The 50,070-nt window shown below is 61.8% G+C and carries 47 protein-coding genes and 5 tRNA genes; 13 read left to right on the top strand and 39 right to left on the bottom strand.

The features are described 5' to 3' along the window. Positions 1–314: 314 nt before the first annotated feature. The 4 genes from murA to JQ46_RS05370 all read right to left on the bottom strand — a co-directional run bounded on the left by murA (position 315) and on the right by JQ46_RS05370 (position 4,053). Positions 315–1,571: a UDP-N-acetylglucosamine 1-carboxyvinyltransferase gene (murA, locus tag JQ46_RS05385; RefSeq protein ID WP_034986174.1), complete on the bottom strand. Its 1,257-nt coding sequence runs from the start codon at positions 1,569–1,571 to the stop codon at positions 315–317. Positions 1,572–1,641: 70 nt separating this feature from the next. Further along, on the bottom strand, positions 1,642–2,499 hold the full coding sequence (gene ramA, locus JQ46_RS05380) for an acetate metabolism transcriptional regulator RamA (protein WP_034986192.1): 858 nt from the start codon (positions 2,497–2,499) through the stop codon (positions 1,642–1,644). Positions 2,500–2,680: 181 nt separating this feature from the next. After that, positions 2,681–3,217, bottom strand: coding sequence for a DUF2505 family protein (locus JQ46_RS05375; RefSeq protein WP_034986188.1), 537 nt, complete (start codon positions 3,215–3,217; stop codon positions 2,681–2,683). Between the two features lie 38 nt (positions 3,218–3,255). After that, positions 3,256–4,053 (bottom strand): enoyl-CoA hydratase-related protein, encoded by a 798-nt coding sequence (locus JQ46_RS05370; protein WP_034986172.1) that lies wholly within the window; start codon positions 4,051–4,053, stop codon positions 3,256–3,258. Between the two features lie 194 nt (positions 4,054–4,247). Between JQ46_RS05370 and cysK the strand changes: the two genes are divergently transcribed. Next, positions 4,248–5,183 carry a cysteine synthase A gene (gene cysK / locus JQ46_RS05365; protein ID WP_034986171.1) on the top strand — a complete coding sequence of 312 codons (936 nt, stop codon included), beginning with the start codon at positions 4,248–4,250 and terminating at the stop codon, positions 5,181–5,183. A gap of 185 nt (positions 5,184–5,368) precedes the next feature. After that, positions 5,369–5,953 carry a serine O-acetyltransferase EpsC gene (gene epsC / locus JQ46_RS05360; RefSeq protein ID WP_034986168.1) on the top strand — a complete coding sequence of 195 codons (585 nt, stop codon included), beginning with the start codon at positions 5,369–5,371 and terminating at the stop codon, positions 5,951–5,953. Positions 5,954–6,003: 50 nt separating this feature from the next. Here epsC and JQ46_RS05355 read toward each other — a convergent pair whose 3' ends face one another. From JQ46_RS05355 to JQ46_RS05325, 7 genes are all read right to left on the bottom strand, one after another. Continuing rightward, entirely contained in the window at positions 6,004–6,288 is a 285-nt protein-coding gene (locus JQ46_RS05355) for a GNAT family N-acetyltransferase (protein WP_034986165.1), read from the bottom strand. Positions 6,289–6,406: 118 nt separating this feature from the next. After that, positions 6,407–6,479 (bottom strand) — tRNA-Phe (locus JQ46_RS05350). Between the two features lie 36 nt (positions 6,480–6,515). After that, positions 6,516–6,589 (bottom strand) — tRNA-Asp (locus JQ46_RS05345). Positions 6,590–6,838: 249 nt separating this feature from the next. Further along, positions 6,839–6,915 (bottom strand) — tRNA-Asp (locus JQ46_RS05340). A gap of 1 nt (position 6,916) precedes the next feature. Then, positions 6,917–6,989: transfer RNA gene (locus JQ46_RS05335), tRNA-Glu, on the bottom strand. 185 nt (positions 6,990–7,174) lie between these two features. Beyond that, positions 7,175–7,247: transfer RNA gene (locus JQ46_RS05330), tRNA-Lys, on the bottom strand. A 71-nt stretch (positions 7,248–7,318) separates the two neighbouring features. Next, positions 7,319–8,824, bottom strand: coding sequence for an acetyl-CoA hydrolase/transferase family protein (locus JQ46_RS05325; protein ID WP_034986185.1), 1,506 nt, complete (start codon positions 8,822–8,824; stop codon positions 7,319–7,321). A 296-nt stretch (positions 8,825–9,120) separates the two neighbouring features. On the opposite strand from JQ46_RS05325, the gene dusB reads away from it, so the two are divergent. Together dusB and phoU are read left to right on the top strand one after the other, a co-directional pair. Next, positions 9,121–10,245 carry a tRNA dihydrouridine synthase DusB gene (gene dusB / locus JQ46_RS05320; protein ID WP_034986183.1) on the top strand — a complete coding sequence of 375 codons (1,125 nt, stop codon included), beginning with the start codon at positions 9,121–9,123 and terminating at the stop codon, positions 10,243–10,245. A gap of 87 nt (positions 10,246–10,332) precedes the next feature. Then, positions 10,333–11,073, top strand: coding sequence for a phosphate signaling complex protein PhoU (phoU, locus tag JQ46_RS05315; RefSeq protein ID WP_034986163.1), 741 nt, complete (start codon positions 10,333–10,335; stop codon positions 11,071–11,073). Positions 11,074–11,106: 33 nt separating this feature from the next. Here phoU and JQ46_RS05310 read toward each other — a convergent pair whose 3' ends face one another. The 6 genes from JQ46_RS05310 to mshD all read right to left on the bottom strand — a co-directional run bounded on the left by JQ46_RS05310 (position 11,107) and on the right by mshD (position 17,361). Further along, on the bottom strand, positions 11,107–11,658 hold the full coding sequence (locus tag JQ46_RS05310; protein WP_034986161.1) for a gluconokinase: 552 nt from the start codon (positions 11,656–11,658) through the stop codon (positions 11,107–11,109). Positions 11,659–11,856: 198 nt separating this feature from the next. Further along, positions 11,857–12,633, bottom strand: coding sequence for a phosphate ABC transporter ATP-binding protein PstB (gene pstB / locus JQ46_RS05305; protein WP_034986159.1), 777 nt, complete (start codon positions 12,631–12,633; stop codon positions 11,857–11,859). Between the two features lie 73 nt (positions 12,634–12,706). Further along, positions 12,707–13,627 carry a phosphate ABC transporter permease PstA gene (pstA, locus tag JQ46_RS05300; RefSeq protein ID WP_034986157.1) on the bottom strand — a complete coding sequence of 307 codons (921 nt, stop codon included), beginning with the start codon at positions 13,625–13,627 and terminating at the stop codon, positions 12,707–12,709. 12 nt (positions 13,628–13,639) lie between these two features. Next, positions 13,640–14,701 carry a phosphate ABC transporter permease subunit PstC gene (gene pstC, locus JQ46_RS05295; RefSeq protein ID WP_034986155.1) on the bottom strand — a complete coding sequence of 354 codons (1,062 nt, stop codon included), beginning with the start codon at positions 14,699–14,701 and terminating at the stop codon, positions 13,640–13,642. Positions 14,702–14,842: 141 nt separating this feature from the next. After that, positions 14,843–15,928: a phosphate ABC transporter substrate-binding protein PstS gene (pstS, locus tag JQ46_RS05290; protein WP_034986180.1), complete on the bottom strand. Its 1,086-nt coding sequence runs from the start codon at positions 15,926–15,928 to the stop codon at positions 14,843–14,845. Positions 15,929–16,323: 395 nt separating this feature from the next. Beyond that, positions 16,324–17,361 (bottom strand): mycothiol synthase, encoded by a 1,038-nt coding sequence (gene mshD / locus JQ46_RS05285; RefSeq protein WP_034986154.1) that lies wholly within the window; start codon positions 17,359–17,361, stop codon positions 16,324–16,326. 165 nt (positions 17,362–17,526) lie between these two features. Between mshD and JQ46_RS05280 the strand changes: the two genes are divergently transcribed. Together JQ46_RS05280 and JQ46_RS05275 are read left to right on the top strand one after the other, a co-directional pair. Beyond that, the gene (locus JQ46_RS05280) at positions 17,527–18,345 is read left to right on the top strand and encodes a DUF2993 domain-containing protein (protein ID WP_034986152.1); all 819 of its coding nucleotides are present in this window, start codon (positions 17,527–17,529) and stop codon (positions 18,343–18,345) included. A gap of 10 nt (positions 18,346–18,355) precedes the next feature. Beyond that, a complete protein-coding gene (locus JQ46_RS05275; protein ID WP_034986150.1) occupies positions 18,356–18,997 on the top strand; it encodes an FABP family protein in 642 nt (213 codons plus the stop codon). A gap of 27 nt (positions 18,998–19,024) precedes the next feature. On the opposite strand, the gene JQ46_RS05270 is transcribed toward JQ46_RS05275, so the two are convergent. After that, a complete protein-coding gene (locus tag JQ46_RS05270; RefSeq protein ID WP_034986147.1) occupies positions 19,025–19,975 on the bottom strand; it encodes an aminodeoxychorismate lyase in 951 nt (316 codons plus the stop codon). An 89-nt stretch (positions 19,976–20,064) separates the two neighbouring features. Between JQ46_RS05270 and JQ46_RS05265 the strand changes: the two genes are divergently transcribed. Beyond that, a complete protein-coding gene (locus JQ46_RS05265) occupies positions 20,065–21,288 on the top strand; it encodes a YgfZ/GcvT domain-containing protein (protein WP_051876260.1) in 1,224 nt (407 codons plus the stop codon). 223 nt (positions 21,289–21,511) lie between these two features. Next, entirely contained in the window at positions 21,512–21,766 is a 255-nt protein-coding gene (locus JQ46_RS05260) for a DUF3073 domain-containing protein (protein WP_034986144.1), read from the top strand. A 110-nt stretch (positions 21,767–21,876) separates the two neighbouring features. On the opposite strand, the gene purM is transcribed toward JQ46_RS05260, so the two are convergent. The 3 genes from purM to JQ46_RS05245 all read right to left on the bottom strand — a co-directional run bounded on the left by purM (position 21,877) and on the right by JQ46_RS05245 (position 24,949). Continuing rightward, positions 21,877–22,968, bottom strand: coding sequence for a phosphoribosylformylglycinamidine cyclo-ligase (gene purM, locus JQ46_RS05255; RefSeq protein WP_034986142.1), 1,092 nt, complete (start codon positions 22,966–22,968; stop codon positions 21,877–21,879). Positions 22,969–22,985: 17 nt separating this feature from the next. Next, positions 22,986–24,458 (bottom strand): amidophosphoribosyltransferase, encoded by a 1,473-nt coding sequence (gene purF / locus JQ46_RS05250; protein WP_155271103.1) that lies wholly within the window; start codon positions 24,456–24,458, stop codon positions 22,986–22,988. 110 nt (positions 24,459–24,568) lie between these two features. Then, positions 24,569–24,949, bottom strand: a complete 381-nt coding sequence (locus JQ46_RS05245) for a sterol carrier family protein (protein WP_034986138.1) — start codon at positions 24,947–24,949, stop codon at positions 24,569–24,571. A 132-nt stretch (positions 24,950–25,081) separates the two neighbouring features. Here JQ46_RS05245 and JQ46_RS05240 point away from each other — a divergent pair, with 132 nt between their 5' ends. Beyond that, positions 25,082–26,137 carry a hotdog domain-containing protein gene (locus tag JQ46_RS05240; RefSeq protein ID WP_034986136.1) on the top strand — a complete coding sequence of 352 codons (1,056 nt, stop codon included), beginning with the start codon at positions 25,082–25,084 and terminating at the stop codon, positions 26,135–26,137. Between the two features lie 103 nt (positions 26,138–26,240). Here the strand turns inward: JQ46_RS05240 and purL are convergent, their stop codons facing one another. The 14 genes from purL to purD all read right to left on the bottom strand — a co-directional run bounded on the left by purL (position 26,241) and on the right by purD (position 42,383). Then, positions 26,241–28,670, bottom strand: coding sequence for a phosphoribosylformylglycinamidine synthase subunit PurL (purL, locus tag JQ46_RS05235; RefSeq protein WP_034986134.1), 2,430 nt, complete (start codon positions 28,668–28,670; stop codon positions 26,241–26,243). Between the two features lie 31 nt (positions 28,671–28,701). Then, complete coding sequence (gene purQ / locus JQ46_RS05230) at positions 28,702–29,373, bottom strand: phosphoribosylformylglycinamidine synthase subunit PurQ (protein ID WP_011273065.1); 672 nt, start codon at positions 29,371–29,373, stop codon at positions 28,702–28,704. Then, positions 29,374–29,628: a phosphoribosylformylglycinamidine synthase subunit PurS gene (gene purS / locus JQ46_RS05225; protein ID WP_034986132.1), complete on the bottom strand. Its 255-nt coding sequence runs from the start codon at positions 29,626–29,628 to the stop codon at positions 29,374–29,376. Between the two features lie 80 nt (positions 29,629–29,708). Further along, positions 29,709–30,443 carry a DUF2334 domain-containing protein gene (locus JQ46_RS05220; RefSeq protein WP_034986131.1) on the bottom strand — a complete coding sequence of 245 codons (735 nt, stop codon included), beginning with the start codon at positions 30,441–30,443 and terminating at the stop codon, positions 29,709–29,711. A gap of 68 nt (positions 30,444–30,511) precedes the next feature. Continuing rightward, positions 30,512–32,749 (bottom strand): S9 family peptidase, encoded by a 2,238-nt coding sequence (locus JQ46_RS05215; RefSeq protein WP_034986127.1) that lies wholly within the window; start codon positions 32,747–32,749, stop codon positions 30,512–30,514. A 1-nt stretch (position 32,750) separates the two neighbouring features. Further along, positions 32,751–33,728 carry a glycine betaine ABC transporter substrate-binding protein gene (locus JQ46_RS05210; RefSeq protein ID WP_034986113.1) on the bottom strand — a complete coding sequence of 326 codons (978 nt, stop codon included), beginning with the start codon at positions 33,726–33,728 and terminating at the stop codon, positions 32,751–32,753. Between the two features lie 2 nt (positions 33,729–33,730). Further along, a complete protein-coding gene (locus JQ46_RS05205) occupies positions 33,731–34,498 on the bottom strand; it encodes an ABC transporter permease (RefSeq protein WP_034986110.1) in 768 nt (255 codons plus the stop codon). Continuing rightward, positions 34,495–35,688: an ABC transporter ATP-binding protein gene (locus JQ46_RS05200; protein ID WP_034986108.1), complete on the bottom strand. Its 1,194-nt coding sequence runs from the start codon at positions 35,686–35,688 to the stop codon at positions 34,495–34,497. The genes JQ46_RS05205 and JQ46_RS05200 overlap by 4 nt, the downstream gene beginning before the upstream one ends. Beyond that, positions 35,688–36,326: an ABC transporter permease gene (locus tag JQ46_RS05195; RefSeq protein ID WP_034986106.1), complete on the bottom strand. Its 639-nt coding sequence runs from the start codon at positions 36,324–36,326 to the stop codon at positions 35,688–35,690. The genes JQ46_RS05200 and JQ46_RS05195 overlap by 1 nt, the downstream gene beginning before the upstream one ends. 266 nt (positions 36,327–36,592) lie before the next feature. Beyond that, positions 36,593–37,486 (bottom strand): phosphoribosylaminoimidazolesuccinocarboxamide synthase, encoded by an 894-nt coding sequence (locus JQ46_RS05190; RefSeq protein WP_034986103.1) that lies wholly within the window; start codon positions 37,484–37,486, stop codon positions 36,593–36,595. Positions 37,487–37,563: 77 nt separating this feature from the next. Then, complete coding sequence (purB, locus tag JQ46_RS05185; RefSeq protein WP_034986101.1) at positions 37,564–38,994, bottom strand: adenylosuccinate lyase; 1,431 nt, start codon at positions 38,992–38,994, stop codon at positions 37,564–37,566. A gap of 29 nt (positions 38,995–39,023) precedes the next feature. Continuing rightward, positions 39,024–39,683: a potassium channel family protein gene (locus JQ46_RS05180; RefSeq protein ID WP_011273059.1), complete on the bottom strand. Its 660-nt coding sequence runs from the start codon at positions 39,681–39,683 to the stop codon at positions 39,024–39,026. After that, positions 39,676–41,040 (bottom strand): TrkH family potassium uptake protein, encoded by a 1,365-nt coding sequence (locus JQ46_RS05175; protein WP_011273058.1) that lies wholly within the window; start codon positions 41,038–41,040, stop codon positions 39,676–39,678. The genes JQ46_RS05180 and JQ46_RS05175 overlap by 8 nt, the downstream gene beginning before the upstream one ends. An 86-nt stretch (positions 41,041–41,126) precedes the next feature. Beyond that, on the bottom strand, positions 41,127–42,383 hold the full coding sequence (purD, locus tag JQ46_RS05170) for a phosphoribosylamine--glycine ligase (RefSeq protein WP_034986096.1): 1,257 nt from the start codon (positions 42,381–42,383) through the stop codon (positions 41,127–41,129). A 65-nt stretch (positions 42,384–42,448) separates the two neighbouring features. Between purD and JQ46_RS05165 the strand changes: the two genes are divergently transcribed. After that, positions 42,449–42,886 carry an HIT family protein gene (locus tag JQ46_RS05165; protein WP_034986095.1) on the top strand — a complete coding sequence of 146 codons (438 nt, stop codon included), beginning with the start codon at positions 42,449–42,451 and terminating at the stop codon, positions 42,884–42,886. A 66-nt stretch (positions 42,887–42,952) separates the two neighbouring features. Beyond that, positions 42,953–44,158 (top strand): esterase/lipase family protein, encoded by a 1,206-nt coding sequence (locus tag JQ46_RS05160; RefSeq protein WP_034986094.1) that lies wholly within the window; start codon positions 42,953–42,955, stop codon positions 44,156–44,158. Between the two features lie 24 nt (positions 44,159–44,182). On the opposite strand, the gene JQ46_RS05155 is transcribed toward JQ46_RS05160, so the two are convergent. Further along, entirely contained in the window at positions 44,183–45,793 is a 1,611-nt protein-coding gene (locus tag JQ46_RS05155; protein WP_034986092.1) for a sensor histidine kinase, read from the bottom strand. Between the two features lie 12 nt (positions 45,794–45,805). Continuing rightward, entirely contained in the window at positions 45,806–46,513 is a 708-nt protein-coding gene (locus JQ46_RS05150; RefSeq protein ID WP_034986091.1) for a response regulator transcription factor, read from the bottom strand. Between the two features lie 239 nt (positions 46,514–46,752). Between JQ46_RS05150 and JQ46_RS05145 the strand changes: the two genes are divergently transcribed. Both JQ46_RS05145 and JQ46_RS05140 read left to right on the top strand, forming a co-directional pair. Continuing rightward, positions 46,753–47,430, top strand: coding sequence for a L,D-transpeptidase (locus JQ46_RS05145; protein WP_011273051.1), 678 nt, complete (start codon positions 46,753–46,755; stop codon positions 47,428–47,430). 103 nt (positions 47,431–47,533) lie between these two features. Beyond that, positions 47,534–48,043, top strand: a complete 510-nt coding sequence (locus JQ46_RS05140) for a GNAT family N-acetyltransferase (RefSeq protein ID WP_034986089.1) — start codon at positions 47,534–47,536, stop codon at positions 48,041–48,043. A 48-nt stretch (positions 48,044–48,091) separates the two neighbouring features. On the opposite strand, the gene JQ46_RS05135 is transcribed toward JQ46_RS05140, so the two are convergent. Continuing rightward, complete coding sequence (locus tag JQ46_RS05135; RefSeq protein ID WP_034966414.1) at positions 48,092–48,535, bottom strand: hypothetical protein; 444 nt, start codon at positions 48,533–48,535, stop codon at positions 48,092–48,094. A 177-nt stretch (positions 48,536–48,712) separates the two neighbouring features. Beyond that, positions 48,713–49,951, bottom strand: coding sequence for an IS256-like element IS3506 family transposase (locus JQ46_RS05130; RefSeq protein WP_192817224.1), 1,239 nt, complete (start codon positions 49,949–49,951; stop codon positions 48,713–48,715). Between the last annotated feature and the right edge of the window lie 119 nt (positions 49,952–50,070).

Genomic DNA, 50,070 nt, shown 5'->3' with positions numbered 1-50,070 from the left:
GAGTGTAAAGCAACCGTGAAAATAAAGCAAATTCCCGGTAAACAACCCGCTGCACTCGCACACACACGAACTGTTTTTACAGCTTTAAAATGATTAGCCAGACGCTTATGACTTCCAGCGTTCCGAGAGTCTGTAACTCGCTGTGCTGTGTCGCGCTGACTTGGATTAATGTACACACACCCCACAACAAACACAAACCCGCAGGCCACAGGCTATTTCTACAGGGCGCGGAATTACGCTAAAGGACACATGCACCCGCATACAGCTTTCAACGCTGCACGGACTGAGCCTTAAGTGCTGAATCGGCTCAGCCTTTAGCGCTTCACACGCTCCACTTCTGCACCCAGTGAGCACAGCTGTTCCGGGAACTCCGGGTAGCCACGGTCGATGTGGTAGACGTCGTGCACTTCGGTCTTCCCATCTGCCACCAATCCGGCCAGCACCAGGCCTGCGCCCGCACGAATATCGGAGCTCCACACCGGCGCAGAGGAAAGCTGTTCCCTACCCCGGATAACTACGTGATGGCCGTCGATGCTGGCGTCCGCACCCAGGCGCATCATCTCATCGACAAACCGGAAGCGGGACTCAAAGATGTTTTCCGTGATCACGCTCATCCCCTCGCTCACCGTGCACAGCGCAATCGCCATGGGTTGCAGGTCAGTTGGGAATCCGGGGAAAGGAAGCGTCTGGTAGTCCACCGTCTTAGGGCGCTCGTGCTGCACCACCCTAAAGCCGGTCGGGTACGTCTCCACCTGAGCTCCTGCGAGCTTTAGCTTCTCCAGAACCAGGTGCAGGTGCTGCGGATCGATACCGCCAACCGTGATGTCTCCCCTGGTCATTGCTGCGGCATACGCCCAGGTGCCAGCGACGATGCGGTCACCGACAACCTCGTGGTCCACCGGGTTCAACCGCTCCACGCCCTCGACAGTGATGGTGTTGGAACCAGCGCCGCTGATCTTCGCGCCCATCTCCACCAGCATGTCGCACAGATCCACGATCTCCGGTTCGCGTGCTGCATTGTCCAGCGTGGTTGTACCTTCAGCCAACACCGCGGCGGTCAGAATGTTCTCTGTCGCGCCTACCGAGGGGAAGTCCAGCTTGATCTGCGCACCATGGAGCTCTTCGGCCTCGGCGACTAGGCAACCATGTTCAATCTTGGTGGTTGCACCCAGCAGCTCTAGGCCGGATTGGTGCATGTCGAGCGGGCGGGAGCCGATGGCGTCACCACCAGGAAGGGCGACCCGAGCCTTGAAGCACCGAGAGGTCAGCGGCCCCAGCACCGCGACGGAAGCACGGAACTGGCGCACGGCCTCAAAGTCCGCGTTGTACTCGATGTGCTCGGGAGTCGTAATGCGCACAACGTCGCCATCGAGCTCTACTTCACAGCCCAGGCCTCGCAGAACCTCGGCCATGTAGGGCACGTCGGCGATTTCGGGGCAATTGGTCAACGTGGTGGTTCCAGGTGCCAAAAGCGCTGCCGACATGAGCTTAAGCACGCTGTTCTTGGCGCCGGACACCTTGATGGCGCCCTGCAGTCTGGTTCCACCTGTCACTACGAAGCTGTCTTTCACGCCACCCAGCCTATAAAAAAATCGCCCCGCGCAAAGCGGAGCGATCGTTCGAAGCAATATCAGGGCAGGATCAGGGCAGCGCGCCGATGCGTCGGGCTGCGTTGACCGCCTCGTAGCGGGTGTGCGCACCGAGCTTGCGCATCACGGAACGCAGGTAGCTCTTCACAGTCTCCGCGCCAATGCCCATCTCGGCCGCGGCCTCCACGTTCGTGTGTCCCAGAGCCACGCAGGCCAGCACGTCGAGCTCACGAGCCGAGAGCTTGGTGGTCTGCTTGACGCGCACCGGGGAAACCATCTGGTCGCACAGTACTTCTAGGTCGCGGCGCAGATCCTCGTCCTCCACGCGGTTGGCGAGCATGCGCAGCTTGCTGTGCGTAGCGCGCACCTGCTCCCATTCCGCACCGGACATCGATCGAACCTGCTTGTTCGCAGCCGCCCCCGTCGTGGCACCGCGCCCGGCGTCATTTGCGCGCAGCGCTTCGTTGACAGCGATCTCCTGCTCCAGGCAGCGGGCAGTCATGGTGACCTCTTCGAGCACCTTGTCGCCCATCCGGGCACGCGAGTGGACGCCCGCGTAGAGCACTCCCCTGACTTCCCGCTTCACAATCACAGGCACGGCAACGACGGAGTGCAACCCTTCGTCACGGATGTGCCGATCGAAGTCGTGGCTGATGGCCTTTGCCCGGGTGTAATCGGAAACACCGACGGGGCGGCGGGTGGTCACCACGCGCCCACCAACTCCCGCACCCGGGGCAATCTCAAGGTTGTGCAGCGCTGGGGTGCGTAGACCCACCCACTTGGAGATCCGCAACTTTCCGTCCGCCGAGCTCGTGGCGTACATAGTCACCGGAATGCCGGTCGCGTTCTTTAGAGAATTCAGCGCAGAAATGATGACGTCGTCGTCATCGCGTTGCCGCTGCTGGTCCACCTGGTTCACTCCTCAAACTTGACCTGTGGCGCCCACCCCGAAGGGCTAGGACGTCGTGTGAGAGGGAGTATAGTTCACCCCCTTGTTACCCCCAAAACTGCCCCCATGCTTTTGTTGCAAGAAGGGAAGGGCGCGCGCACGACCTTATCGGGGCTAATCGAACAGGGTTTCTCAGGAAAAGTTAAGCGCTACCTAGGTTTATTATGCGAGCCAAGCTGTTGTCCACCGTCTTATCAGCAGCCTTCAAAAGATGCTTTTCCAGCCTTCCGGCAATCAGCGGCAGCGACACATCTGCGGTCAGAATCGCCTCTACTGCGGTCTCCGCCGCCCCTTCTGCTGCGAACTCCCCAGCACCCCCAGTGACGGGTGCGTAGATGAAGTGAGTATCCATCGTCCCCATCTTCATCGGCAGATCCATCTCGGCCTTCACCTCGAACGCGCCGGTTTCATCTGGAGGCGAAACGTAGGTCTCTTGGTATGCGATGGGCGCCTCACCGTCTTTGGAGAGTTCTTCTAGCTCTTTTTGTGACGCCCTCACGCCAACCCGCGCCCATACCCGACCATCTGGCAGAACCTTCCGCTCGGCCTCGATGATCTGGGATTCCGTTTGCTCCACCATCCCTTCGTCCGTCAGCAGGAACGCCTCGCTGGAGACGACCTCGTAGACATCATGAATGGACAGGTCAATAGTGCGGTTGACTTGTTTCGAATGCGACATATCCGCAATTGTGCCAGGAATGGCGCCCGGTGGCGCGACTAGCGGTGCTGCCACTCCGGCTTGCGCTTCTCCACGAAGGCCGCCATGCCTTCCTTCTGATCCGCGGTGTCGAAGAGTCGCCAGAACTGCTGACGCTCCGCCTCCACGCCCTCTTCCAGGGTGGAGCGGTAGGCCTCGTCCACCATCTCGGTGGCGGCGGCCGTTGCGACGTGGGACATGCTTGCCACCTTGGCTGCTACCCTCTGCACTTCGTCGGCGAAGCCCTCCGCCGGGAGCACGCGGGAAACCAGGCCGCTGCGCTCAGCCTCCTCGGCATCCATCATGCGACCGGTGAGGATCAGATCCATGGCCTTGTACTTCCCCACGGCGCGGGTCAGTCGCTGTGTGCCACCCATGCCTGGGATGATGCCCAGGGTGATCTCCGGCTGGCCGAACTTTGCAGTTTCGCTGGCCAGCAGAATGTCGCCGAGCATCGCTAGCTCGCAACCGCCGCCCAGGGCGAAGCCGGATACGGCGGTAATCAGCGGGGTCTTCAGCTGTGCCAGCTTCTCCCAGTCGGCAAACAGGCGCTTCTCGGCCACCTCGGGGTAGGTTTCATCCTTCATTTCCTTGATGTCCGCACCGGCGGCGAATGCCTTTTCGCTGCCGGTGATGACGATGGCGCCGATCTGCGGATCCGCGTCCAGCGCCTCCGCTGCCGGAACAATTTCAGAGAGCACCCCACTGTTCAGTGCGTTGAGGGCCTTCGGGCGGTTCAGGGTGATGGTCGCGACGGCGCCGTTAACGGCCACCTGGATGTTTTCATAAGTCTGATTTTCGGTAGTCATGCTTGCCATTGAACCAAATCCCCTGCTGCCGTGCCCGAGAATCTGGCGAAGCTTGGGTGCGTAGGGGCGTCAATAATTATCATTCAGCGCCCTTAAACGCAGTGTTCAAGCAACCAACGAGGAATCACAGTGGTGCCCAGCGAACGAGCAGTGTAGACTACCCGATATAGACCGATCAGTCTAGAACGAAAGGATCACCCCCAATGGCGAAGATTTACAACAACATCACCGACCTCATCGGCGGAACTCCGCTAGTCAAGCTGGGCGCATACGGCGAAGGCCTGAAGGCCAACGTCCTGCTCAAGCTAGAGGCTTTTAACCCTGCCAACTCCGTGAAGGACCGCATTGGTAAGGCCATCATCGAGGCAGCCGAGAAGGACGGCAGCCTGAAGCCGGGCGGCACCGTCGTCGAGGCGACCTCCGGTAACACCGGTATCGCATTGGCCATGGTCGGTGCCGCTAAGGGCTACAAGGTCATCCTGACCATGCCGGAGACCATGTCCAACGAGCGTCGTATCATGCTGCGTGCTCTGGGCGCAGAGCTGGTTCTGACCCCGGGCTCCGCCGGCATGCAGGGCGCGGTAGACAAGGCCAACGAGATCGTCGAGAGCACCGACAATGCAATCCTGGCTCGCCAGTTCGCCAACCCGGCGAACCCGGAGATTCACTACAACACCACCGGCCCGGAGATCTGGGAAGACACCGACGGTGAAGTAGACATCTTCGTTGCTGGCGTGGGCACCGGCGGCACCATCTCTGGCGCGGCTAAGTACCTGAAGGAGAAGAACGACAAGATCGAGATCGTCGGTGTGGAGCCGGCGGACTCCCCGCTGCTGACCGAAGGCCGCTTCGGCCCGCACAAGATCCAGGGCCTGGGCACCAACTTCTTCCCGGAGAACCTGAACAAGGACATCCTGGACCGCGTAGTGGACGCTCCACTGGAGAACGCAACCAAGACCGCCCGCGAACTGGCTGTCTCCGAGGGCATCCTCTCCGGTATCTCCTCCGGCGCAGCCGTGTGGGCCGCCGTACAGGAAGCTCAGAAGGACGAGAACGAGGGCAAGACCATCGTCGTCATCGTTCCCGACTTCGGCGAGCGCTACGTCTCCACCCTGCTGTTCGACGACCTGCGCGACTAATTCCGCTCTGGCAGTCGGCCGCAATCTAGTGAATCTAATGTCAGCGGCTGTCTAGTAGCTACTGGCTGCAGGCAAGTAGGCGCTACCGCCTTTCCACCGAGCTGTGGAATAGGGGGCAGCGCCTTCTCGTTATAGTGGCTGCGAAAGCTTTAAGCCGATCCCGAACCAACCGAAAGACCACACCGTTGAGCATTCTTGGACGCATCCGCGAAGACCTGGCTAATGCCCGCGAGCACGACCCAGCAGCACGCGGAGACGTAGAAAACGCCATTGTGTACTCCGGCCTGCACGCCATCTGGGCGCACCGCGTATCCCACGCACTGTGGAAGCGGGGGCACCGTGGCATCGCCCGCATTATTAGCCAAGCGACCCGCGGATTCACCGGCATCGAAATCCACCCTGGCGCCACCATTGGCCGCAGATTCTTTATCGACCATGGCATGGGTGTAGTTATCGGTGAGACCGCGGAGATCGGCGATGACGTCATGCTCTACCACGGTGTGACGCTCGGCGGCTCCGAACTAGTGCAGCGCAAGCGCCATCCCACCATCGGCAACGGCGTGATGATCGGCGCAGGCGCGAAGGTGCTGGGTCCCATCACCATCGGCGAGGGCTCCGCGATCGGTGCCAACGCGGTGGTGACCAAGGACGCTCCCCCGAACTCCATCCTGACGGGCATCCCGGCGAAGATTCGCCCCCGCAAGCCCAACCAGAACACCCCGCTCGTCGACGCCGTGAAGTGGGTCGACGACATGCAGAACAACATCTAGGCGCGCCCCGCAGCGCGCCCAGTGCGATTGCGCGCACCGCGCGCAGCCGACTAGGCCAGCAGCTCCTTAAAGTCCGGGTTCTTCTCCACGAAGGCCTCGACAGCGGAGCAGCTGGCCTTAATCTTTAGCCCTTCCTCCTTGGTCTCCAGCAAAGCCTCGCTAATCAGCGGCTTGGACAGCCCCTGGCCACGGAACTCCGGATCCACCACTGTGTGGTTGAAGTCGCGGACGTTGCCCTCCTGGGAGTACTCGGCGAAACCGGCCTCCTGGTCGTCCACGTAGATGACGAAGCGGCTCTGCTCTTGATCGTGAACGATGCTCTTGGTGCCTGCCATAGTGCTTGGGGGCTCCCTTCCTATTTGCTCTTCTTATCCTCTAGTAGCTGTGCTAGCTTCTAGCCCCCAGTGTACGTACGGCAAAACCCCGGTAGCTTTCCGCTACCGGGGTTGAATGTGGCCAGAGCCGGGATCGAACCGGCGACCTTTCACTTTTCAGGCGAACGCTCTACCAACTGAGCTATCTGGCCTTCGTTGCCCGACCGCTTCCGATTCGAACATCGAAGCGACCCTGACGGGACTTGAACCCGCGACCTCCGCCGTGACAGGGCGGCGCGCTAACCAACTGCGCCACAGGGCCAATCTTGCCTGCGCAACTAAATAAAACGACCAGACAACAACTTGTCTAAGCCGTCCGTTGCACGAGAATAGACTCTACACAGTGTCAAAGTTCTTAAGCAAATCAGCTGTTCAAGTGCCGTTTCTGGCTGGCTTTCACGTCACCACTGAAGTGTTCAACACGCAAACTGAGGGCGTCACAAAGAAGAACAAAAGAAAAGAACCTCCCCGGCGCACAAAGCACCAGAAAGGCTCTCTATTAAATCTTTAATGGCGACCCTGACGGGACTTGAACCCGCGACCTCCGCCGTGACAGGGCGGCGCGCTAACCAACTGCGCCACAGGGCCGTACTCCCAACGGGATTCGAACCCGTGTTACCGCCGTGAAAGGGCGGGGTCCTAGGCCTCTAGACGATGGGAGCTCTACAAAGTAAGCCAGCAAGAAACTCTAGCTTTCCTTAGCAGCTTGAACAGTTTAAACCAGGTGCGAGCGTCAGAACAAATCGCCCGGTGAAGTGGAGAAATAGACAGCCGCGGGCAACGCAAAACCCCGCCGCGGCGCGACCATGATCTCCATGGAAGCGCCCCGACGGGGTGATCGCGAACGTGGGCCCTGCGGGGCTCGAACCCGCGACCTGCGGATTAAAAGTCCGTAGCTCTACCAACTGAGCTAAAGGCCCAACGGGAGCATTCTATCTAATGCTTCTACGAAGCAGAAAATTGCCCCCGTGGGTGCCCTATAGCAGAGCAACTATCCCTTCATGGACCCCTTCTCCTCCAGGTTGATGTGGAAGCTGAAGGCAGTCTTCAAGTCGTGCGGAGTTTGCAGGTGGTTACCCGCAGCGCACGCGCGCTCGTAGTACTCCTCCAGCAGCGGACGGTAGTCCGGGTGCGCAACGGAGATGATCTTCGGCACGCGATCGCGCGGTGCCAGGCCACGCAGGTCGGCGTAGCCGTGCTCCGTGATGATCACCATCACGTCGTGCTCCGTGTGGTCGACGTGGGAGGCGAAGGGCACAATGGCGGAAATGTCGCCGTCCTTGGCCGTAGACGGGGAGATGAAGGTGGACAGGAAGGCGTTGCGCGTGAAGTCGCCGGAGCCGCCGATGCCGTTCATGATGCGCGAGCCAGACACGTTCGTGGAGTTCACATTTCCGTAGATGTCACAGCCGATCATGCCGTTGGAGGCGATCAAGCCGGTACGGCGGATGACCTCCGGGTGGTTGGAGATCTGCTGCGGGCGCAAGACGATGTGCTCGCGGTAGCGCTTCGCCTCATCGTTCATCTTCTTTGCGTACTCCGGGGAAAGCGCGAAGGAGGTTGCGGAGGCAACAGTCATCTTGCCGTTGTCGATGAGGTCCAGCATGCCGTCCTGGATCACCTCGGTGTAGGCCTGAATGTTCTCGAACTTGGAGTCCAGCAGACCCGCCATCACGGCATTCGGCACGTTACCCACGCCGGACTGCATGACGTAGCCGTCGTAGGTCAGGCGACCGGCCTCAACCTCGCCCTCCAGTAGGTCCAGGAAGTGCCCGGCGATCTTCTCGGAGATCTCGTCGGTCGGCTTGAACGGCGCGTTACGATCCTCGGCGTTGGTCTTCACAACGGCCACAACCTTGTTCTGGTCGACCGGAATGTACGGCGTCCCGATGCGATCGCCGGGACGGTTGATCGGGATCGGGGTACGGTTCGGCAGATCCTGGATCTTGTAGATGTCGTGCATGCCCTCCAGGTCGAGGGACTGCCACTCGTTGATCTCGATGATGATCTTGCGGGCGGAGTTGAGGTACTCCACGTTGTTGCCCACAGCCGAGGACGGGATGATGTTACCTGCCTCGTCGATGCGCACCGCTTCCACAACGGCCACGTCCAGCCGGCCGAAAAAGCCTTCCTCGACCTGCTGGCCAAGGTGGGAAAGGTGAATGTCCTGATACTTGATCTCGCCAGCGTTAATCTTCTTGCGCATTACCGGATCGGAGGCGTAGGGGGTGCGGTATCGCACCGCATCCGCTTCCGCCAGCACACCGTCACAGTCAGGCGCGGTGGAGGCGCCAGTGAAGAGGTCGATCTGGAAGTCTTCCCCGCGACCGTGAAGCTCCTTAGCCTTCTCTGCGATGGCAGTCGGAAGCGCCTTGGGATAGCCCGCTCCCGTGAAGCCGGACATGCCGATCTTGTCGCCGTGGTTGATGAACTGCGCCGCCTCATCGGCGGACATGACCTTGGACCTGTAGAACTCGTTGGCGATGCGCTCAGACATCGGTTCCTCCTCCATAGCTGTTTTGCGGTTTCTCCGCTTCTTTCCTCAGCCTACATAAGTGTGATGTGGCTCGCCCTCACCCTCCAGCCTATTGTTGAACAATCTTTGTTGCTATTTTGGCTTCTTTTTTGGACGCCCTTTGGTATTCTGCCTACCCCGGTGTGACAATGGTGCCCGTGACTACATCGACCACAACCCCCGCCTCCACCACGCCGCAAGATTCAACCGTCCAGGCCGGCTCGACCGGCGGAGCCCCCTCGGCGAACCAGCAATTCCAAGGACTGCAGATCGGCAAGATGCAGCTCGACTCCCCCGTCGTGCTCGCCCCGATGGCAGGCGTAACCAACGTGGCCTTCCGCAGCCTGTGCCGCGAACAGGAGCGTGAACGCATGGGCTCCGTCGCCGGACTTTATGTCTGCGAAATGGTGACGGCTCGCGCGCTGGTCGAACGCAATTCGAAAACCTTACACATGACAACCTTCGCGCCAGACGAGGATCCCCGCAGCCTGCAGCTGTACACCACCGACCCGGAGTACACTTACAAGGCGGCGAAGATGATCGTCGACGAAAACCTCGCCGACCACATCGACATGAATTTCGGCTGCCCCGTGCCCAAGGTCACCCGCCGCGGCGGCGGCTCCGCCCTGCCTTACAAGCGCAGGCTCTTCGGAAACATCGTGGCCGCCGCAATCAAGGCCACGGAAGGCACGGACATTCCCGTGACCGTGAAGATGCGCGTGGGTATCGACGACCAGCACCACACGCACCTGGATGCCGGTCGCATCGCCGTGGAGGAGGGTGCTGCCGCGGTGGCTCTGCACGGTCGCACCGCGGCACAGCGCTACTCCGGCCACGCGGATTGGAACGAGATCGCGCGCCTCAAGCAGCACCTGGCCCACACCGGCATCCCCGTGCTGGGCAACGGCGACATCTTCAAGGCCACTGACGCCCGCGCCATGATGGAGCAGACCGGCTGCGACGGCGTAGTCGTAGGCCGGGGTTGCCTGGGCCGCCCGTGGCTCTTCGCGGAGCTCTCCGCCGAGCTACGCGGCCTGCCGGTCCCCAGTGAACCCACCCTGGGCGAGGTAGCGCGCATCATTCTGCGCCACGCGGAACTGCTGGCCGCCCACGACGGTGAGCAAAAGGCCTGCCGCGACTTACGCAAGCACATGACGTGGTACCTGCGCGGCTTCCCCGCCGGCGGGGAACTACGCCGGAGCCTGTCCCGGGTGAGCAGCCTGGACGAGCTGAAGTCTGCACTCGCCGACGTGTGGGACTCCCCCGCCCTGGCCGAGGACGCCGACGGCGCCCGCGGCCGCCAGGGATCCCCGGCGAAGGTGGCCCTGCCGGAGGGGTGGCTGGACGACCCGGAGGATGACACTGTCCCCGACGGGGCAGATATCGAAAACAGTGGCGGTTAACAGTTTTCGGGTCTATGGGTTTTTCGGGGCTATACGCGGGGGCTAAACCTCAGCGCCACCGAGCTCCAGAGACTATAGTTCTTTCACATGCGTAGGGTGTACCGAAACCAACTCCAGGAATTTAAGCACGACATTTCGCTGATGGCGGATTTCGTGCGCACTGCGCTCAATTCCGCTACCCGTTCTCTGCTAGAAACCGACCTGGATCTTGCCGAGAAGGTCCTAAGCAGCGTGGATACACTCGAGGATCTGCGAGAAACCGCAGTCAAGGATGCCTTCCGGCTGCTAGCGCTGGAAGCGCCCGTAGCGCGGGACTTGCGCATCGTCGTTGCGGGCCAGCACATTGTCGAGGATTTCACCCGCATGGGCGCGCTTGCGGTGCATGTGGCAAAGGTGGCGCGGCGGCGTCACCCAGAAAACGCTGTCCCTGCGACCGTCCGCCCATATATCGAGGAGATGGCTCGGCAGTGCGACAACTCGGCGGCGAAGATCCAGGCTCTGCTGCGCGAGCTCGACGTAAACACTGCCCTCGAGCTCGTCGAAGACGACGACGCGGTCGATGACATTCACCGCCACATCTTCCAGCTCACCACCCAGCGCGAATGGCCGCACACCGTGCGCGAGGCCGTGGACGTCACGCTGCTGTCGCGCTACTTCGAGCGCTACTCGGATCACGCAGTGGAGATCGCCAACCGAATCGTCTTCATCATTACCGGCCTCACGCCGGACGAGTACCAGCGAAAGCAGGAGGACGAAGAGCTGCAGCAGCGGTTCCGCGAGCAGTTCGACGAGATGCGCTACCGTTACGACACGAACCTGGACTACTAGCCAGGATTACTAACCAGTCGCTCCAAGGGGGATTTAGCGCGCGTACGCCTTCTTCGCGAACATCGCGGCGTTCAGCGCGTCGTCGAGCAGCTGCTCCGGGGTGCGGCTAACGTCCAACTGGATGCCCTTTTCCCCCGGCGTGAGGCGCTGCAGATCCTCCAGCTGCGCGGTCAGCAGCTCGCGTGGCATGTCAGCTTCTCCCACACGGTTCTTCATGCGCTCCGCGAGCACATCCTCGGTGCCGTACAGGTGCACGTAGAACACGGTCGCGTTCTCGCCCACATCGTTCAGGATCTCACGGTGGTCGATGCGCAACGCGGTGCAGGCAGTGACGGTGTTGTTGCCCTGGGCGGCCTCGTCCGCAATCCAGTCGCGCACGATCCCTAGCCACTTACGGCGCCCGGCCTCCGGCGGGAGCTTGCCGTCCTGCAGGATCTCCAGCGCCCCCTCGGGGTGCAGATCGTCGGCTTCCTGCAGCTGCCAGCCGGTCTTCTCGGCCAGGGCGCGCGCCAGGGTGGTCTTGCCGCTGCCGCTTACCCCCATCACGACGACGTGGAGGGTTGCCGGAGTCTCTTGGCTAGACATGTGGCTCCTTTCTTCTCTGCGGTGGTTCTCTGGGATACCCGTTACTTCCTCCAGTATGCCCATTATTTTTATTATTGACGCCAAAAGCGGGGTTCCGGCGCTAACCGGAACCCCGCTAGTGGGTGGCAAGCTCAGCGGGAGCCTGTCGAAGACACTTTTTCTAAGATTCTGTACCCGCGTGATACGCAGATAGGAGCTTTATCCGAAGCGACCGGAGATGTAGTCCTCGGTCTCCTTCTTCGACGGGTTTTCGAAGATCTGCTTGGTCGGGCCAACCTCGACCAGCTTGCCGGGCTTGCCGGTTGCCTCCAGGGAGTAGAAGGCGGTCTGGTCGGACACGCGGGCTGCCTGCTGCATGTTGTGCGTCACGATGACGATGGTGAATTCTTCCTTCAGCTCGTGGATCAGGTCCTCCACCGCCAGGGTGGAGATCGGGTCCAGTGCGGAGCAGGGCTCGTCCATCAGCAGAACTTCCGGCTCGACCGCGATGGCGCGGGCGATGCACAGGCGCTGCTGCTGACCACCGGACAGGCCGCCACCCGGCTTGTCCAGACGGTCCTTAACTTCGTCCCACAGGTTGGAGCCGCGCAGCGCGCGCTCTGCAACCTCGCGGAGCTTCTTCTTGTTTTTCTCGCCGGACAGCTTCAGGCCAGCCACTACGTTCTCTTCTATGGACATCGTCGGAAACGGGTTTGCCTTCTGGAAGACCATGCCGATGGTGTTACGGACAGCCACCGGGTCGATCTTCGGGCCGTAAATGTCCTCGCCATCGAGCAGAATCTCGCCCTCGACGTAGGCACCGGGGATAACCTCGTGCATACGGTTCAGGGTGCGCAGCACGGTGGACTTGCCACAGCCGGACGGGCCGATGAAGGCGGTCACTGCCTTCGGCGGGATGTGCAGGTTGACGTCCTGTACGGCGTGGAAGTCGCCGTAGTAGATGTTGACGTCGTTGAGGTCTAGGCGCTTAGCCATTGTGTTGTTCTCCTAGGAAAGGCTTTGTTTTGGTTTTCGGTCCCGGTGGGGGCCTAAGGCTATGGATTCGGCCTTAAACCTTCACCGAGTAGCGCTTCGAGATCAGGCGGGCGCCAATCATCAGGATCGCCACGAGCAGCACCAGGGTCAGTGCGGAGCCCCACAGGCGCTCCAGCACGAACTCGTTACTGCCTGCGCCATACAGGTCAACCATGTACAGCGGCAGGGACTGCTGGCCACCTTGGAACGGGTTCCAGTTGATCTTGGTAGTGGAGCCAACCAGGATCAGCACCGGTGCGGACTCGCCCATCACGCGGGCGACGGCCAGCATGATGCCGGTGACGATGCCGGACAGTGCAGTCGGGAGGACAATCTTCACGATTGTCTTCCACTTCGGCACACCCAGTGCGTAGGAGGCCTCGCGCAGGTCCATTGGAACCACGCGCAGCATTTCTTCCGCGTTACGCACGATGATCGGAACCATCAGCAGCACCAGCGCCAGCGACACTGCGAAGCCGGAGCGCTCAAAGCCGAACATGGTGATCCACATCGCGTAGACGAACAGGGCGGCGACGATGGAGGGAACACCGGTCAAAATGTCGACCATGAAGGTCGTGATGCGACCGAGGAATCCGCCGCGGGAGTACTCCACCAGGTAGATAGCGGTGAACACGCCGATCGGGATGGAGAGTGCGGAAGTAACCAGAACTTGCATCAAGGTACCGATGATGGCGTGGACTGCACCACCACCGGCCTTGTTACGCGGCTGGCCGACCATGTCGTACATCCACCAGTCGGGGTTAAGAATGGCGGGCAGACCTTCGCCGACGACCTTGATCAAGACCCACAGCAGTGGGACCAGGGCTAGCGCCATGGCGAAGTAGATGATGACGGTGGCGAACTTGTCGACCGCCTTACGCTTACCAGAAATCTGGGTAAACAGCTCGGAGGACGAAGAGGACTTCTTGTTTTCTACAGTTGCTGCATCAGTCATTGTTCTCTTCTCCTACTTCTTCGCCACAACGGCACGGGCGGCAGCGTTGACCAAGAAGGTCAACAGGAACAGGACGAGGCCGGCGGAGATGTAGGCACCCGCCTTCAGCTCGTCGTTGAACTCCGGCGCGGCCGCGGCGATGGCCGTTGCGAAGGTCGTACCGCCGTCCATCAGAGAGCCACGGAAGTCCGGTGCACTGGCGATAACCATGTACAGTGCCATGGTCTCACCCAACGCACGGCCCAGACCCAGCATTGCACCGGAGATGTAGCCGGACAGGCCGAAGGGCAGCACGGTCATGCGGACGACTTCCCAGCGGGTTGCACCCAGGGCCAGTGCGGCCTCGACGTGCCCCTTCGGGGTTTGCACGAAGACCTCACGGGTGGTGGCGGCGATGACCGGCAGGATCATGATTGCCAGGACGATGCCACCGGTGAAGATGTTTCGAGAGGTAGAGAACGGCGGGGAGCTACCCTGCTGGTGGTTGAACAGGAAGAAACCGCCGGCCCAACCGGACAGCCACTCGAAGAAGTCACCCAGCGCCGGGCCGAGGACATAAGCGCCCCAAATACCGAACACGATGGAGGGCACTGCGGCCAGCAAGTCGATCATGAAGCCCAGGGGCTTGATGAAACGCTTCGGGCAGTAGTTAGACAGGAAGATCGCAATGCCCAGTGCAACCGGCATGGCCAGGAGCAGGGCGACGATGGAAACCAGGACGGTGGTGAAGAACAGGTTCGGGATACCGAACTGCATCCATCCGCCGTCGTTGTTGGTGTAGTCGGTGTTCCAGCGCTCACCGTAGGTGAAGAAGCTGAAAATTCCGTCGCGCAGGCGGTTCAGCGCGGGGACTGCCTGCATGATCAGGAACAAGCCGATCAGACCGATGATCACGGTGATCAGGATTGAGGAGGTCTTTGCCAGCGTTTCGAAAACAACATCGCCAGGGCGCTTAACGCTGCCACCGCCGGAGCGCTGGCTATCCTGCACCAACTGGCGATCCTGCTTCGGCTGAGGGGCGTCGCCCTCTGCCTTTGCGGACTTGGCGACCTCAACCTTATTGGCGTTTGCCATGAGGGATCCTTAAAAGGTCGTTATTCAATACCAGAATAAAATTGAAAAGTGTTTCGCGTCACTGTAGTTGCCGTATTCAGACCGTAACCCCCGATCGAAGAACGAGCGGGGGTTACTTCTTTGCCTGAGCGGCTGTGAATACTACTTCAGAGCGTCGACAGACTCTTCCAGCTTGGACTTGAACTCGCCGTCCACCGGGATGTAACCCTGGTCAGCCAGGTCATCGTTCTGGTTGTCCAGGATGGTGTTCAGGAAGTTCTTAACCAGCTTCGCGGTGTTGTCGTCGTAGCCAGCGGAGCAGACGATCTCGTAGGTGGTCAGAACCAGCGGGTACTCATCCTCGCCGTTCATGGCGTACAGCTTGTCAGCGTCGACAACCAGGTCGTTGCCCTCGCCGGAGAACTCAGCCTCACCCAGAGCCTTGTTGACGTTGTCCTTGTTCAGCTCAACCGGGCCGGAACCAAAGTCGATCTTGGCGATGTTGACTTCGTCGAGCTCCTCGGCGAAGCCGGACTCAACGTAGGTGATTGCGCCGTTGGTGGCTGCAACCTGGTCAGCAACACCCTTGGACTTCGGAGCACCGGTGCCGACCTTGGTCGGGAAGCTCTTGCCCTCAGAATCCCACTCACCGGTGGAAGCAGACAGGAACTTCTGGAAGTTGTCGGAGGTACCGGACTCGTCAGAGCGGTACACAACCTCGATCGGGTCGGACGGCAGGTCAACGCCCTCGTTCTCGGCCTTGATGGCCTCGTCGTCCCACTTCTTGATCTCACCCTTGAAGATCTTGGCAACGGTCTTGGTGGACAGGTTCAGCTCGTCCACGCCCTCCAGGTGGTAAGCGATTGCAACCGGGCCGATAACCATCGGCAGGTGCCATGCGTCGTTGCCGTCGCAGCGCTTCTTGGCGTCCTCGATCTGGTCGTCCTTCAGCGGGGAGTCGGAACCAGCGAAGTCAGCCTGGCCAGCGATGAACTTCTTCTGGCCGTCACCGGAACCAGAAGCGTTGTAAGCCAGGGTAGCGCCGGTGCTGGAGAAAGCCGGGCCGAAGATGTTCTGGATTGCGTTGTCCTGAGAGGAAGCGCCTTCGCCGCGCAGTTCGCCGGTGGCCTCTTCCATCTCGCGGGAGCCTTCGCCGCTGCCGCCTTCGTTGTTGTCAGCGTTGGAGCAGCCGGTCAGGATCAGGGAACCAGCAAACAGGGTTGCAGCTGCAGCGCTGGCGCGCTTCATGGTGAACTTCACGAGGTTTTCCTCCGAAAAATTGTCAGAAGTACAGAAAAGTGTCTTACAGGAGAAGCTCGCAGTTGTAGGAGCCACTCTTGCGTCACCAAGAAAGTTAATCGGCGCTTATGGATTTAAAGAGTGCTGTAAGTGAACAGCAGGTGAACAACAGCATTCATGCAGAACAGGCAACTTTCTCGGTTCAGAATGAGTCGCTAAAGCACCCCCAAAACCACACCTAAGCGCCACCCCCATGTGACGGAAAGGGTCCTGATTTAACTCACAGTTAACCTACAGTGAAGCAGAACCCGCTTCACCCTTAGCAATACGCGGCAAGTGGGCATAAACGTTTCTCAGGTGGTACCGATGAACAGTTAAGGCTTCTCGCTCCTTAACCCCACTACTTAGAGACACCCACGGTAAACCACATCGGTGTGCACGACCTCAAAGCCGAGTCGTTTATATGTGGAAACCGCAGGCGCGTTGTCTCCCTCCACATACAACTCAATGCGACCGCAACCATTATCCAGGAGCAACTTCATACCCAGCTGCGTGATCGCCTGCCCCAGTCCCCTACCGCGGGCATCGTCAGCGAGGCACACGACGTATACCTCACCCGCCCGCTCGCCGGCATCCTTTTCCTTCTCCTCCAGCGGGATCTTCGTCCAGTGGAAGCCCACCAGGCGGAACACATCGTCGTTCCCCTCGCCCCCATCGGCCGCACAGGGAATGCCCACCCGCTCGGCAGCGGAGTTTTCATCCCGCACCCACAGCATCAGGACCGCATCCGGATCGAACCAATTAGTGTCCCGAGCAGAACGCAGGTGGTCTACGTCCCAGCCGCCTTGCTCGGGGTGCCATGCGAAGGCCTCGTTATTGACGCGCACCCACTCGGCATCCACGGAATCTGCATCAAAGCGCGCCACGGATTCGGTGTAGGTCAGAACCTCAATGTCCTGTTCCTCGCAGCGTTTTTCGGCCTCTGCACCACCCGCCTCAATAGCCCTGGCTGCCTTTGTCGCCGGCGCGCAGTCCAGCGACATCTTCAGCAGTTCACGGGTGCGGCGGGCATCCAGCGATTCCACAAAGCGCTGGGCACCGGCGGAATCCCCGTGTGCCCAGACGTCAATCGCACCGGTCACGCCCAACTGGTCGCGCAGAGCTTCGAACAGGGCGATTCCCACCCCACTGTGGCGAACCTCCGGGGCAACGGCCAACTCAATCATGCGGTCCGGGTCGATCGCCAGCACGCCGACCACGCGGTCGCTATTCCTTGCCACTACGTGCTTGTGGCCGCGGTTCTCGTCAATGCCACGCAGAAAAGCTTCACTGATCGCAGGCACCCCATCTGCCTCAGCGACTTCACCCAGCACCTCGTGAACCCCCTCCAACACCTCAGAGTGCTCCCACAGGTCTTCAAATGTGTCGTAGGTAATAGCCATGCCCCCAATTGTCCCTCACTTTCGGCATTTTTGGGGTCGTTTTCGACGGTTTCTTAACGCTTCACTGAGATTGCGGCGGCGGAGGCGTGGCGTCATAAAGAAGGAACAAGGGCACCTAGTAACCTGTAGGAAGCGACGAAGAGACTCGAGAAGGGGGCCAGCCAGGTGAAGAAGATCGCAATCCGCGGCGCGCTCGCCCTCGTGCTGGTGCTGCTCGTGGCGCTGATCGCCGATAACGTGATCGCCGCCCGCGCCGAACACAAGATCTCCGAAGCGCTATACGCCGACTCGAACCTAGCCAACCCACCCAAGGTGCAGGTGGCGGGCTTCCCCTACACCGGCGCCGCGCTAGGCCACGAGATCCAAGCCGTCACCGTCGTCGCCAACGACGTCGATGTGCCGGGCTTCGGCCTGATGAGCGTACAAACCTCGGCGCAGTATATAACTGTCTCCGCAGACGATGTTTTCAACGGCACCATCGAAAACGCCCCGGCACGCAAGGTCTTTACCCGCCTGCAGCTGGACGGCGTGCTGCTGGGCAACCGCATGGGCATCGAGGCCCTGCAGATCCAGAACCTCGACGACATCTCGCCCCGCGGTGGCTGGGAGACCGAAGCCATCTTCGAGGGCAAACCGAAGGGCTTCGCCAAACCCGCGAAGGTCGAGGTAAAGCTGCGCATTGTCGAGGGCACTATGGTGATCACCCCGACCAAGATCCTCTCCGTCCCCGACGGGCTGGACATCAAGGCCAAGAACGTCACCGACGAAGCCACACTCGATCCGGACATCGAAAAGCGGGTTAATGACGCCTTTAGTTTGAGCATCCCGGGCAAAGAACTACCCATGCGGGGCGACCCGGAACGGATCTTCGTCTCCGGCGGCTCAGTGTTCGTCGAAGCCTCGCAGGTATACACGAAGATCAGCTTGTCCGATTTGGCTCCGCGATCCCGACCCTTGAGTGAAGAAGAACTCCCCAGCCTATAGTCTTAAGGGCATGGCTGAAGAAGAAAAGAAGAAGTTCAAGGTAGACGCTAACGAAGCGGTAAACCTGGCCGCCGAGCAATCCAAGTCCACCAGCGACAAGAACCTGCCGGAATTCGGCGACATGCCCATCCCCGATGACACAGCCAACCTGCGCAAGGGCCCCAACCTGCACGACGGTCTGCTGGCACTGCTGCCGCTGATCGGCGTGTGGCGTGGCCAGGGTCAGGCGGCGCCTCCCGGCGAGGAGGAGTTCACCTTCGGCCAGCAGGTCGTCTTCGCCCACGACGGCGAGAACCGCATCAGCTACGATTCCCGCACCTGGCGCATGGACGACGACGGGCAGCCGACGGAGACCCCCGGCCGCCGCGAGTCCGGCTTCCTGCGCATCAACGATGACGATGAGATCGAGATGATCCTCACCCACTCCGACGGCATGGTGGAGATCCTGTACGGCAGCCCGCTGAACGAGCGCGCCTGGCAGCTGGAAAGTGCCTCGACGATGGCGACGGCCACCGGTCCGACGAACCTCGGGCCGGGCAAGCGCCTCTACGGCCTGATGCCGAACAACGACCTCGGCTGGGTCGACGAGCGCCTCATCGACGGCGAGATGGTGCCCTGGCAGTCCGCGCAGCTTTCCCGCGTGGTCGGCTAGGTCGCTTAACAGTAGTCGGCTAGCCGACTAGCCGGTCACGGCCTCCCAGGCCATCTTTTCCACCTCGTCGGCAACTGCTGGACGGGGCAGCTGGATACCGTCTAGTTCTGTCACCCGTGCGTGCACGCGCACGGAGGAGACCAGCCACACGCCGGCAGCGGCTGTGAGGTCCTCGACCCGCAGAACACGTTCCTCGGTGCCCCATCCGCGCTGCTCGGCCAGCTTAAATAGCGCGGCCTGCGAGGTTCCCTTCAGAATTCCCACGTGGCTCGGCGGGGTGACGAGCTTCTTCTCCCCCGTAGCCGGGTTCACCTCCGCGACAACTACGGTCGAGGTCGGCCCCTCCAGCACGAGCCCCTCGTCAGACAGGAAGATCACGTCGTCTACCCCGCGGGCCTTCGCGCTGCGCAGGGCGGCCATGTTGGCTGCATAGGATAGCGTCTTCGCGCCGATCAGCGCCCACGGGGAACGCTCCGATAGGTCGATGCGGAAGCCCCGCTCGGCCGTCATCACCCGCACGCCGTGCTCCCGGTCGTGCAGCACGTGCTCGCTGACCGGTGCCACCGTGACCCAGCCCGTCGGCTGGCCCGTGGATTCCCGTCCGCGGGAGTAGACCCAGCGCAGCGCGGCCTCCTGCCCCGGCCCGTTCTTCTCCTCGAAGTCGGCCACGGCAATGTCGGTGGCGCGGAACCAGCGCTCCAGGTTCGGTTTCGGCAGATCCAACATCGCGGAGCTGTTGAGGAAGCGTGTGGCGTGGCGCTCGCGGTTGCGCACGTTGCCGCCGCGCAGCATGAAGGTCTCGAATACCCCGTCGCCGCGCACGGCGGCCAGGTCGTCTGCATAAATCATCGGCACGGTCGCGTCCCGAACCTGCGGATCGTGGGCGGGGGCTGCTGTGCCAGCGCCCATACCGGCCCCGTCCTCACCCAGGACGTCAACGACCACGAATTTTGCTTCCTGATTGCTCATGTTGCTCATTCTATTCCCGCACTGTTCCCGGGCGTTTTACAAGCCCCGTAGATCACTGCCATTGGCATGCCAGCCCCACCCCGTCCTACGATGGGGGTGTGTTTGATCTGACTCACAGCCCGATCGTCGACCACGCACCTGCCGCCAGCCCGCTGACCGGCAGTGAGGCCACCGAAGCTCAGAGAAGCGCCACTGCCTGGCACTACGGCAACCCCCTCACCGAGCAGTCTCGCGTAAACGACGGCAAGCCCGGCCTTGTGGATTTTTGGGATCGCGTAGCCATCCGTGTCTCGGGCCCAGAGCGCCGCGATTGGCTCAACAACTTGATCTCCCAGAAAGTCAACGCCATGGAGCCCGGCCAGGCCACCTTCGGCCTAATTCTCGACGTCAAGGGCCACATCGAGCACTTCTTCGGCATCCTCGCCACCGACGACGCGCTGATCCTCGACACCCCAGCCACCCATGCCGACGCGCTCGAGGACTATCTGAGCAAGATGGTCTTCTGGTCGCAGGTCTCCGTCGAGCGCCTGTCGTGGGCGCGACTCACGGTGATCGGCACGGACCTCGCCGCGGATTCTTCGCTCTTTTCTAAGGACGCCACCTCCTCCGCCGCCCTGCCCGCTCACCTGAGTCTCGACGTTCCGGAAGATATCGATCTGCAACTGTGGAGGGCCCGGACTATCGGCGAGATCCAGGCCCTCGACCTGTGGGTTCCCCGAGAAAGCTTCACCCACGCCTGGGACGAGCTGACTAATGTCGCACAGCCCACCGGGCGCATGGCCTACGACGCATTCCGCGTGCAGGCACGCCTTCCGATCCCGGGCGTGGATACCGACGAGCGCGCCATCCCCCACGAGGTTCCCGCCTTCATCGGCAAGGGAATCAGCGGCGCCACCCAGCTGGACGACGTTTCCGCCGGCCCCACCGAGGCCGCCGTGCACCTGAACAAGGGCTGCTACCGGGGGCAGGAGACGGTTTCCCGAGTGCATAACCTGGGCAAATCCCCGCGAGTGCTGGTGATGCTGCACCTCGACGGATCCGCCAACCGACTGCCCGGCGTGGGCACCGAGCTCACTGCGGGTGGCCGCGGAATCGGCCGGGTTGGATCCAGCGTGCACGATTGCGACTACGGGCCGATCGCGCTGGCTTTGGTGAAACGGAATGTGGTGGAGAAGGTGGCGTCCAAAAACAGCGACGTACCCCCGCTACTCGCCGACGGGATCGACGTATCGATCGACCCCAGCGACCTTGCGAATGCAACGGGAGACAACTCGATCCGACCGGGGCGAGCGGCGATCAACCGGCTGCGCGGAAAAAATTAGAAAACCCTCACATTGGCTTGCCCCCTTGGCCATGCAATGATTGCGCAGGTCACAGGGTTATTCGACGTGGGAACCCCCGCGCCCGCGCCGTTGGCGGGAGGGGGCTTTTGGGAAAAAACGATTGCTAACCGCTATGGTGTAGGGCAGGAAGAAACTTAACTTGTAAACGAAAAGGGTGGCCGAACTCCCGCGCCACTCGAGGACACCGCAAGGGGGTCAGGCCATGGGTCGCGGCCGTGCCAAGGCAAAGCAAGCCAAGGTTGCTCGTCAGTTGAAGTACAACGCTCCGGAAATGGATCTGGAGAGGCTACAGAGGGAACTCTCTGGCCAGTCGCAGAACCGGGGTTCCGGTTCCCGCGACGGTAGCGAGTACGACGAGTACGAGGATGACTACAGCGATTACGCTGCAGAATACGACGACTACAGCGACGAGTACGCCGACGACTACGAGGACAAATACTCCAACGGGTCGCGGTAAAAGCCAACCTATTCGCTAGAAAACTCCCGCAGCTGGTGCTTTCGGAAAGCACAGCGCGGGAGTTTTTCTTGGCCTGAGCCCCGTTGGGACCCAGTTCAGCCAACTTAGATCTAGTTCACGGGGCTGCGGTACTCGCCATCCAAGATCGCGCCGGACTGGCCGTCCTGTGCCGGGCGAACCTCGCCCAGGCGCCAGGCATCGATGTGGCGGGCGGTCAGCATCGCCAGGGCGCGCTCGGCATCATCTTCCGCCACGACGGCGACCATGCCCACACCCATGTTGAAGGTCTTCTCCATCTCCTCCTGCGAGACCTGGCCTTCCTCCTGGATCAGGCGGAAGATCGGGCCAGGGGTCCAGGAAGAACGCTCCAACTCTGCGACCAGGCCATCCGGGATCACGCGCCCCAGGTTGGCGGCCAGGCCACCGCCGGTGATGTGGGCGAAGGTGTGAACGTCACACTCGCTGGCCAGCTTCAGGCAATCGAGGGCGTAGATGCGGGTAGGCTCCAGCAGCTCCTCCCCCAGCGTGCGGCCGAGGGATTCGATGTGTCCGTCCAGCGACAGCTGCTTGGTATCCAGCAGCACGTGGCGAGCCAGGGAGTAGCCGTTGGAGTGCAGGCCAGAGGAGGCCATGGCAATCACCACGTCACCCGGTCGAACGCGATCCGGCCCCAGCAGGTTAGCCTCTTCAACCACGCCGACGGAGGTGGCGGAGACGTCGTACTCGTGCGGCTCCATCACGCCCGGGTGCTCGGCAGTTTCGCCGCCCAGCAGCGCACAGCCGGCTTCCTCGCAGCCCGCGGCGATGCCGGAGACGATGCTGGCAACGTGCTCGGGCACGACCTTGCCGATGGCGATGTAATCCTGCAGGAACAGCGGTTCGGCGCCGCAGACCACCAGGTCATCCACGCACATGGCGACCAGGTCGCGGCCGATCGTATCGTGCTTGTCCATCGCCTGGGCCACGGCCAGCTTGGTGCCCACGCCGTCGGAGGACGCGGCCAACAGCGGCTTCTCGTAGTCCCCCAGCGCGAACAGGCCGGCGAAGCCACCGAGCCCGCCGCGCACCTCGGGGCGGGTGGCCTTCTTAGCCAGCGGTGCGAAAAGCTCTACCGCGCGATCGCCGGCCTCAATGTCTACGCCGGCAGCTGCGTACGATGCGCCCTCTGCCTGCTTCGGGGTGTTATCGGGGTGCTCACTCATGGCTTGTCCTTGCTTTCTTAATTCTTCGCCTGCTGCTTCAGCATCGTTTCTACCAACGCCGTGTTCGGGTTATCGCTCGGCATGCCCAGTGGGAACACGCCGTCGAAGCACGCCGCGCACAGCTCGTCGCTGCTTTGTTGTGACGCCTCAATCATCGCCTCGGTCGAAACGAATGCTAGGGAATCCGCGTCGATCTCCCGGCGAATTCCCTCCACCGGATCCGAAGGATCCACATTATTCGCAATCAGCTCGGTGGGCGAGGCGAAATCAATGCCGTAGAAACACGGCCACTTTACAGGCGGCGAGGCGATACGGACGTGCACTTCCTTCGCCCCGGCCTCGCGCAGCATTTTAATCAGCGCGCGCTGGGTGTTTCCGCGGACGATGGAATCGTCCACCACGACCAGGCGCTTACCCTCGATGACCTCGCGCAGTGGGTTCAGCTTCAGGCGGATGCCCAGTTGGCGGATGGTTTGCGACGGCTGGATGAAGGTGCGCCCCACATAGGCGTTCTTCATCAACCCCTGGCCAAAGGGGATGTGCGAGGCCTGGGCGTAGCCCACCGCCGCGGGAGTTCCGGACTCCGGCACCGGAATCACCAGGTCACCCTCCGCCGGAGCCTCCTCGGCCAGCTTGCGGCCGATCTCCAGGCGGGTGCCGTTCACCGACCGGCCACGGATGACGGAATCGGGGCGAGCTAGGTAGACGTACTCGAACACGCAGCCCTTGTGCTTGGTCTCCGCGAAGCGGCGGGAACGCACGCCGTCACCGTCGATGGCCACCAGCTCGCCGGGCTCGACGTCACGGATGAAACGCGCGCCCACGATGTCCAGCGCTGCGGTTTCGGAGGCAACGACCCAGCCGCCACTGGCCAGCTGACCGATCGACAGCGGGCGCACACCCTGCGGGTCGCGGACAGCGTACAGTGCTTCGCCATCGGTAAATAGCACACAGAAAGCACCCTTGACCTTTGGGAACAGCTCCATGGCCGCTTCCTCCACGCCGTGTCCCTCACGGGTGTCGGCGGCCAGCAGGGCGCACATGACCAGCGAATCAGAGGGGTTGTCCTTCGGATCCACCAGACCCAACCGGGCGGCCTCCTGGGTGAGCTCACGGTGGTTCACCAGATTGCCGTTGTGGCCCAGAGCCACGTCGGTTCCGTCGGGAGCCATGCGGAACATGGGCTGAGCATTCTCCCAGCTGTTGCCGCCAGCAGTGGTGTAGCGGTTGTGCCCCATGCCAATGTGCCCCTTGAGGGCCTCGAGCGACTGCTCGTCGAACACCTGGCTGACCAGACCCAGATCCTTGAACACAACGATCTGGTCGCCATCCCCCACTGCGATGCCCGCGGCCTCCTGGCCACGGTGCTGCAGGGCGTACAGGCCGTAGTACGTCAGTTTGGAGACGTCCTCCCCCGGCGCCCATACCCCGAATACGCCACATTCCTCCCGGGGCTCAGTTTCGCCCCGGTCGTCGAACGGGCTCAGCAACGGTTCTGCCTCTGCTTGTTTTCTCTGGCCTTGAATGTTTGCCACTATGCCGACTCTACTAGCCCATCCGCACTAACCCAAAGGGATGCCCTGTCGCCGGCGGAGCGGGCTCACATTCTCAACAGCGGAAGGTGCTCGGCGATGGCGGAGGCGCGGGTGCCGGAAGTGTCGGCGTCCGAACCAAAAAGATCCTCAATCCCCATAACCAAGCGCAGCCACGTAATCGGCGAGCACTGCACCACATTGGGCGGAGTGCCACGGCGATGCTCCAAGCCCTCTATGCACTGGATGGCGGCGAAGGGAGGAACGCGCACCTCGACGGAATGGCCGGGGGCCAGCTCCTCCAGGACAGCCGCGGACAGGCGAACCGCCGCAGCTACGTCGGCACGTGGCGGACGAGGCTGCTCCACGGGGTTGTCCACCCAGGGCAATACCGCTTCAACGGCGTTGCGAGCAGCAGCGGATAGTTCCGGGCCATGTAAATGCTTCATGCCTGGGAATTGTAGTGCTGAAATGTAGTGCTCTATCGAACGCCGAAGTGTGGGGCGCGTTAGTATTGGGGAGTTGAATACGAAAGAAGTACAGGGAATTTAGTACAGGGAATTTAAGGAAGGCAGTGACCCGTGGCGGAAAGCGCAGAAAACACCACCCCAAGCGAGCACAATGCAGCTGATAACACGGCGGAGGCTCCCCAAGAGCGCAGCCCGAAGGTGACGCTGCGCTTCCTCGCCGCTCCGACGGACGTGCTGATGGCAGGGGCGATGGGTGTGCACGGTGGGCGCGTACTGGAGTGGATCGATAAGGCTGCCTACGCCTGCGCCGTCGGCTGGGCTCAGTCTTACTGCGTTACCGCCTACGTGGGCCACATTCACTTCACCCGCCCGATCCCCTCGGGTCACATGGTGGAAGTCCGCAGCCGCATTGCCTACACCGGCCGCAGCTCCATGCACATCGTCAACGAAGTGCTGTCCGCCGACCCGCGCGAGGGCGTGTTCACCCGCGCCTGCGACTGCCTGGTGATCTTCGTCGCCCTGGACGAAAACGGTAAGTCCAAGCAGATCCCCTCCTACGTGCCGACCACCGACGAGGAAAAGCGCGTGGAAGATGCCGCGCTTTCCCGCATCCAGCTGCGCAAGGCCATCGAAGAGGAGATGCTCCGCCAGACCTACACCGAAAAGTCCACCGCGCCGGAGCTGGTGAACCGCTTCCTGGCCAAGCCGACGGACGTGAACTGGGGCGGCAACGTGCACGGTGGCACCGCCATGGAGTGGATCGACGAGGCGGCCACCGCCTGCACCATGCAGTGGACCGGTGAGCGCACCACCGCGGTGTACGCCGGCGGCATTCGCTTCTACCGCCCGGTGCACATCGGCGACCTCGTGGAGGTGGATGCACGCCTGGTGCGCACCGACGAGCGTTCGATGACGGTGATGGTGCACCTGCGCGCTGGCGACCCGCGCGAGGGCAAAGGCAACCTGCCGGTGGCCATCCACGCATCCATGACGTACATCGCTATCGACCTGGACGGTAACCCGCTGCAGGCTCGTAAGTACACGCCGGTGACCAGCGAGGATAAGCGCCTGGAGGAGCACGCCGCCACGCTGCGTAACCTGCGCAAGGAGTTCCTGCCGCGGCCGCTGGTGAGCCCCAGCAACCGCGACTTCCGCTTCGTGGAGTAAAACCGACCGCGGCGGTTAAGCACAGCAAAAGGGGCTCGCGACCATACCGGTCGCGGGCCCCCTTTCTCAGCTCTAGCTCTTCAGTGCCTTACTCTTCGACACCTTAGATGACGGAATTGTTGCCTGCCGCGTGGCTAAACAGCGCGGGCAGTGTGGACGTCCACGCATTCTCCGCCGCCTCCAGGGCGATAACGACGTCGAAGTCATCGTCATGCTGCTTGGCTGGGTCGAGCTCGATCTCCCCGCCGAACGGCAGCACCGGGTACACGCCGGAGCTAAAGCGAATGACCGGCTGGTCTGCCGCGTCGTTCACGCCGGTCAGGCCGATCCAGCCACCGGTCAGACCGGTCTCGGCCAGTTCGCGCATCAGGTCGCCGTAGTCCTCGCTGCGCACTGCCAGCAGCACACGGGAAGCGGTCTCGGAGAACAGCCCCACTGCCGCCTGCTGAGCCAGCGTGCGGCCCTCCACAGCGGCCGACTCGTGCTGGCTGAGCATCGGGTTCACGGCCACTCCGCGACCGGACTGGATTGCCAACTCCACGACAGCCTGCGACAGGCCACCCTCGGAGAGGTCGTGGGCGGCGACGATCTTGTCGCGCTGCGCGGTGATGAAGGCTCCCAGGCGTTGCTCCACGGACAGGTCCACCTGCGGTGGCATGCCGGCCAGTTCGTCGTGGACGACCTGCTGCCAGATGGAGCCGCCGAGCTCCTCGCGGGTCTCCGCGCCCACCAGAACCAGGTGGTACTCCTCCTGCTTCTCGCCCTCGGCAGCTGGCTTCGGCAGCTGCTGTGGAATCCGGCGGGCGCAGTCGTCAATGGTGCCCAGCACCGCGATGACCGGGGTCGGCAGAATTGCGGTCTCGCCGGTCTGGTTGTAGAAGGAGACGTTGCCGCCGGTAACCGGGATGGCCATCTCCTTACAGCCATCGGCCAGCCCGTGCACGGCCTCGCGGAACTGCCACATCACGCCCGGATCCTCCGGGGATCCGAAGTTCAGGCAGTTGGACACTGCCACCGGAGTGGAGCCCGTGACGGAGACGTTGCGGTAGGCCTCAGCCAGCGCCAGCTGGGCGCCGGTGCGGGGATCCAGGCGGGTGTAACGGCCGGAGGCGTCGGTAGAAACTGCGATGCCGCGACCGGTCTCCTCGTCGATGCGCAGCACACCCGCATCCGCATCCTTGGCCGCAACGGTGTTACCACGCACGTAGCGGTCGTACTGCTCGGTGATAAATTCGCGGGAGCACAGCGCCGGGGAGGCCGCCAGGTCCAGGATCTGTTGACGAACCTCCTGGGAGGTCTCCGGCAGCTCCACGCCGCGGACCTCGTTCAGCTCGTCCTGCTCCGCCGGGCGCTCGTAGGGGCGCTCGTAGACCGGGCCTTCCTCGGCCATGGTGTGCGCCGAAGCGTCCACCACGATCTCGCCGCAGTGCTCGATGACGAGGTGCTCGCCGTCGGTCACGCAGCCGATGTCGGAGGCCAGCACGTCCCACTTGCGGCAGATCTCCATGAACGCATCCACGTTCTCCGGCTCCACGATGGCGCACATGCGCTCCTGCGACTCGGAGGACAGGATCTCCGCGGCGGTCATGCCCTCGGCGCGCAGGTGCACGTTGTCCAGGTTGATGTGCATGCCGCCATCACCGGCGGAAGCCAGCTCTGCGGTTGCACAGGAAAGCCCGGCGCCACCGAGGTCCTGAATACCCACCACCACGTTGGCGCGGTACAGGTCCAGGCAGCACTCAATCAGTACCTTCTCCGCGAAGGGGTCGCCCACCTGCACGGCGGGCAGCTTGCGCTCTGCGCCTTCCTCAAAGGTGTCCGAGGCCAGCACGGACACGCCGCCGATGCCGTCCAAGCCCGTGCGGGAGCCGAAAAGGATCACTCGGTTGCCCTTGCCAGAGGCGAAGGCCAGCTTGAGGTCTTCGGTCTTCAAAGTGCCCACACACAGTGCATTTACCAGCGGGTTACCCGCGTAGGTGGCGTCAAAAACAGTCTCGCCGCCAATGTTCGGCAGACCCAGGGAGTTGCCATAACCGCCCACACCGGCGACCACGCCGGGCAGCACGCGCTGGGTATCCGGCAGGTCGGCCGGGCCGAAGCGCAGCTGATCCATCACGGCTACCGGGCGCGCGCCCATTGCCATGATGTCGCGGACGATGCCGCCCACGCCGGTGGCTGCGCCCTGGTAGGGCTCCACGTAGGAGGGGTGGTTGTGGGACTCAACCTTGAAGGTCACCGCGTGTCCATCGCCAATGTCGATCACGCCAGCGTTCTCACCGATACCGGCGAGCATCTTGGACTTCATCTCTTCGGTCGTGGTCTCACCGAAGTAGCGCAGGTGCGTCTTCGAGGACTTGTACGAGCAGTGCTCGGACCACATGACGGAGTACATGGCCAGCTCCGCGTCGGTCGGACGGCGGCCCAGCAGTTCCTTAATGCGCGCGTACTCGTCGTCCTTTAGGCCCAGCTCGTGATACGGCTGCTCCAGGTCCGGGTTGGCCTTAGCGTCGGCGACCGTGTCGTTGTGAATCATGAGGATCGGGTGCTCCTTGTAAGAAGAAAGATTAGGAAACGAGCGTGGACAGAACGGACTGGAACAGCCCCAGGCCATCCAAGGACGGGCCGGTCAGGGTTTCCACGGCGTGCTCCGGGTGTGGCATTAGGCCAACTACGCGACCGTTTTCGCTGCACACTCCGGCGATCGAGTTGCGGGAGCCGTTGTGGTTCTCGACGTAGCGGAACACCACGCGACCTTCGCCCTCCAGGCGCTCCAGCGTTTCCTCACTGGCCTGGAAGCGGCCCTCGCCGTGCTTCGACGGCACCAGGATCTTGGTGCCCTCGGCGAACTGGTTGGTCCATGCCGTGGAGGTGTTTTCCACGTCCAGGTAGATGTCGCGGCACACGAAGTGCAGCCCCTCGTTACGGGTGAGGGCGCCGGGCAGCAGGCCGGCTTCCTGCAGAATCTGGAAGCCGTTGCAGATCCCCAGCACCGGGGTACCGCGCTCCGCGGCAGCCACCACGGATTTCATTGCCGGGGCGATAGCGGCGATGGCACCGGCGCGCAGGTAGTCGCCGTAGGAAAAGCCTCCGGGAACAACCACAGCGTCGACGTTCTTCAGATCCTCGTCTGCGTGCCACAGCTCCACCGGCTCCGCACCCGCCAGGCGCACCGCGCGCACGGCATCGACATCGTCGAGGGTGCCGGGGAAGGTGATGACTCCAATGCGGCTGGTCACTTACTTAGCCTCCACATCTGCGCCTTCGATGACCACGTCGTAGTCCTCGATCACGGTGTTTGCCAGCAGGTCGGAGGCGATCTTCTCCAGATCCTCGCGCGAGACACCCTCGCCTACCTCCAGCTCAAAGCGCTTACCCTGGCGCACATCCTCCACTCCACTGATGCCGATTCGGCCCAGGGCGCGGACTACGGCCTGACCCTGCGGGTCGAGGATTTCCTTCTTGGGCATAACGTTGACGACAACACGAGCCATGGCTTCTACATTCTCCCAGCTTTGCGGTATTTTCCCGGTTGGTTACCGCCCCATCGTAACACTGGTGGGCGACCGTCCCCCTAAGCTACAGATGCCTGCTGGCGTTCCACGTAATCGCAGTAGTTCGCGGACTCGTAGCCGGCCTCGCGCAGCAACTCGAGAATGCGCAGCATATCGCTTGCCACGTCGTCTTTGGCGGCCTTCGCCGCGCTGATGGAAAGGCGGATGTCTTTGCCCTTCGCGGCCCCGCGGCGCACGCTGTTGAAGACGTTGCGACGCCACCACTTCACCGCCCCAAAGCCATCACCAAACGCGAGCACACGCACCGGGTGGCGCTTTTCATTGCCAAGATCCCGGATGGTGTAGGCATCCGCCGCGACTGCGAACCCCACCTCGCCGGCGGCCTGCAGAGCGTCTTCGGACGCTAGCCAGCGGGTCGGGGCGAATGCCTTCGGGCTCAACCCGAGGGCATCGAGCTGGCGGGTAGCAGCGGAGAGGCGCAGGGTTGCCTCGTGGCGGCCGAGCCGGTGAAACTCCCCCTTGCCGTGTGCCCCACCCAGCGGCCCGAGACCACCGAGCAGCAACTCATGGCCGCGGGCAGCGGAATCGTGGACCAGTTCAAGCGTCGCGTGATCATCCTTCAGACGCCAATTCGGCCCCTGCACCGTCAGCACCAAACCAGCGTGCAGTTCCAGCGCCCGCGCTGCGTCGCGCATCTTCTCCGCCGCGGTGACCGTGCCCTGGCGCAGACCGGTGATGGTCAGCAGAACACGCGGGGCACGCTGGACGCTGGGGTTGGACGGTGCGGGGCTCATAGATACTTAGCCTGCACAACACAGGTGAACGGGAGGTAAAGCCCGTCCTACATCTGGGCGTCGAGTTGTTAAAAGCTCGTCCCCTCGTCGGGCTTTTCCGTCACCAGCAGCTCGGCGGCGCCCATCTTTTCCAGCTCCCAGGCTGTCTCGAAGGCCGCCTGACGCCACTTTGCATAGCGGCCAGATACGCCGCCATGGCCGGCCTCCATGTCGATGCGCAGCAGCGTGTTCTCGGCCCCCACCTCGCGCAGCTTGGCCACCCACTTCGCGGGTTCCACGTACAGCACGCGGGTGTCGTTCAGGCTGGTCACCGCCAGAATCGGCGGGTAAGCCAGGTCGGCCGAGACGTTCTCATAAGGGGCGTAGCCCGCCATGTAGTCGTAGACCTGCGGGTCGTGGAAGGGGTCGCCCCACTCGTCCCACTCCGTCACAGTCAGCGGCAGTTCCGGCATGAGCATGCTAGTCAGCGGATCTACAAAAGGAACCACGGCTTCGATGCCCGCGAAGCGATCGCCCGCCAGGTTGGCCACCGCACCCATGAGCATGCCGCCGGCGGAGCCGCCCTCGGCCACCATCTGCTCGCGGGTGGTCATGCCCTCGCGCAGCAGGTGGTCGGCGACGGCCACGAAGTCCGTGAACGTGTTGCGCTTCTCCAGCCCCTTGCCGTGGTCGTACCACAGTCGACCCATCTCGCCGCCACCGCGGACGTGCGCGATGGCGTACACCACGCCGCGGTCCAACATGGACAGGCGGAACAGGGAGAACCCTGGGTCGATGCAGTTCTCGTAGGAACCGTAACCGTATAGCAGCACCGGGTTTGCCTGAGTGATGTCCACGTCCGTGCGGTGGATGAGGGATACCGGGATACGCGCGCCGTCCTCGGCCGTAACCCACAGCCGCTGCGAGGTGTACTGCGCGGGGTCGAACTCCCGGCCGTCCGGGTCGGCCAGAACTTGCTGTTCCTTGCGCAGGATCTTCTCCCCCGTCGCCAGGTCGATGTCGTAGATCCGCGGCGGAGTCGTGAAGGCGGTGTAGGCCACGCGCAGCACCGGGCTCTCCCACTCACTGTTGCCCACGGCGCCAACCCCGCAGAGTTCCCCGGGGAATTCGATCCGCTCGAACTCGCCGAAGGCCGGGGCGGAAGAGTCGCCGGTCGAGGTGTCGGCGTCACCAAGCTTCATGATGTAGCTGGTCTCCAGCGCATTCTCCCGAGCTTCGAGGACAATGTGGTCGCTGAAGACATCCACGCCCTCCAGGCGTGCATCCTCGCGGTGTGGCACAAGAGCTTGCACGTCGTCCCACGAGGCGATCTGGCCGGTTGGGTGGTAGCCGAGCTCGCCGTTCGCACCGGTCTTGTTGTGCAGCACCAGCCACAGGTCCTGTCCGCCCACAACCGCGTGGTCCACCGCATACTCCACATCGGCCTCGCGCGGGATCACGCAGGTCAGCTCCGCATTCGGATCCTCCAGGTCGAGGTACCACACCTCGCTGGTCACCTTCGACCCCGTGTGGATCAACAGGTAACGCTCGGAGCGGGTCGTCGCCACCCCCGCCCAAAAACGTTCGTCGTCTTCGCGGTACACCAACTCGTCTTTATCGACGCCCTCACCGATTGTGTGGCGCCAGACCTCGTGCGGTCGCCACGCTTCATCCACGCGCTGGTAGTACACGGTATCCCTGCCGACCCAGGTGGCGCCGTAGAAAACATCCTCGATCTCGTCCTCCAGATCCTCCCCCGTGGTGAGGTCGCGGATGCGCAGGGTGAAACGCTCGGAGCCGGTCTCGTCCACCGAGTAAGCCAGCCGTGTGCCGTCCTGGGTCACGCTGGCTGCGCCCAGGCTAAAGAACTCCTTGCCCTCGGCTAGGGCGTTGCAGTCCAAGAAAGTCTCCTCGCCCGGCGCGGGGATGCCGGGCTCGATCGTCGGCGGGGTCCAGTCGTCCTCGTCGGCGATGGGAACGCGGCACATGGTGCCATAGCTCTTGCCTTCCTCGGTGCGGGAGAAGTACCACCAGCCCTCGGAACGGACGGGCAGAGACATATCCGTCTCCTGCACTCGCGCCTTGACCTCCTCGAATAGGCGATCCTGCAGCGGCTTGAGGTGTGCGGTCTGCTGGGTAGTCCAGGCGTTTTCCGCCTCTAGGTATTCGCGGACTTCCGTATTTTCCTTGTCGCGCAGCCACTCGTAGTTATCCACGAATTCGCGGCCGTGGAAGCTGCGGGTGTGTGGCACCTGCTTGGCGACCGGCGGAGCCGCGATCGGATTGGTAGCTGTCTGGGGCGCGTCGTTATTAGGCATACGCGACATGCTACTCAGTGACGAAGCCTTCCTCCTGCAACCAGTCATAGGCCACGTCCACAGGTTCCCTCCCGTCCACGTCTACTTCTGCGTTCAGGTCGATTAGCGTCTCATTGGTCAATTTCTTCGATACCGGCTCTAGGAGATCCTTTATCTGCGGGTATGCCTCGAGAAGTTCCTGCCGAACCACGCCCGAAAGGTTGTACTTGGGGAAAAACTGCCGATCGTCCTCCATCACCTGCAGGTCCAGCGCCTTGATACGCCCGTCGGTGGTGAATACCTCACCGAAGTTGCATAGACCATCGGCTGTCGCCTGATAGATCGCACCAGTATCCAGCGTGGACACCTTGCCTTTCGATGCAGCCGGAATGTTGTAGTGCTTAAGCATCGGCTGGAAGCCATCGTTACGGTTGGCAAACTCAGATTCCACACAGAAAGTGCGCTCTTTTTCCGGCAACTTAGCAAGGTCGCTGAGCTTGGAAATCCCGAGTTTCTCTGCCTTCGCCCGCGGAATTGCGAAGCCATAAGTGTTGTTCATCGGTGCCGGTGGCAACCACTCCAAGCCATTGTTCCGATCAGCCTCTAAGACGGCTTCGTACTGTTCTTGTTCGTTGGTGATTGGATCGTCGTGACCCAGGTAGGAGATCCACGCCGTTCCGGTGTACTCCCACTGGAAGTCAATGTCCCCCTTCAGCATGGCCTCACGGGCACTGTTTGAGCCCGGAATGTTAGTGAGGTCCTCGACGTCCGCACCAGCGGATTTAAAAAGAATGACGGCCATCTTCCCCAAAATGATCTGTTCGGTGAAGTTTTTTGACCCAACGGCCATCTTCGCGTCCTTTAAGTCGACGCCTTCAATGGGGCCAGACAACGTAGCAGAAGGGCTATATCCCCCGGCTGTCCCCAGGCCACAGGCCGTAGCCCCGAAGGCCAACAGCGCTGCACATAATGCACTGACAATAGCTTTGAGTGATTTCAGCGTTTGCATTTCTATTCCAGCCCCTTCGGCTTGAGATAAACCTCTGCTAGGCGTCCCAACCACTCCACTACCAGTGCCAACAAGGCAATGAGAAGTGCGCCGGACACGAGAATGCGGAAGCGATACAGGGTAATACCCGTCTGAATCAGCGCGCCCAACCCGCCAGCATCAATGAACGTGGCGAAGGACGCTGTACCTGCAAGCAACACCAGTGCAGTTCGCACGCCCGTCATGATGATCGGCAACGCCAAAGGCAGCTCAACCTGTCGCAAGACTTGCCAATTGGTCATTCCCATTCCGCGGGCGGATTCGATCAGAGTGGGGTCGACCCCGCGGAGTCCAGCGATAGTGTTAGACAACACGGGCAGGAAGGCATAAAGAGAAAGCGAGAGGACTGCGACGGGGATACCGAAAGCGATCCACATAGCCAACAGCACAATCACACCGATGACTGGGGCGGACTGCCCCGCGTTGGCAATTCCAGTGACGATCGGTGCCAAGAATTGCAGCTTCGGACGGGTGAAAAGAATCCCCGCGGGGATGGCCAGCACCAGAACAATCACCGCGCAGATGGCAACGAGCAGGAGATGCTGGCGAGTTAGCTCCAGCACAGTTCCCCATGCCAGCTGCCGCTCTTCCACGTCACCCAAGTCAGCGGTATTTCGCCAAATTGCCCAACCGATCAATCCGGCAGCGACGATGATAGGCAGGCCGATGAGCAGAATCTTGTCCTCTGCGGAGATAACGCGCTTTACTGTGCTTTTCTGTGGGGTACTCATGCGCCCTCCCCCACCCCACGCGTTTCCTCGCGGGTCGCTCGGACATAGTCCGTCACATCGTCATAGCGAATCACGCCCACGTACCGGCCACGCTCCGTAACCATCGCCCCGCCGTGGCTGGACATCAGCATGGTATCCAAAGCGTTGTTCAAGGTGGAGCGGCGATCGATTACTGTCTCCAATTCGTGGGTAGCTGCCGGAACCTTGTCGTGGTGCTTCAGCGTCCGCAAAAACAGCCACTCCTGTGGTCGGTTCTGATCATCCAGAATCACCACATGGTCCTCTCCCTGCGCTTCGACTTTCTCGACTACTTCACTGACGGCCTCACCTACGCGGCATGTGGGGGCGTCACTAAGCCCCACATCGTCAACACGCAACAGCGATAGCTGCTTCAACTTCGAACCAGAACCAACGAAGTCCGCGACGTAATCATCAGCGGGGTCGGACAGGATTGCTTCCGGAGTGTCGAACTGGGCAATTTCAGCTTGTTCTCGGAAGATGACAATTCGATCGCCCAGTTTGATGGCCTCATCGATGTCGTGGGTAACGCAGACGATGGTCTTACGCAGCTCGTCTTGAATGCTCAAAAGTTCGTCCTGCAAGCGCTGGCGGGTGATGGGATCCACTGCACCAAACGGCTCATCCATAAGAAGCACCGGCGGGTCAGCGGCCAGACCTCTCGCAACGCCCACACGCTGCTGCTGGCCGCCCGAAAGCTCACGCGGATAGCGGTCGCGGTATAGGTTCGGGTTAAGTCCGACCATCTCCAATAGCTCGTCGCAGCGAGCAGCTATGCGTTTCTTGTCCCATTTGAGCAGCTTGGGGACGATCGCGACGTTCTGGGCCACGGTAAGGTGAGGCAGCAGGCTACCTCCCTGAATGACATAACCGATAGAGCGGCGAAGCTCCGAGACGTTACTGTCCACTACATTTTTGCCGTCGATGAGGATCTGCCCACTGGTGGGCTCGATGAGGCGGTTGATCATCTTCAGAGAAGTAGTCTTGCCGCAGCCAGAGGGGCCGACAAACATGACGGACTCGCCTGCATTGATTTTCAAATTAAGCTTCTTTACCGCAGGAGCTTTCTGCCCGGGGTATTGCTTGACAATGTCCTTGAATTCGAGCGTCACACCGGTCGCAGTGTTGATGCGTGGACTATTAGTGTTCTGGACAGGATTTGAATCGGACATTAGCGAATTCCCTTCGAAGTCGTGACCCGGCCGAGCAGTACTAGTGCCGCATCGACAATCAGTGCAACGATGACCACACCCACGGTGCCGACAATCGCGTAGTACATGGCATTTTGACCACCCGCTTGGGCAAGGCCGCGGAAAATGTAGCTTCCGAAGCCGGGGCCCAGAACATAGGCGGCGATGGCGGCCACACCCATGGACATCTGAGTAGATACTCGAATGCCCGTCATAATTACGGGCCAAGCCAGGGGAAACTCGACTTTGAAGAAAGTCCCCAGAGCGCCCATTCCCTGCCCACGGGCAGATTCAACCAACACCAGGTCTACTGCTTGAAGGCCCACGACTGCGTTACGCAAAATCGGCAGCACTGCGTAAAACACAACGGCAATTACCGCGGGCATGGTGCCAATGCCCATCAGAGGGATCAAAAGACCCAGCAGAGCAAAAGAGGGAAGCGTTAGGCCAATCGCCGAAAATGCGTTGGCGAATGGTGCGAGTTTGGAATAGCGGGTGACCAGAACAGCAACGGCTAAAGCGATGATGGTTGCGATAGCTACAGACTGAATCACCAAACTGGCATGTTGATAAGCCTTGAACAGAATATCCGTCCAGCGACTGGAGATGAATTCAACCATAGAAGTCTCTCGATGAGGGCGCCACTGTCCAGCCCTCTACGCCACGGGCTTGCGACTTTGCACGGCGACGCAGCAGAAACGAAAAATGCCCCTTTGCCGCCGGAGGGCTAAGGCGCCTGTGTTCGTCACACTAGTCCAGAACAGCCCCGTATGCAGGGCAAACGGGTTTAAAAAAGGCTCAAATGACCACTAGACAGAAGAAAGCCCCCACGTTCGTGGGGGCTAGATCTAAAGGCGAGGCCGAACTCGAACGACTCTATAGGTGATTAGACGCACTGGCCGATCCAGTCGGAGAAGCGCTTGCCGGAGAGTTTCTCGTAGGCCTCGATGTAGCGGGAGCGGGTGGCCTCCACCACGGAGCCCGGCAGCGGCGGCGGGGGCGTGCCCTCGGACTTGTCCCAGCCGGACTTCGGACCGGTTAGCCAGTTGCGCACATACTGCTTATCGAAGCTGGGCTGCACCTTGCCCTCCTCGTAGCCCTCGGCGGGCCAGTAGCGGGAAGAGTCCGGGGTCAGCACCTCGTCGGCCAGCACCAGGGTGCCGTCGGCATCCAGGCCGAACTCGAACTTGGTGTCGGCCAGAATCAGGCCGCGCTCCTCGGCGATGGCGGCGGCCTTCTTGTAGATCGAGAGGGTGGCCTCGCGCAGCTCGTTGGCGCGCTCCTCCCCCAGCGCCTCGACGACCACGTCGAAGCTCACGTTCTCGTCGTGGTCGCCCAGTTCCGCCTTAGTGGCCGGGGTGAAGATCGGCTCCGGCAGGCGGGAAGCCTCCACGAGCCCCTCGGGCAGCTCCACGCCGCACACGCTGCCGGTTTCCTGGTACTCCTTCAGGCCAGAGCCGGTCAGGTAGCCGCGGGCCACGCACTCGAAGGGGATCATATCCAGCTTCTTGCACAGCATGGCGCGGCCGAGGACGTACTCGGGGATCCGCTCGTCATCCATCGCACCGGCTAGGTGGTTTGGGAAATCAATCTCGTCAAAGAAAAAAGCGCTCACGGCAGTGAGCACCCGACCCTTGTCTGGGATCTCGGTATCAAGGACGTAGTCGTAGGCACTGATCCGGTCGCTGACAACCATCAGCAGGTTGTCTTCGTCGACCTCATAGATCTCCCGCACTTTACCTGCGGAATGGTGCTCGTACTCGCACAATTCTGGACGCATGAGTAGACAGTGTAGCCCTGTACCAGGCATTTGACTATTTGTGGCCGGAACTGTGCGAATCTTCGGCGTTTGCGCAGCTAAAGGATCTCGCCCGGCGTGTAAGCAGCGGCCTCTGGGTGACGATTCTTAACTTCCTCGATGCGCGCCAGAACGCGGGATACTTGAGATTCGGCCGCGCCGATGAATGCGTGGCGATCCGCCAGTGCCTCCTCCAGCTGCGGCTCGTCCAGCGGGAAGCGGTCGTCGCCCGCGAGGCGCTGCACCAGATCCTGGTCGCCGCCGTTCTCGCGCATGTTCAGCGCCACCGCCACGGCGTGCTCCTTGATCAACTCGTGGGCCGTCTCGCGGCCGACCCCGGCGCGCACGGCCGCCATCAGGATGCGCGTGGTGGCCAGGAACGGCAGGTAGCGCTCCAGCTCTCGGTCGATCATCGCCGGGAAAACCCCGAACTCGTCCAAGACGGTCAGGAAGGTCTCACACATGCCGTCGAAGGTAAAGAAGGCGTCCGGAAGAGCAACGCGACGAACCACAGAGCAGAACACGTCGCCCTCGTTCCACTGCGCGCCGGCCAAGTCGGCGGCCATGGTTAGATAGCCGCGCAGCAGAACCTGCATGCCGCCCACGCGCTCGCAGGAGCGGGCGTTCATCTTGTGCGGCATGGCGGAGGAACCGACCTGGCCTTCCTTGAAGCCCTCCGTGACGGTCTCGTTACCCGCCATCAGACGAATCGTCATCGACAGCGAGGACAGGGCGGCGCCGATCTGAGCCAGGGCGCTCAGCGCGTCCATGTCCAGGCTGCGCGGGTAAACCTGGCCAACGGAATCGAATACGCGGGAGAAGCCTAGGTTCTCGGCGATGGTGCTTTCCAGCGCCGCCAGCTTGGACTCGTCGCCGCCCACCAGGTCCAGCATGTCCTGGCTGGTTCCCATCGGCCCCTTGATACCACGCAGCGGGTAGCGGCCCAGCAGGTCCTCGATGCGCTCGAGCCCCACCAGCAGCTCATCGGCGGCGGAGGCAAAGCGCTTGCCCAAGGTCGTTGCCTGGGCGGCCACGTTGTGGGAGCGCCCAGCCATCACCAGCGACTGGTTCTCCGCCGCGCGGCGGCCGATGCGGGCCAGGACGGCAACTGCCTTGTCGCGGGCCAGCTGCAGGGAGCTGAAGATCTGCAGCTGTTCCACATTCTCCGTCAAGTCGCGGGAGGTCATGCCCTTGTGGATGTGTTCCTGGCCGGCCAGCGCGTTGAATTCCTCGATGCGGGCCTTCACGTCGTGGCGGGTGACTTTTTCGCGTTCGGCGATGGATGCAAGGTCTACGTTCTCGATGACCTTCTCGTAGGCCTCGATAGCCTCGGCCGGGACATCGACCCCGAGGTCAGCTTGAGCCTTCATGACGGAGATCCAGAGCTTGCGCTCCATGATGATCTTGTCCTCCGGGGACCAAATGGCGGTCATCTCCGGGGAGGCGTAGCGGTTGGCAAGGACGTTGGAAATATTTTTCTTAGCAGGCACGTCCCCGAGTTTATGCGTACCGCTGGCTTTTAGGAATCCGCAAACTTATCCAGGTCCTTGATCCGCCCCGCGGCAATCACCAGGTCGCCGGAGCGAATCACATACCCCGCCGGCGGAGTAGAAAAGTGCCCGTCCGCCGAACGCACCGCGACGATAGCGATCCCCTGCGGTGTCTCCTCCACCTTGCGACCGTGCATGTGCAGTGGCGGCGCCAGCTTGGCCATCGCAAAGTCGCGGTCGAACTCGATGTATTCCTGCACGTGGCCTGCGATCAGGTGCGCCACGCGCCGCCCGGTATCCCTTTCGGGGCGCACGACGTGGTGCACACCTATCTGCGTCAGGATCTTCGCGTGTTGCTGGTTGTCTGCCTTCGCCCAGACGTTGGGCACCCCGAGGTCCATCACGGCGGAAGCCGTAAGTAGTGACGCCCCCATGTCTGAACCGATGCCGATTACAACACGGTGGGCATCCTGCACCCCGAGCTGGCGCAGCGCATCCTGATCGGTGGTCTCGGCGATGACCGCGTGTGTCAGCAGCGGGGCGGCTTTCGTCACCACAGCTTCGTCCACGTCGATACCCAGCACCTCCACGCCGGACTGCACGAGTTCTTCGCCGAGGGCCATGCCGAAGCGGCCCAGGCCGATGATGACGACGGGAGGGTTAGCGGGGCGGGAAAAGAACTTAGCCAATGAACGGCCTTTCTACTGGGTAGGAATAGAGGCGTTGGTTAGTGCGGGCGGCCAGAGCCGCGACCACGGTGATGGGCCCAATGCGTCCGAGGTACATCAGCACGACCAGCCATATGCGGGCGAAGTCCGGCAGCTCCGGGGTGATGCCGGTGGTCAGACCCACGGTGGCGAAAGCGGAGATGGTCTCGAAGGTGATCTGGTGGGAGTCGTACTGTGGCAGCAAAAGTTGCAGCGCCATGATGGATACTCCGACCACTAGGAAGGCCATCATGAATACCGCCATGGCTTGGCGCACGATGCGGCTCGGAATGCGCCGGCCGGTGACCAGGAGCTGCTCGTCGCCGCGCACCTCCGCGATCAACACAGCCACCAGCACTGCGGCGGTCGTCACCTTCACACCGCCCGCAGTGCCGCCCGAGCCGCCGCCGATGAACATCAGGAAATCCGTCAGCATCAGCGAGGATGGACGCAGCTCCGTCAGATCCACCGAGTTGAAGCCGGCCGTGCGGGAGGAAACGGAGTGGAAGAACGCCGCCTGCAGCGCCGATAGCGGCGTGAGGTCGCGCAGGGCGTTGGTCCACTCCATCAGCGCGAAGCCGACCGTACCCACCAGCAGCAGGATCGCGGTGCCGGTGAGCGTGAAGATCAAGGTCAGTGATGGCGGGTGCTTCACCTTCGAACGCCACCGCGCCCGCAGTTCCAGCAACACGGGGAAACCCAGGCCGCCGATGACGATGCCAGCGGCGATGGGCAGTATGATGCCCGCGTCGTTGACATAGGGCATGAGGTTGTCGGAGCGCAGGCCGAAGCCAGCGTTGTTGAACGCGGAGATCGCGTGGAACGTACCCTCCCACACCGCCGGCAGGAAGCCGTAGCCATAGCCAGAGGCAAAGCGGAAGGTCAGCACAATGGCTATCACCAGCTCAGTGGCCAGGGAGAAGCCGATGGTGCCGAAGATGATGGTGCGGATTTCGCCCAGGTTCCTTCCGCGTTGTTCCGCGGCGGCACGCAGGCGCCCTTTGACGCCCATCTGTCCAGCCAAAACGAAGCTCACCACCGTGGCGAGTGTCATGATGCCGAGGCCTCCGACCTGGATCAGCAGCATGATGACGACCTGCCCGAAATGGGACCAGTAGGTCGCGGTGTCCACGACGGTGAGACCGGTCAGGCAGGTGGCCGACGTGGCGGTGAAAAGAGCGGTGGTGAACTCCGGGCTCTCCGGCCCGCTGCGGGATATGGGCAGCAGCAACAGCGCTGTGCCCGCGAGGATAAGCAGCAGGAAACTGACGGAGACCAGCTGCGCGGGACTGAAGCCTTGCCAGTCCCGTCGGCGATTTTCGCCTGGGTGTGCAATCACAAAAGGTTACCTTAAACCCATTGCACCCAGTGCGAAACCCTTATGCAATCTTTACACCCAAATACTGCCAAAACAGCGTTCGGGCACTAGATGGAAATGCGGCCCTCAACTGCGGGAAGAGCGATATCGGAGCGGTAGTGCGAACCTTCCAGCTGGATGCCCTGCAGGGTCTCATAGGCCTGCTTGCGTGCCTCCGCCAGGGTGGCGCCGGTGCCGATGACGTTCAGCACGCGGCCGCCGGAGCTCACCAGCTGACCATTCTGCTCTGCCACGCCCGCAGCCAAGATGCCCCGGGATTCGTTGCCCGGCTCCGCCCCGACAATCGGCTTGCCGGTAACCGGGCTGGCCGGATAGTTCTCGGCGGCCAGCACGACGGTCAGTGCGTAGCCGTCCTCCCACTCCAACGGCGGCAACTGGTCCAGGTTGCCGGTCGCCACAGCATTCAGCACTCCACCCAGCGGGGTCTTCAGCAAACGCAGCACGGGCTGAGTCTCCGGGTCGCCGAAGCGGCAGTTGAACTCCACCACAGCAGGACCTTCGCTACCCCACGCCAGACCTGCGTACAGCAGGCCGTTGAAGGGCACACCCTCGGCGACCATCTGCTTGGCCACCGGCTCCACGACCTCGGTCACGATGCGCTGCACGCCGTCTTCCGGCAGCCACGGCAGCGGGGTGTAGGCGCCCATGCCGCCGGTGTTCGGGCCTTCGTCGTTATCCCCCACTCGCTTGAAATCCTGTGCAGGCAGCAGCGGCACCACGGTCTCGCCATCCACCAGGCAGAACAGGGAAACCTCGGGGCCGTCCAGGAAGCTTTCCAGAAGCACCGGGTTGCCGCCTGCGTGCACGGCATGAATGTGCTCCAGAGCTTCTGCGCGGTCGGCCGTGACCACGACACCCTTGCCGCCGGCCAGCCCATCGTCCTTGACAACGTAGGTTGGGCCGAACTTGTCGAGGGTGGCGTCAATAAAAGAATCGCTCGACCCGACAGGAACAGCGACGGCATCGGCGGTACGGACCTGCGCCTTGGCCATGATGTCCTTCGCAAAGGCCTTCGAGCCCTCGATCTGTGCGGCGGCGGCCGACGGGCCGAATACGGCAAAGCCTGCCGCGCGCAGCTCGTCGGCAACACCGGCGACCAGTGGGATCTCGGGGCCGATAATCACCAGGTTCGCCTCGATCTTGCGGGCCAGGGCCACCGGATCGCCGTCCGGGTGCAGGGTGGCCACGGCCGTCATGCCGGCGTTACCCGGGCTGACGTGGACCTGTTCGACGGAGGGATCCAGGGACAGAGAATAAGCCAGTGCGTGCTCGCGGGCACCGCTGCCGATAACAAGAATGCGCATAGTTCCCCAGTCTAGCGAAGCTAACCCCCGCCACCAGATACGTTTAACGCGCTAACATCGGCAGCATGGCTACGGTATTCACGAAAATCCTGAACGGCGAGATCCCCGGGCGCATCGTCTACCGCGACGAAACCGCGGCGGCGTTTTTGACCATCGAACCCGCGGCATACGGCCACACGCTGGTCGTGCCGATCGAGGAGGTCGATCGCTGGACCGATATGGATGCGGCGACGTGGGCTCACTGCAACGAGGTCGCGCAACTGGTGGGCAAGGCCATCGTCGAGGCTTTTGACGCCCCCCGCGCCGGCTACCTGATCGCTGGATTCGAGGTGCCACACGCCCACATCCACATTTTCCCGGCTTCCGACATGTCCGGTTACAGCCTGCAGAACGTGATGCGGATGGACGAGACGGATCCAGAGAAGATGGATGAGTCGGCGGCCAAGATCCGCCAAGCGCTGCAGGCTCAGGGTGTAGACGAGGCGAAGATCCCTTCCGCTTAAAGGCTTGAAAGTTTAGAGCCCAGCCCCCCCCTTCTTTCGTTTCATTGTCATTGCGGTGGATAACCAGTGGAAAACGACAACAACGACAACGCGGTTGACCCCGAGGTCTCCCCAGAGCTCGACCCAGAACTCGACCTAGAGGAACTAGCCGAGGTCGATCCCCCGGCGAGTGCAGCCGTGGCAGAGAGCTTCGAGGACCCCGATAGCTTCGATAGCTACGACGGCTACGGCAACTATCGCAGTGGCTCCTCGGACGATGATTACGATCCCGCCAACGCGGGCGACGTCATCGGCGCCGAGCCCGATGTCCGCAGCTGGCTTAGCCGCCTTGGCAGCGGCATGGCCAGCAGTATTTCCAACACCGGGCGCTTCCTCTGGGACATCCCGGGGCGCATGACCCGCCCGCAGCTACCGCAGCTGCAGGGCGCCATTCCCGACCCACCACTGGGCGCCCGCCAAGTCTCCCCCGGTTACGCTGATGATCTCTGGCAGGCTCGCCCCACCATCGACCGGCCATACCCAGTGATCCTAATCCACGGGACGATCAGCTCGAAGAACGTATGGCAGAACCTGGTTCTGCGCTTGCGGGACGACGATTTTGTGGTGTTCAGCCCGGACTATGGCGTGCACGGCACGCAGGACATTCCGACCTCCGCCCAGGACATCGGCGCTTACATCGAACAAGTGCTGGCTGCCACGGGCGCGGAGGCGGTGGATATCGTGGGGCATTCCCAGGGTGGGCTGCTGGCTCGCTATTGGATCAACGAGCTCGGCGGCGAGGATTACGTCCACCACCTCATCACGCTCGGGGCGCCGCACCAGGGCACCACGCTCATGGGCATGTTGGGCGGTATGTTCACCACGGACATGAGCCAGCGCGTGGCAGCCGCCACCATTCGCCGGGTCTTCGGCGCAGCGGGCATGCAGCAGGTCATCGGTTCGCCGCTGATGGAAACCCTGGCAGCCTCCCCTGAAACCCGCAACCACATTCGCTACACCTGCTACGCCACCCGCAACGATGCCACCGTGGTGCCCCACGAAAACGCCTTCTTGGGTGACCGGCAGCCCACGATCCCCAGCGAACACTCCACGTTCCAGCTCGAGGATGGCCATTCGAATGACACAGGCGAGGCCATCATCACGAACTACTTCCTCCAGGATCTGGGCGTATCCAAGTGCAAGCACGAGGAGCTGCCGACGAACCCGGACGTACAGGACATCGTCCACTTGGCGCTCCTCGATGGCTTGGAGGAAGGCGATACGGAGGTCTAAGCACCCCGCATACCCCGCGGGATGCTATTCCGCCTCGGGGGCCTCGGGCAGCTGGATCCGGAAGCGCGTGCCCTTGCCTTCTTCACTGTCTACGGTGACCGTGCCGCCGTGGACCTCCACCAGCCCCTTGACGATCGACAGCCCCAGCCCCGATCCGCCCGAAGCGCGGGAGCGCGAAACGTCCGGGCGGTAGAACCTTTCAAACAGGTGTGGCACGTCTTCAGCCGGGATGCCCTGGCCGTTGTCCTCCACGTCCACGATCACATTGCCGTCGCGCTTATCCAGGCGTAGCTTCACCTCTGCGTCTTCGCCCGCGTGCCGCAACGCATTGGTCACCAGGTTGCCCAGCACCTGGTGCAGGCGGTTCACGTCGCCGATGACGATCGGCACATCCCCGGTTTCGTTGACGACCTGCACCGTGCGGTTCGGGAAGCCCGCGCGCGCCGACTCCGCGGTTTCCAGCACCAGTTCCAGCATGTCCACGCGGTTCTTCGCCAGCGGTCGGCCTTCGTCCATGCGGACCAGCGCGAGGAGGTCTTCGACCAGCAGACTCATGCGGCCCGCCTCTTCGGAAATACGGTCGATGACCATGGGGGCGTCATCAGTAGCACCCGATTGGTACAGCTCCGCGTAGCCGCGTACCGAGGTCAACGGCGTACGCAGCTCGTGCGAAGCATCCCCGATGAAGCGGCGCATCGATGCCTCGGAGCGGCGTGCCTGCCTTTCCGAAGCGCCAATGGCCACGAACGCCGCTTGGATCTGCGCGAGCATCTTGTTGAGCGCCTGCGAGAGCCGCCCGACCTCTGTGTTGGGCCGCCAGTTCGGCACGCGCTGCCCGAGGTCGCCGTTCGAAATTTTTGACGCCGTCAGTTCCACCTCGTTCAGTGGACGCAAAGCGCGGCGCACCAGATACATCGATGCCAAGATGACGAACGCGACGACCGTCAGGCCGATCACTGCCTGCAACAGCACGAGGCGGGAAACAATGTGCTCTTCTTCGGCCAGAGGTAGGGCGACGATGGTGATGGTGCCGTCGTCATTGCGGAAACTGGTGGCGCGCCAGCTGATTTGCGTGCCGGAGTCCTCGCGCGAGCCGACGGTCACGGGCATGGTGGGCTGCCCCAGACCGCGGATCTCGGGGCGAGCCTTCAACGGGGAGTTGAAGTACTCATAGGAGACTTGGTCGTCGACCACCAGAATATAGAAATCGCTGGGTGGGCGGGTAACACCGGTGACGGGGTTCGGCGGCTGCTGGAGGTTCAGCACACCGAAGCCTTCCGACCCCAAAGCGGTGCTGTCGCTCCCGCTCGGCGCGCTCTGATCTTCGGAATTGCCGTCGGCGAGGCCGGACCGGTGAGCCCAACCGTTGGTCGCCTGATCCAGCTGCTCGTCAACCCTTTGAATGAGGAAACGCTGCAGGGTGGTCGTCACGGAAACACCGGAGACCGTTAGCCCCATAGCGACCAGCACCGCGATCACCACGACCAGGGAGATGCGCAGCGGATAGTGAGACAGAAAATGCCCAGGATGGCCGGAACGGACGGGGACGGCGGAGCCTACAGCAGGCGCAGCAGACACAGCAGGCCCGGCAGACCCGGCAGCCCCGGGCGCGCCGGTGTTTTCAGCGTTGGACATAGGAATCAGGTTTTAGGTGCGGGGCTTGCGCAATACGTAACCCACACCGCGAACAGTCTGGATGAGGTGGGGCTCTTCCTTGTCGATCTTGCGGCGCAGGTAGGAGACGTAGGATTCCACGACGTTGCCGTCGCCGCCGAAGTCGTAGTTCCACACGTGATCCAGGATCTTCGCCTTGCTCAGCACAACCTCCGCGTTGACCAGTAGGTAGCGCAGCAGCTTGAATTCTGTGGGCGATAGGTCGACGATCTCGCCGGCCTTTGTGACCTCGTGCATGTCGTCATCCAGCGTGATGTCCTCGTAGGTGATCAGGCTGGATTCCTGCTCTTCCTCGGAGGACACCCGGCGCAGGATCACACGCAGACGGGTGATGACCTCTTCCAGGCTGAACGGCTTGGTCACATAATCATCGGCGCCGATGGTAAGACCGTGGATTCGGTCCTCCACGCCGTCCTTGGCGGTAAGGAACAGTGCCGGGGCATCGTGGCCTGCGGCGCGAAGCTTGTTGAGCAGGGTGAAGCCGTCCATGCCAGGCATCATGACGTCCAGGATGAAGGCGTCCGGTTGGTAGGTTTCCGCCAGCGCCAGTGCGTCTTGGCCGTTGTCGGCCGTTTCCACATCAAACCCCTGAAACTTCAGGCTTACCTTGAGGAGGTCAGAAATATTGGCCTCGTCGTCGACGACGAGGACCTTCACCGGCTGGGCGTTTGGCATTGTCATGAACCTTATTGTGCTGCAGAGAATTAGCGTCTAACTGCATGATAGCTGGATGCTTGCTGTGAACCTTCTAGTAGCTTCCCCATCTCGTCCTTCCCCTACGAAATCCCCTCGAGAAGCGCTTCCTGCCTACAAACGCCAACTCAACTGTCTTCGAAAGCAGCAAGGGTGCTGGAGAGAAACTTAGAATTAACCCGTGATTCAGTGCACAAATTCCCGATAAGACCCGATAAGCTAGCCCCATGACGAAATCCAACTCTCGCTCTCTCCGCCGCGGCCTCGCTGCTGCAGGTCTCGCAACCATGATGGCTGCCTCCCTGGGCACCGGCGCCGCATCCGCAGCTCCTCTGGGCTCCTCCCAGCAGGACATCAACAACATCGTGGTGGGCGCCCGCGACAACGTCCACAACAGCACCCGTGGTCTTCCAGAGCCCGTCCGTGGCCAGATCAACCGTGCAGCCGACGATGCAGCTAACTTTTTCGCTCCCGGCGCCCTGGCCGCCCGCGAGCGCGCGAACAAGCCCGCACCGCGTCCAGCTCCGAAGCACCGTCCCGCACCAGCGCCGCGCAACAATCCTTGCCCGGCCCAGGCTCGCGGCTGTGTTGACCTGCGCAACCAGACCGCTTGGCTGCAGCGCGGTGGCAAGACCAGCTACGGCCCGGTGAAGATCTCCAGCGGCAAGCGTGGCTACGAGACCCCGAAGGGCTGGCACGTGATCACCCGCAAGGTGAAGAACGAGGTTTCTCGCACCTACGGCAACGCCCCGATGCCCTACTCCGTGTACTTCACCAATAACGGCCACGCCTTCCACCAGGGCTCCCCGAACGTGATGTCCCACGGCTGCATCCACCTGGCTGCCCCACACGCCCAGAACTTCTTCAATGCACTGAACGTCGGCGACCGGATCTACATCTACTAGGACGACGACACAAGGGTTCAACACCCCGTTCACCCCGACCCCCAGGGCAAGCACCTCACTCGAGCTGCTTGCCCTGGGGGTTGCTTTCGCTACGCTTATTCTTATGACTTCTTACAAAGATGCCCCTGAACAGTTCACCTTCCGTCGCGCGGTCGAAGCCGACCGTCCATTCATCTACAAGATGAACGCTGAGACTGATACCTGGGGCGATCCGAACAGGGAATACTCGGACACCTTCGACGAGGACACGGTCTTCTACGTGGATGGCTGGACTGAGGGACAAGGTGGCGTCATCGTCGAAGAAAACGGCGAGGCCATCGGCGCCGCATGGCTGCTCGACTCCTCGGCGGACAACCACGGCTACGGCTACGTGTCCGAGGAATACCCCGAAGTAGCGATCGCGATGGCGCCCGGCAACACGGGCAAAGGACTGGGCACGAAGCTGATGCAGGCGGTGCTGGATCAGGCGAAGGCCGACGGCAAGCCGGGCGTAAGCCTATGCGTGGTGTTCGGTAACGACCGCGCGAAGCACGTCTACGAGAAAATCGGCTACGTCGACAAAGGTGTGGACGAGGCTGAGCACGCGCACGTCATGCTTTACACTTTCGACTAGAAAAAGTGCCGAATCAGACCCCGAGACAGAGCTGCAACGGCACCACGATTATTCGCTCAGCGGAACAGCAAGGCTGGCTATGTATTCCTCCGGGGTTTCGTAGATATCGTCCCAGCCCTCTTTGAGGATGCTGTGCGGCTGCCAGTTCATTCGAACTGAAATAGGCCCCCGGACAGGACCCGTAGCATCCTCATCCCACTCGGGGTTCAAGCCGTAGCTTTCCAGCGTTTCGACGATGATTTGCACCGCTTCGGCTACCTGACCTGCTTCTGACCGGACATAGAAGTCGATGACCACTTCCCGCAGATCAAGATCGTCTGCGATCTCGAAGGGGATTACCGCCACGCCAACTTCTTCATCTTCGCTGTCTACCGATCCCCAGTCATCGAACACCCAGATGTCTACGCCTTCGGCACGCATATCCAAAATCGAGCAATACAGTCGGTCAAAATCGGTGACCATGCCAGCCCAGGCATCCATTTCATCGGTCAAACTCTGGATAATTTCGTCCAGAAAATCCCCGACCAGGTCGAGACGACTCTGTTTCTCGTCCTCGGGGGTAGCGTCTTTGCCGACCGGTAACTCTTCTAGGCGCTGTTCCCAAGGTCAAGTCCGGTGTAGTGGTGTAGCCGTTTGTGCTTTCGGCTCGATATGAAGTTCGGGGCTTGGTTAGGCGGTTAGCTGGTGGTGGTCGTCACGATGTTCTCCTGGGTGGTGCATGAGGTGCTTGGTGTGTTCGAGTGCGGTCAGTGACATGTAGCGTTTTTGTTGGATCCAGTCGTCGTGTTGCTCGGCTAGGACCGCACCGACAAGCCGGATGATGGATTCACGGTTTGGGAAAATGCCGACGACGTCGGTGCGCCGGCGGATCTCACGGTTTAACCGTTCTGTGGGGTTGTTTGACCACACCTTCGTCCAGACTGGTTTCGGCGCTGCGGTAAACGCCAGTACTTCATCGAGTGATTCCTCCAAATACGCCGCGACGTGAGGGAATTTCGGCTCCAGTAGGTCGACAACTTCGCGGGCTTGAGCCCAAGTGGATGTGGCGTCAGGTTGCTGGAAGATTGTCTGGAACATCGCAGAGACCATCGGCCATTGTGTTTTCGGGACCTTTTCGTAGAGGTTCTTCGCGAAATGGGTGCGGCACCGCTGCCACGACGCATTGGGCAGCACTTCGGAAATGGCGTGCTGGATGCCTTCGTGGGCATCACTTGTGATAAGGAATACCCCAGTAAGTCCGCGGGCTTTTAAGTCCTGGAAGAAGCCTTTCCACGACGCGTTGGATTCCGCGGTGGCGACGTGCATGCCGAGCATTTCGCGATACCCGTCGGCGTTGACTCCGGTGGCAAGCAGCACTGAGCATTTGACCACCCGGCCGCCTTCACGGACTTTGATCGTGAGCGCATCGCACGATAAAAAGGCGTACCCGCCGGGGTCTAGTGGGCGGTTTTTGAAGTCTGCGACCATGTCGTCGAGTTCTTCTGACATGCGTGAGACTTGCGATTTCGACATGCTGGAAATCCCAAGCGTAGCCACCAGATCATTCATCCTGCGGGTGGAAACCCCTTTAAGGTAGCACGTGGCGATCACAGTCGATAAGGCTCGTTCTGCTCGTGAGCGGCGCTCTAACAGCCAGTCTGGGAAGAACGCGCCGTGGCGCAGTTTCGGCACCGCCACGTCGATCGTGCCGACACGGGTGTCAAGGTCGCGGTGGCGATACCCGTTGCGGTGGTTGACCCGCTCGGTGGATACAACTCCGTATTCGGCGCCGCAGACGGTGTCAGCCTGGGCGGAGAGGATCTGGTTGATAAACCCTTGCAGCATCTGGCGCATCAAATCCGGAGACGCTTGGGCCAGCAAATCATCCAGATAGGTTGTCGGGTCGATAGAATACGGTGCAGCGGTCATCGTCATAGGCCTTTCGGTGAGATGTGGTAGTTGAGTCGAAAGGCTAACTGGCGGTGGCCGCCCACTACTTTCCGGGACCCACCATCAGCAAGCGTTACACCACACTAAGGGACGCAACC

Origin of the sequence: Corynebacterium jeikeium, from assembly GCF_000738175.1 — a bacterium.
Classification (GTDB): Bacteria; Actinomycetota; Actinomycetes; order Mycobacteriales; family Mycobacteriaceae; genus Corynebacterium; species Corynebacterium jeikeium_C.
This window is presented reverse-complemented; position numbering and strand designations above follow the sequence as displayed.

Excerpts from the sequence above, each read along its gene's own strand:
- JQ46_RS05375 (WP_034986188.1), bottom strand. The coding sequence starts at position 3,217 with ATGTCGCATTCGAAACAAGTCAACCGCACTATTGACCTGTCCATTCAT.
- JQ46_RS05370 (WP_034986172.1), bottom strand. The coding sequence starts at position 4,053 with ATGGCAAGCATGACTACCGAAAATCAGACTTATGAAAACATCCAGGTG.
- cysK (WP_034986171.1), top strand. The coding sequence starts at position 4,248 with ATGGCGAAGATTTACAACAACATCACCGACCTCATCGGCGGAACTCCG.
- JQ46_RS05355 (WP_034986165.1), bottom strand. The coding sequence starts at position 6,288 with ATGGCAGGCACCAAGAGCATCGTTCACGATCAAGAGCAGAGCCGCTTC.
- JQ46_RS05325 (WP_034986185.1), bottom strand. The coding sequence starts at position 8,824 with ATGTCTGAGCGCATCGCCAACGAGTTCTACAGGTCCAAGGTCATGTCC.
- dusB (WP_034986183.1), top strand. The coding sequence starts at position 9,121 with ATGCAGCTCGACTCCCCCGTCGTGCTCGCCCCGATGGCAGGCGTAACC.
- phoU (WP_034986163.1), top strand. The coding sequence starts at position 10,333 with ATGCGTAGGGTGTACCGAAACCAACTCCAGGAATTTAAGCACGACATT.
- JQ46_RS05310 (WP_034986161.1), bottom strand. The coding sequence starts at position 11,658 with ATGTCTAGCCAAGAGACTCCGGCAACCCTCCACGTCGTCGTGATGGGG.
- pstB (WP_034986159.1), bottom strand. The coding sequence starts at position 12,633 with ATGGCTAAGCGCCTAGACCTCAACGACGTCAACATCTACTACGGCGAC.
- pstA (WP_034986157.1), bottom strand. The coding sequence starts at position 13,627 with ATGACTGATGCAGCAACTGTAGAAAACAAGAAGTCCTCTTCGTCCTCC.
- pstC (WP_034986155.1), bottom strand. The coding sequence starts at position 14,701 with ATGGCAAACGCCAATAAGGTTGAGGTCGCCAAGTCCGCAAAGGCAGAG.
- pstS (WP_034986180.1), bottom strand. The coding sequence starts at position 15,928 with ATGAAGCGCGCCAGCGCTGCAGCTGCAACCCTGTTTGCTGGTTCCCTG.
- mshD (WP_034986154.1), bottom strand. The coding sequence starts at position 17,361 with ATGGCTATTACCTACGACACATTTGAAGACCTGTGGGAGCACTCTGAG.
- JQ46_RS05275 (WP_034986150.1), top strand. The coding sequence starts at position 18,356 with ATGGCTGAAGAAGAAAAGAAGAAGTTCAAGGTAGACGCTAACGAAGCG.
- JQ46_RS05270 (WP_034986147.1), bottom strand. The coding sequence starts at position 19,975 with ATGAGCAACATGAGCAATCAGGAAGCAAAATTCGTGGTCGTTGACGTC.
- JQ46_RS05260 (WP_034986144.1), top strand. The coding sequence starts at position 21,512 with ATGGGTCGCGGCCGTGCCAAGGCAAAGCAAGCCAAGGTTGCTCGTCAG.
- purM (WP_034986142.1), bottom strand. The coding sequence starts at position 22,968 with ATGAGTGAGCACCCCGATAACACCCCGAAGCAGGCAGAGGGCGCATCG.
- JQ46_RS05245 (WP_034986138.1), bottom strand. The coding sequence starts at position 24,949 with ATGAAGCATTTACATGGCCCGGAACTATCCGCTGCTGCTCGCAACGCC.
- purL (WP_034986134.1), bottom strand. The coding sequence starts at position 28,670 with ATGATTCACAACGACACGGTCGCCGACGCTAAGGCCAACCCGGACCTG.
- purS (WP_034986132.1), bottom strand. The coding sequence starts at position 29,628 with ATGGCTCGTGTTGTCGTCAACGTTATGCCCAAGAAGGAAATCCTCGAC.
- JQ46_RS05220 (WP_034986131.1), bottom strand. The coding sequence starts at position 30,443 with ATGAGCCCCGCACCGTCCAACCCCAGCGTCCAGCGTGCCCCGCGTGTT.
- JQ46_RS05215 (WP_034986127.1), bottom strand. The coding sequence starts at position 32,749 with ATGTCGCGTATGCCTAATAACGACGCGCCCCAGACAGCTACCAATCCG.
- JQ46_RS05210 (WP_034986113.1), bottom strand. The coding sequence starts at position 33,728 with ATGCAAACGCTGAAATCACTCAAAGCTATTGTCAGTGCATTATGTGCA.
- JQ46_RS05205 (WP_034986110.1), bottom strand. The coding sequence starts at position 34,498 with ATGAGTACCCCACAGAAAAGCACAGTAAAGCGCGTTATCTCCGCAGAG.
- JQ46_RS05200 (WP_034986108.1), bottom strand. The coding sequence starts at position 35,688 with ATGTCCGATTCAAATCCTGTCCAGAACACTAATAGTCCACGCATCAAC.
- JQ46_RS05195 (WP_034986106.1), bottom strand. The coding sequence starts at position 36,326 with ATGGTTGAATTCATCTCCAGTCGCTGGACGGATATTCTGTTCAAGGCT.
- JQ46_RS05190 (WP_034986103.1), bottom strand. The coding sequence starts at position 37,486 with ATGCGTCCAGAATTGTGCGAGTACGAGCACCATTCCGCAGGTAAAGTG.
- purD (WP_034986096.1), bottom strand. The coding sequence starts at position 42,383 with ATGCGCATTCTTGTTATCGGCAGCGGTGCCCGCGAGCACGCACTGGCT.
- JQ46_RS05165 (WP_034986095.1), top strand. The coding sequence starts at position 42,449 with ATGGCTACGGTATTCACGAAAATCCTGAACGGCGAGATCCCCGGGCGC.
- JQ46_RS05155 (WP_034986092.1), bottom strand. The coding sequence starts at position 45,793 with ATGTCCAACGCTGAAAACACCGGCGCGCCCGGGGCTGCCGGGTCTGCC.
- JQ46_RS05150 (WP_034986091.1), bottom strand. The coding sequence starts at position 46,513 with ATGACAATGCCAAACGCCCAGCCGGTGAAGGTCCTCGTCGTCGACGAC.
- JQ46_RS05145 (WP_011273051.1), top strand. The coding sequence starts at position 46,753 with ATGACGAAATCCAACTCTCGCTCTCTCCGCCGCGGCCTCGCTGCTGCA.
- JQ46_RS05140 (WP_034986089.1), top strand. The coding sequence starts at position 47,534 with ATGACTTCTTACAAAGATGCCCCTGAACAGTTCACCTTCCGTCGCGCG.
- JQ46_RS05130 (WP_192817224.1), bottom strand. The coding sequence starts at position 49,951 with ATGACCGCTGCACCGTATTCTATCGACCCGACAACCTATCTGGATGAT.